Source organism: Streptosporangium subroseum (assembly GCF_900188345.1).
In the GTDB taxonomy this organism is placed as follows: domain Bacteria; phylum Actinomycetota; class Actinomycetes; order Streptosporangiales; family Streptosporangiaceae; genus Streptosporangium; species Streptosporangium subroseum.
The window spans coordinates 1-57671 of record NZ_FZOD01000009.1; the positions used below are offsets into that span (position 1 = coordinate 1).

The 57671-nt window shown below is 69.5% G+C and carries 46 protein-coding genes, 1 tRNA gene and 1 pseudogene; 25 read left to right on the forward strand and 23 right to left on the reverse strand.

Annotated elements, in window-relative coordinates:
* Positions 1 to 388: discoidin domain-containing protein (locus tag CHC08_RS11585; protein ID WP_143653180.1), on the forward strand; the 388-nt coding region annotated here is incomplete at its 5' end.
* A 79-nt stretch (positions 389 to 467) separates the two neighbouring features.
* Here the strand turns inward: CHC08_RS11585 and CHC08_RS11590 are convergent.
* Entirely contained in the window at positions 468 to 1511 is a 1044-nt protein-coding gene (locus CHC08_RS11590) for an EamA family transporter (RefSeq protein WP_089207243.1), read from the reverse strand.
* A gap of 305 nt (positions 1512 to 1816) precedes the next feature.
* Here CHC08_RS11590 and CHC08_RS11595 point away from each other — a divergent pair, with 305 nt between their 5' ends.
* The 8 genes from CHC08_RS11595 to CHC08_RS11640 all read left to right on the forward strand — a co-directional run bounded on the left by CHC08_RS11595 (position 1817) and on the right by CHC08_RS11640 (position 13175).
* Positions 1817 to 3082, forward strand: a complete 1266-nt coding sequence (locus CHC08_RS11595; RefSeq protein WP_089207244.1) for an MFS transporter — start codon at positions 1817 to 1819, stop codon at positions 3080 to 3082.
* Positions 3083 to 3237: 155 nt separating this feature from the next.
* Entirely contained in the window at positions 3238 to 6429 is a 3192-nt protein-coding gene (fdh, locus tag CHC08_RS11605; RefSeq protein ID WP_245878264.1) for a formate dehydrogenase, read from the forward strand.
* Complete coding sequence (locus CHC08_RS11610; protein ID WP_420823565.1) at positions 6422 to 7549, forward strand: 4Fe-4S dicluster domain-containing protein; 1128 nt, start codon at positions 6422 to 6424, stop codon at positions 7547 to 7549. Before fdh ends, CHC08_RS11610 begins: the two co-directional genes overlap by 8 nt.
* A complete protein-coding gene (gene nrfD / locus CHC08_RS11615; protein WP_245878265.1) occupies positions 7549 to 8544 on the forward strand; it encodes an NrfD/PsrC family molybdoenzyme membrane anchor subunit in 996 nt (331 codons plus the stop codon). The genes CHC08_RS11610 and nrfD overlap by 1 nt, the downstream gene beginning before the upstream one ends.
* A gap of 329 nt (positions 8545 to 8873) precedes the next feature.
* Complete coding sequence (locus tag CHC08_RS11620; RefSeq protein WP_218825256.1) at positions 8874 to 9758, forward strand: multicopper oxidase domain-containing protein; 885 nt, start codon at positions 8874 to 8876, stop codon at positions 9756 to 9758.
* Position 9759: 1 nt separating this feature from the next.
* Positions 9760 to 10935 carry a ZIP family metal transporter gene (locus tag CHC08_RS11625; RefSeq protein ID WP_218825257.1) on the forward strand — a complete coding sequence of 392 codons (1176 nt, stop codon included), beginning with the start codon at positions 9760 to 9762 and terminating at the stop codon, positions 10933 to 10935.
* An 811-nt stretch (positions 10936 to 11746) separates the two neighbouring features.
* Positions 11747 to 11995 (forward strand): hypothetical protein, encoded by a 249-nt coding sequence (locus tag CHC08_RS11635; protein WP_089207248.1) that lies wholly within the window; start codon positions 11747 to 11749, stop codon positions 11993 to 11995.
* A gap of 31 nt (positions 11996 to 12026) precedes the next feature.
* Positions 12027 to 13175 carry an oxalate decarboxylase family bicupin gene (locus CHC08_RS11640; RefSeq protein ID WP_089207249.1) on the forward strand — a complete coding sequence of 383 codons (1149 nt, stop codon included), beginning with the start codon at positions 12027 to 12029 and terminating at the stop codon, positions 13173 to 13175.
* A 104-nt stretch (positions 13176 to 13279) separates the two neighbouring features.
* Here CHC08_RS11640 and selD read toward each other — a convergent pair whose 3' ends face one another.
* A complete protein-coding gene (gene selD, locus CHC08_RS11645; protein WP_089207250.1) occupies positions 13280 to 14344 on the reverse strand; it encodes a selenide, water dikinase SelD in 1065 nt (354 codons plus the stop codon).
* A gap of 58 nt (positions 14345 to 14402) precedes the next feature.
* Positions 14403 to 17078, reverse strand: coding sequence for a hypothetical protein (locus CHC08_RS11650; RefSeq protein WP_089207251.1), 2676 nt, complete (start codon positions 17076 to 17078; stop codon positions 14403 to 14405).
* Positions 17079 to 17310: 232 nt separating this feature from the next.
* Between CHC08_RS11650 and CHC08_RS49465 the strand changes: the two genes are divergently transcribed.
* The 6 genes from CHC08_RS49465 to CHC08_RS11675 all read left to right on the forward strand — a co-directional run bounded on the left by CHC08_RS49465 (position 17311) and on the right by CHC08_RS11675 (position 23582).
* Positions 17311 to 17404, forward strand: a tRNA-Sec gene (locus CHC08_RS49465).
* A gap of 14 nt (positions 17405 to 17418) precedes the next feature.
* Positions 17419 to 18717, forward strand: coding sequence for an L-seryl-tRNA(Sec) selenium transferase (gene selA / locus CHC08_RS11655; protein WP_179281987.1), 1299 nt, complete (start codon positions 17419 to 17421; stop codon positions 18715 to 18717).
* A 40-nt stretch (positions 18718 to 18757) separates the two neighbouring features.
* On the forward strand, positions 18758 to 20521 hold the full coding sequence (selB, locus tag CHC08_RS11660; protein ID WP_089207253.1) for a selenocysteine-specific translation elongation factor: 1764 nt from the start codon (positions 18758 to 18760) through the stop codon (positions 20519 to 20521).
* Positions 20522 to 20799: 278 nt separating this feature from the next.
* Positions 20800 to 21006, forward strand: a complete 207-nt coding sequence (locus tag CHC08_RS49470) for an aquaporin (RefSeq protein WP_089207254.1) — start codon at positions 20800 to 20802, stop codon at positions 21004 to 21006.
* A gap of 68 nt (positions 21007 to 21074) precedes the next feature.
* On the forward strand, positions 21075 to 22298 hold the full coding sequence (gene fdhA / locus CHC08_RS11670) for a formaldehyde dehydrogenase, glutathione-independent (RefSeq protein WP_089207255.1): 1224 nt from the start codon (positions 21075 to 21077) through the stop codon (positions 22296 to 22298).
* 315 nt (positions 22299 to 22613) lie between these two features.
* Positions 22614 to 23582 (forward strand): 1-aminocyclopropane-1-carboxylate deaminase/D-cysteine desulfhydrase, encoded by a 969-nt coding sequence (locus tag CHC08_RS11675; RefSeq protein WP_089207256.1) that lies wholly within the window; start codon positions 22614 to 22616, stop codon positions 23580 to 23582.
* Positions 23583 to 23593: 11 nt separating this feature from the next.
* Here the strand turns inward: CHC08_RS11675 and CHC08_RS11680 are convergent, their stop codons facing one another.
* From CHC08_RS11680 to CHC08_RS11710, 7 genes are all read right to left on the reverse strand, one after another.
* A complete protein-coding gene (locus tag CHC08_RS11680; protein WP_089207257.1) occupies positions 23594 to 25285 on the reverse strand; it encodes a RyR domain-containing protein in 1692 nt (563 codons plus the stop codon).
* Positions 25286 to 25450: 165 nt separating this feature from the next.
* A complete protein-coding gene (locus CHC08_RS11685; RefSeq protein WP_089207258.1) occupies positions 25451 to 26803 on the reverse strand; it encodes a GH1 family beta-glucosidase in 1353 nt (450 codons plus the stop codon).
* Between the two features lie 53 nt (positions 26804 to 26856).
* On the reverse strand, positions 26857 to 27696 hold the full coding sequence (locus CHC08_RS11690) for a carbohydrate ABC transporter permease (protein WP_089207259.1): 840 nt from the start codon (positions 27694 to 27696) through the stop codon (positions 26857 to 26859).
* A complete protein-coding gene (locus tag CHC08_RS11695; RefSeq protein ID WP_245878266.1) occupies positions 27689 to 28708 on the reverse strand; it encodes a carbohydrate ABC transporter permease in 1020 nt (339 codons plus the stop codon). The genes CHC08_RS11690 and CHC08_RS11695 overlap by 8 nt, the downstream gene beginning before the upstream one ends.
* A gap of 70 nt (positions 28709 to 28778) precedes the next feature.
* Positions 28779 to 30110: a sugar ABC transporter substrate-binding protein gene (locus CHC08_RS11700; RefSeq protein ID WP_089207260.1), complete on the reverse strand. Its 1332-nt coding sequence runs from the start codon at positions 30108 to 30110 to the stop codon at positions 28779 to 28781.
* 152 nt (positions 30111 to 30262) lie between these two features.
* Positions 30263 to 30502 carry a hypothetical protein gene (locus CHC08_RS11705; RefSeq protein ID WP_089207261.1) on the reverse strand — a complete coding sequence of 80 codons (240 nt, stop codon included), beginning with the start codon at positions 30500 to 30502 and terminating at the stop codon, positions 30263 to 30265.
* A gap of 538 nt (positions 30503 to 31040) precedes the next feature.
* Positions 31041 to 31511, reverse strand: a complete 471-nt coding sequence (locus CHC08_RS11710; protein WP_089207262.1) for a hypothetical protein — start codon at positions 31509 to 31511, stop codon at positions 31041 to 31043.
* Positions 31512 to 32178: 667 nt separating this feature from the next.
* On the opposite strand from CHC08_RS11710, the gene CHC08_RS11715 reads away from it, so the two are divergent.
* The gene (locus CHC08_RS11715) at positions 32179 to 33120 is read left to right on the forward strand and encodes a sulfite exporter TauE/SafE family protein (RefSeq protein ID WP_089207263.1); all 942 of its coding nucleotides are present in this window, start codon (positions 32179 to 32181) and stop codon (positions 33118 to 33120) included.
* 189 nt (positions 33121 to 33309) lie between these two features.
* On the opposite strand, the gene CHC08_RS11720 is transcribed toward CHC08_RS11715, so the two are convergent.
* The 4 genes from CHC08_RS11720 to CHC08_RS11735 all read right to left on the reverse strand — a co-directional run bounded on the left by CHC08_RS11720 (position 33310) and on the right by CHC08_RS11735 (position 39444).
* Positions 33310 to 33852 (reverse strand): DUF305 domain-containing protein, encoded by a 543-nt coding sequence (locus tag CHC08_RS11720; protein ID WP_179281988.1) that lies wholly within the window; start codon positions 33850 to 33852, stop codon positions 33310 to 33312.
* Positions 33853 to 34075: 223 nt separating this feature from the next.
* Positions 34076 to 36031 carry an ABC transporter ATP-binding protein gene (locus CHC08_RS11725; protein WP_089207265.1) on the reverse strand — a complete coding sequence of 652 codons (1956 nt, stop codon included), beginning with the start codon at positions 36029 to 36031 and terminating at the stop codon, positions 34076 to 34078.
* The gene (locus tag CHC08_RS11730; RefSeq protein WP_245878267.1) at positions 36028 to 37758 is read right to left on the reverse strand and encodes an ABC transporter ATP-binding protein; all 1731 of its coding nucleotides are present in this window, start codon (positions 37756 to 37758) and stop codon (positions 36028 to 36030) included. Before CHC08_RS11730 ends, CHC08_RS11725 begins: the two co-directional genes overlap by 4 nt.
* A 474-nt stretch (positions 37759 to 38232) precedes the next feature.
* Complete coding sequence (locus tag CHC08_RS11735; RefSeq protein ID WP_089207267.1) at positions 38233 to 39444, reverse strand: hypothetical protein; 1212 nt, start codon at positions 39442 to 39444, stop codon at positions 38233 to 38235.
* Between the two features lie 217 nt (positions 39445 to 39661).
* Between CHC08_RS11735 and CHC08_RS11740 the strand changes: the two genes are divergently transcribed.
* Complete coding sequence (locus tag CHC08_RS11740; RefSeq protein WP_179281989.1) at positions 39662 to 39967, forward strand: alpha/beta fold hydrolase; 306 nt, start codon at positions 39662 to 39664, stop codon at positions 39965 to 39967.
* Positions 39968 to 39978: 11 nt separating this feature from the next.
* Here CHC08_RS11740 and CHC08_RS11745 read toward each other — a convergent pair whose 3' ends face one another.
* Positions 39979 to 40437: a group II truncated hemoglobin gene (locus CHC08_RS11745; protein ID WP_089207268.1), complete on the reverse strand. Its 459-nt coding sequence runs from the start codon at positions 40435 to 40437 to the stop codon at positions 39979 to 39981.
* 297 nt (positions 40438 to 40734) lie between these two features.
* On the opposite strand from CHC08_RS11745, the gene CHC08_RS11750 reads away from it, so the two are divergent.
* On the forward strand, positions 40735 to 42510 hold the full coding sequence (locus CHC08_RS11750) for a hypothetical protein (RefSeq protein ID WP_089207269.1): 1776 nt from the start codon (positions 40735 to 40737) through the stop codon (positions 42508 to 42510).
* A 204-nt stretch (positions 42511 to 42714) separates the two neighbouring features.
* Here the strand turns inward: CHC08_RS11750 and aspS are convergent, their stop codons facing one another.
* Both aspS and CHC08_RS11760 read right to left on the reverse strand, forming a co-directional pair.
* The gene (aspS, locus tag CHC08_RS11755) at positions 42715 to 44019 is read right to left on the reverse strand and encodes an aspartate--tRNA(Asn) ligase (protein WP_089207270.1); all 1305 of its coding nucleotides are present in this window, start codon (positions 44017 to 44019) and stop codon (positions 42715 to 42717) included.
* 414 nt (positions 44020 to 44433) lie between these two features.
* Complete coding sequence (locus CHC08_RS11760; protein ID WP_089207271.1) at positions 44434 to 45576, reverse strand: FAD-dependent monooxygenase; 1143 nt, start codon at positions 45574 to 45576, stop codon at positions 44434 to 44436.
* Positions 45577 to 45631: 55 nt separating this feature from the next.
* On the opposite strand from CHC08_RS11760, the gene CHC08_RS11765 reads away from it, so the two are divergent.
* From CHC08_RS11765 to CHC08_RS51450, 3 genes and pseudogenes are all read left to right on the forward strand, one after another.
* Positions 45632 to 46210 carry a TetR/AcrR family transcriptional regulator gene (locus CHC08_RS11765; protein ID WP_089207272.1) on the forward strand — a complete coding sequence of 193 codons (579 nt, stop codon included), beginning with the start codon at positions 45632 to 45634 and terminating at the stop codon, positions 46208 to 46210.
* A 381-nt stretch (positions 46211 to 46591) separates the two neighbouring features.
* Positions 46592 to 47542 (forward strand): Ppx/GppA phosphatase family protein, encoded by a 951-nt coding sequence (locus CHC08_RS11770; RefSeq protein WP_089207414.1) that lies wholly within the window; start codon positions 46592 to 46594, stop codon positions 47540 to 47542.
* A 141-nt stretch (positions 47543 to 47683) separates the two neighbouring features.
* Positions 47684 to 47851 (forward strand): annotated as a pseudogene (locus CHC08_RS51450) (NAD(P)-dependent alcohol dehydrogenase); the annotation flags it as partial.
* A gap of 24 nt (positions 47852 to 47875) precedes the next feature.
* Here CHC08_RS51450 and CHC08_RS11780 read toward each other — a convergent pair.
* Positions 47876 to 48793 carry an NmrA family NAD(P)-binding protein gene (locus CHC08_RS11780; protein ID WP_089207273.1) on the reverse strand — a complete coding sequence of 306 codons (918 nt, stop codon included), beginning with the start codon at positions 48791 to 48793 and terminating at the stop codon, positions 47876 to 47878.
* Between the two features lie 104 nt (positions 48794 to 48897).
* Between CHC08_RS11780 and CHC08_RS11785 the strand changes: the two genes are divergently transcribed.
* Positions 48898 to 49458 carry a TetR/AcrR family transcriptional regulator gene (locus tag CHC08_RS11785; RefSeq protein ID WP_089207274.1) on the forward strand — a complete coding sequence of 187 codons (561 nt, stop codon included), beginning with the start codon at positions 48898 to 48900 and terminating at the stop codon, positions 49456 to 49458.
* Positions 49459 to 49653: 195 nt separating this feature from the next.
* On the opposite strand, the gene CHC08_RS11790 is transcribed toward CHC08_RS11785, so the two are convergent.
* Both CHC08_RS11790 and CHC08_RS11795 read right to left on the reverse strand, forming a co-directional pair.
* Positions 49654 to 50280: a DUF1349 domain-containing protein gene (locus CHC08_RS11790; RefSeq protein ID WP_089207275.1), complete on the reverse strand. Its 627-nt coding sequence runs from the start codon at positions 50278 to 50280 to the stop codon at positions 49654 to 49656.
* A gap of 207 nt (positions 50281 to 50487) precedes the next feature.
* Positions 50488 to 51156 carry a helix-turn-helix domain-containing protein gene (locus CHC08_RS11795; protein WP_089207276.1) on the reverse strand — a complete coding sequence of 223 codons (669 nt, stop codon included), beginning with the start codon at positions 51154 to 51156 and terminating at the stop codon, positions 50488 to 50490.
* A gap of 162 nt (positions 51157 to 51318) precedes the next feature.
* Here CHC08_RS11795 and CHC08_RS11800 point away from each other — a divergent pair, with 162 nt between their 5' ends.
* From CHC08_RS11800 to CHC08_RS11810, 3 genes are read left to right on the forward strand one after another with little or no spacing between them, the layout of a single operon-like run.
* Positions 51319 to 51531, forward strand: coding sequence for a hypothetical protein (locus CHC08_RS11800; RefSeq protein WP_089207277.1), 213 nt, complete (start codon positions 51319 to 51321; stop codon positions 51529 to 51531).
* A gap of 5 nt (positions 51532 to 51536) precedes the next feature.
* Complete coding sequence (locus CHC08_RS11805; RefSeq protein ID WP_089207278.1) at positions 51537 to 52505, forward strand: ATP-binding cassette domain-containing protein; 969 nt, start codon at positions 51537 to 51539, stop codon at positions 52503 to 52505.
* Positions 52502 to 53260, forward strand: coding sequence for an ABC transporter permease (locus CHC08_RS11810; protein ID WP_089207279.1), 759 nt, complete (start codon positions 52502 to 52504; stop codon positions 53258 to 53260). The genes CHC08_RS11805 and CHC08_RS11810 overlap by 4 nt, the downstream gene beginning before the upstream one ends.
* Positions 53261 to 53498: 238 nt before the next feature.
* Here CHC08_RS11810 and tuf read toward each other — a convergent pair whose 3' ends face one another.
* The 3 genes from tuf to CHC08_RS11825 form a co-directional block, all read right to left on the reverse strand.
* Positions 53499 to 54671 (reverse strand): elongation factor Tu, encoded by a 1173-nt coding sequence (gene tuf / locus CHC08_RS11815; RefSeq protein WP_089207280.1) that lies wholly within the window; start codon positions 54669 to 54671, stop codon positions 53499 to 53501.
* 266 nt (positions 54672 to 54937) lie between these two features.
* Complete coding sequence (locus tag CHC08_RS11820) at positions 54938 to 56092, reverse strand: ARPP-2 domain-containing protein (RefSeq protein WP_089207281.1); 1155 nt, start codon at positions 56090 to 56092, stop codon at positions 54938 to 54940.
* Positions 56089 to 57465: a hypothetical protein gene (locus CHC08_RS11825; protein ID WP_245878268.1), complete on the reverse strand. Its 1377-nt coding sequence runs from the start codon at positions 57463 to 57465 to the stop codon at positions 56089 to 56091. Before CHC08_RS11825 ends, CHC08_RS11820 begins: the two co-directional genes overlap by 4 nt.
* Positions 57466 to 57671 lie beyond the last annotated feature (206 nt).

The following is a 57671-nucleotide window of genomic DNA, read 5'->3' on the forward strand; positions in this document are numbered from 1 at the left end:
GTCGTCGTTGTTGTCGCAGGGCAGGCCGGTGACGGCGTCCTCGGTGGAGGCGGGGGCCAACGTGGTGGCCAACGCGGTGGACGGCAACACGGCCACCCGCTGGTCGAGTCTGTACACGGATCCGCAGTGGATCCGGGTGGATCTGGGTGCCTCGCGGCAGATCAACCGAGTGCGGTTGAACTGGGAGGCGGCCTATGGCAGGGCGTATCAGATCCAGACCTCACCCGATGGCAGCACCTGGACGAATGTCTACTCCACCACCACCGGTGACGGTGGGATCGACGATGTGACGTTGACCGGTACGGGGCGTTATGTGCGGGTCAACGGCACCCAGCGCGCCACCGCTTACGGCTACTCCCTGTGGGAGTTCGAAGTCTACGGAAGCTGAGTGACTCCGGGGTCCCGGCCGATGACGGGACCCCAGCAATTCAACGGAAGCCGAGCGACTCCGGGACCTCTCAGAGAACTCAGTCGATCGGGGAGGAACGCGTGGTGATCCGGACACGGACGCCGCGCGTTCCTCTTTCGTACAGCCCTCTTTCGTACGGCTCGGCCCCGCCCGGCTCGACTCCGACCGGCCTGGATCCGCCCGGTTCGGCGGAGCGCGTGCGGGCCACGGCCAGCTGGGCGGAGAGAGCACCGCTCAGGACCAGTGCCCCTCCGAGCAGTTGGAAAGGACCGAGTGACTGGCCCAGCAGCCACCATGCGATGACCACGCTGGCGACCACCTCCAGGGAGGCGATCGTGGCTCCGATGGCGGCGCTCAGGCGGCGCACCGCCGCGATGCCGGTGATGTAGGCGATCACCGTGCCGACGATGATCAGCCATCCCACCACCAGCGGGCCCGGAAGCGTCCGCTCTCCCAGGGCCAGGTCGGCGGTGAGCAGGTGCCAGGGGAGGGACCAGGGCCTGACCAGCGGCACAAGCGTGACCACCGCGCCGATGAGCCCCCACGTGAGCACGCCGAGCGGGTCGACGTCCTTGCCCGCATCCTGGCTGAGCAGGAAATACACCGCCGCGCAGGCGGCCGTGGCGAATCCCAGGATCAGGCCGAGTCCGTCCAGGCGCAGGCCCTGCCACACCTCGACGACGCAGGCGAGTCCGCCGATCGCGAGAACCGCGCCGATCAGGGCGGCACGCGGCAGCCGTACGCGTCGTACGATCCCCACCCAGGCCAGGACCAGAACCGGCGCGGCGTACTCCAGCAGCGACGCGATGCCCACCGGAAGCCGGGCGACCGTCGCGTAGTAGAAGGCCTGGACCGCGGCGAAGCCGAGCAGGCTGTAGGCGGCGACGAACACCAGCCGGTGACGGGGAACGACCAGGGCCCTCGGCTTGCTCACGAGGGTCACCAGCAGCAACACGAGCGCCGCTCCCGCGAGCCTCGTCCACACCACCTGCGACGGCGACAGGCCCGCGTCGATGAGTGACCTGGCCAGGGGGCCGGAGAAGCCGAAACACAGGGCCGAGACGACCGCCAGGATCAAACCGTTGGCGCTGGACCGGGGCATCTGGACGCCTCCTTCGCTCTCAACACCGTCATACCCATTTTGGTGGTGTTATGCAAAGGGTAGTAGATGGTTTTTGTCGCTTGTTGAAGGTTCCTATGAGATGAAAAGCCGCATGGTTGTGAGACGGCACCCTCGGTTTTTCATGGAAATTGATCAGGGCATGACGGCGCTGTTAAGGTGTCCGGCATGTTCCTCCCCCGTGACTAGGACCTCGCACTGACCGCACCGATTCGGGTGCGGCACTTCGGCGTCCCCGCACGTTTCCAGCGCCTCAGATGTGCGCTGCTTTCCCGAGGAACACCTCCATGTCTTCGCCTTCGCGGCCTCCGTCGTACATCGCTGTCCTTCGCACCCCTCAAGCCTGCCGTGTCTTCGGCGCCGCCCTGCTGGGCAGGCTGTCCTACGGGACGGTCTTTTTGTCCCTGGTGCTGGCACTCACCAGCGCCACCGGCTCCTACGCCGTGGCCGGTGGCGCCATGGCCCTGTTCGGGCTCACCAGCTCCCTGCTGTCCCCGCTGCGGGCCGACCTGATCGATCGGTACGGGCCGCGCCGGGCACTGCCTCCGATGGCCGTCCTCTACGCGCTGCTGCTGGTCTGCCTGGCCGCCGCCACCTGGCAACCAGGGGCCTCCGGGGCGCTGCTGGCGACTCTGGCCGTTGCGGCAGGTGCCTGCACACCCCCGCTGGGGCCGGTGATGCGCACACTGTGGAGTGATCTGCTGGCCGATCGGCAGCTGCTGCAACGCGCCTACAGCCTGGACACCGTCGCCGAGGAGCTGCTCTTCGTCACCGGACCGCTGCTGGCCGGCCTGCTGGCCGCGCTAGCCAAACCCGCGGCGGGTGTGGCCCTCAGCGCCCTCTTGGTGCTGATTGGAACCTTCGCGCTCGTGTCGTCCCCGGTGGTGCGCGCCGCCCAGACTCTGCGGGCCGGCACCGTCTCAGCGGGCATGCCGCACCCCGGGCCCGACACGGACCCGGCCTCATCGCGATGGCGGCAGATGTACGGGATGGGTGGGCTGATCCATCCGGTCGTGGTGTCGGTCGGTGTGGGCATGTGCCTGGGGGCGCTGAGTCTGCTCATGGTGGTCTTCGCCGGACGGCATCACCAGGGCGCGGCGGTGGCCTGGGTCGAGGCCGCGCTGTCGGTCGGCAGCGCGGTCGGCGGCCTGGCCTACGGCGCTGTCTCCTGGCGCGTCTCCGGGCAGGTGCGGCTGTCGGCGCTGGCCGCGGCGCTGGGCCTCACACTCGCCGCGGCCGGATTCTCGCCCAACCTGTATGTTCTGGCCGCGGTGGCAGGCGTCGCGGGCCTGTTCGTCGCCCCCGCGCTGACCACGGCCTACCTGCTCGCCGACGAGTCTGCCGCGCCACAGAACCGGACCCGGGCGGGCGCGTGGGTCAACACCGCCTTCAACATCGGCGCCTCCAGCGGGACGGCTGCCATCGGTTTGCTGGTGGGCAATCTGCCCCTGGCTCTGTGCTTCGTGGTCGCAGCGGCTCCGGCCCTGCTGTCGGCGGTCATGGCGCTGGGACGGCAGCGGCGGTCCGCAACGGTGCCGGCGCTCAACCGCTGACCTCCTAGGACCCACACGTCCCGGTCAGGAGCGGCGGCGACCACGGTGCCGAGGTGGACGACCCAGCCGTTGAGCGTGGTGCGCCTGGAAGTGCACGATCATGACAAATCAGGCTCTTCTGGTTAGACGCTGCGGAGTGGGGTAGGACCGGCGCCATGGCAGGGGGGAAGAACTGGATCTCCCGTTGGCCGGTGTTCCGGCAGCTTATGGGAGAGAGCGGCAGGGGTGACGCCGCGCGTTCGGCGCGCACCGACGCCCTGAGGCCCCGCACCGAGAAGGCGGACAGCGTCGCCCGATCGATCTGCCCGTACTGCGCGGTCGGCTGCGGTCAGCTCGTTTACGTCAAGGACGGCAGGGTCTCCCAGATCGAGGGTGACCCCGACTCGCCCATCTCCCGGGGCAGGCTCTGTCCCAAGGGATCGGCGAGCAAGCAGCTCGTCACCCATCCCGGACGGCAGACGCAGGTGCTCTACCGGCGGCCGCACGGCACCGAGTGGGAGCGGCTCGACCTCGAGACCGCGATGGACATGATCGCCGATCGGGTCGTGCGCACCCGGCGGGAGACCTGGCAGCAGGAGGATGAGGGCAAGGTCGTCCGGCGCACCATGGGCATCGCCAGCCTGGGCGGGGCGACGCTGGACAACGAAGAGAACTACCTGATGAAAAAGCTCTACACCGCCCTGGGCGCGATCCAGGTGGAGAACCAGGCCCGTATTTGACACTCCTCCACCGTCCCCGGTCTGGGGACCAGCTTCGGGCGTGGAGGCGCGACGGACTTCCAGCAGGACCTGGTCGAGTCCGACTGCATCGTCATCCAGGGCTCCAACATGGCCGAATGCCACCCGGTGGGATTCCAGTGGGTGGTGGAGGCCAGGGCGCGAGGGGCGAAGGTGTTCCACATCGACCCGCGCTTCACGCGGACCAGCGCGATCGCCGACCGGTACATCCCGATCCGCGCGGGAAGCGACATCGTCCTGCTCGGCGCGCTGGTCAACCACGTGCTCACGCACGAGCTCGACTTCCGCGAGTACGTACTGGCCTACACCAACGCCTCGACGATCGTTTCCGAGGATTTCCAGGACACCGAGGACCTGGACGGGCTGTTCTCCGGCTTCGATCCGGAGACGCGCGCCTACGACCCTTCGAGCTGGGCCTACGAGGGCACGGAGGAGGCCGCCGCAGGGTTGCGCGGTGAGCAGCTGGAGGGCGGCCGGCATCACGCCGAGGCCGCGGGCGCCGAGCAGTACGGCTCGGGCGGCGCCCCCGCGCCTTCGAAGTCTCCCACCGATCCGACGCTGACCCACCCGCGCTGCGTCTACCAGGTCCTCAAGCGGCACTTCGCCCGCTACACCCCGGAGCTGGTGGCCGAGCTGTGCGGCATCTCCCCGGAGGACTTCGCCGAGCTCGCCGACGCGATCACCGCGAACTCCGGCCGCGAGCGCACCACCGCCTGGGCGTACGCGGTCGGCTGGACCCAGCACACCGTGGGTGCGCAGTACATCCGTACGGCCTCGATCCTGCAGCTGCTGCTCGGCAACATGGGCCGCCCCGGCGGCGGCATCCTGGCGCTGCGCGGTCACGCCAGCATCCAGGGCTCCACCGACATTCCGACGCTGTTCAACATCCTGCCGGGATACCTGCCGATGCCCCACGCCCACCGGCACGAAGGGCTGGACGACTACCTGTCCCAGGCCGGACCCGACACGGGTTTCTGGGGCAGGAAGCGCTCCTACACGGTGAGCCTGCTCAAGGCGTGGTGGGGCGACGCCGCCACCGAGGAGAACGACTTCTGCTTCGACTACCTGCCGCGGCTCACCGGCGACCACGGCCACTACACCACCGTGATGGGACAGATCGACGGCACCGTGAAGGGCTACTTCGTGGTGGGGGAGAACCCGGCGGTCGGCTCCTCGGGCGGCAAGGCGCAGCGCCTCGGGCTGGCCAACCTCGACTGGCTGGTGGTGCGCGACCTGACCCTGGTGGAGACGGCCACCTTCTGGAAGGACGGCCCCGAGCTGCAGACCGGGGAGATGCGCACCGAGGACATCGCCACCGAGGTGTTCTTCCTGCCCGCCGCGAGCCACGTGGAGAAGGAGGGCACCTTTACGAACACCCAGCGGCTGCTGCAGTGGCGGGAGAAGGCCCTTGAGCCGCCGGGCGACTGCCGGAGCGATCTGTCGTTCTACTACCACCTCGGCAAGCGGATCAGGCAGCGGGTGGGCGACGACGAGATCGACCGGCCGCTGCGCGAGCTGACCTGGGACTACCCCGAGCACGGGGAGCAGCGGGAGCCCTCGGGGGAGGCGGTGCTGCGCGAGATCAACGGCACCGGCCCCGACGGGCGGACGCTGTCGGCCTACACCGAGCTCAAGGCCGACGGGTCCACCCGGTGCGGCTGCTGGATCTACTGCGGGGTCTACGCCGACGAGGTCAATCAGGCGGCCCGGCGCAAGCCGGGGAGCGAGCAGACCTGGGTCGCGCCCGAATGGGGCTGGGCCTGGCCGGCCAACCGGCGCATGCTCTACAACCGGGCCTCCGCCGACCCCGAGGGCCGTCCGTGGAGCGAGCGCAAGGCCTACATCTGGTGGGACGCGGACAAGGGCGAGTGGACCGGGCACGACGTGCCGGACTTCGAGAAGAACAAGCCGCCCGACTACCTGCCACCCGACGGTGCCCTGGCCGAGGCGGCGCTGGCCGGGACCGACCCGTTCATCATGCAGCCCGACGGCAGGGGCTGGCTGTACGCTCCGGCGGGACTGGCCGACGGGCCGATGCCCGCGCACTACGAGCCGCACGAGTCTCCGGTGCGCAACCCGCTGTACGGCCAGCAGTCCAACCCCGCGCGTGAGATCTACCCGCGCGCGGAGAGCCCCTACAACCCGCCGGAGTCGCCGCGCTTCCCGCACGTGCTCACGACCTACCGGCTCACCGAGCACCACACCGCGGGCGCCATGAGCCGGCCGCTGGCCCACCTCGCCGAGCTGCAGCCCGCGCTGTTCTGCGAGGTGTCCCCTCTGCTCGCCGCCGAGCTGGGACTGGTCAACGGAGGCTGGGCGACGATCGTGACGACCCGCACCGCCATCGAGGCCCGCGTCCTGGTGACCGACCGGGTCCGCCCGCTGCGCATCCAGGGCCGGGTGATCCACCAGATCGGCCTGCCGTACCACTGGGGCTGGGGCAGCGGTGGCCTGACGACCGGCGACGCCGTCAACGACCTGCTACCCATCGTGCTCGACCCGAACGTCTACATCCAGGAGGGCAAGGCCGTGACCTGTGACCTGCGACCCGGCAGACGCCCCAGGGGAAGGGCTCTGCTCGACCTGATCGAGGAGTATCGCCGTGGCTGAGCGGATGGGATTCTTCACCGACACCAGCATCTGTATCGGGTGCAAGGCGTGCGAGGTGGCCTGCAAGGAGTGGAACGACGTGCCCGACGACGGGTTCGTCTTCCGGGCGACCTCCTACGACAACACCGGGAGCCTGGGGGCGAACACCTGGCGCCACGTGGCCTTCATCGAGCAGCAGAGGCCGGTAAGACAGGCGGGCGGTCAGAGCCAGGGTCAGGCCGGCAGCCAGGACCAGAGCCAGGAACAGGCCGGCCATGGACAGGTAAGCAGCCAGGGCCAGGGACAGGACCAGAGCCAGGAACAGGCAGGTCAGGGCCAGGCAGGCCAGGTCAGCGGCCAGGGCCAGGGGCAGGCCGACGGCCCGGGGCCCGACTCGATCGAGCGCTGGCTGATGTCGTCCGACGTGTGCAAGCACTGCACGCATGCCGCGTGCCTGGACGTCTGCCCGACCGGAGCGCTCTTCCGCACCGAGTTCGGCACGGTGGTGGTGCAGGAGGACATCTGCAACGGCTGCGGCTACTGCGTACCGGCCTGTCCCTACGGCGTGATCGACCGCAGGGAGCGCGACGGCCGGGCCTGGAAGTGCACGATGTGCTACGACCGCCAGCTCGGAGGGCTGGAGCCGGCCTGTGCCAAGGCCTGCCCGACCGACTCCATCCAGTTCGGCCCGCTGGACGAGCTGCGGCTCCGCGCCGAGGAACGGGTGGAGCGGCTGCACGAGGAGGGCAGGCCGGAGGCCCGGCTCTACGGCGCGAGTCCCGACGACGGCGTGGGCGGAGACGGCGCGTTCTTCCTGCTGCTGGACGAGCCCGAGGTGTACGGCCTGCCGCCCGATCCGGTGGTGACCACCCGCGACCTGCCCACGATGTGGCGGTGGGCCGGAGGCGCGGCGGTCTCCCTGGTCGGCGCCATGGCCGTGTCCTTCGTCGCCGAGAGCATCGTGGAGAAGGTGACGGGCCGGGCCGGGGCTCGGGGGAGTCACCGGGGCTCTGTCCGGGAGGCTCTCAGGACGATCGATCGCGGCCAGAGTGGTCACGGGGCCGTTGTCCGGGAGGCTCTGAAGATGGTCGATCGCGGCCGGACCGGGACTCGGGGGAGCCACCGGGGATGGGGGCGTTGATGCGGGAAGACGCGATGGTGCCGGAGGCCGAGTTCCGGTCCTACTACGGGCAACCGGTGATCAAGGCTCCGGTCTGGCACGAACCCCACATGCCGGTCTATCTCTACCTGGGAGGACTTTCCGGGGCGGCGTCGGTGATGGCCGCCCTGGCCGGGCTCACCGGGCGCGACCGGCTCGCGCTCACCGCCAGGGTCACGGCGGCCGTCGGTGCGACCATCGGCGCCGGTTTCCTGACCGCCGAGCTCGGCAGGCCGGAACGGTTCCTCAACATGCTGCGGGTGTTCAAGCCCACCTCGCCGATGAGCATGGGCTCGTGGATCCTGACCGCCCACAGCGGGCTGACGACGATCGCGGCCGCCTCCGCGGTCGCCGCCGCCCTGCCCGCGGCCACCTCCAAGATCACCACCACCCTGCCCGCCGCCTCCGCGATCACCGCGCTCCTGCCCGCCGCCGGCGACGCGGCGGTCCTGGCCACCGCGGTGACCGGCTCGCTGATGGCCACCTACACCGCGGTGCTCCTCGCCGACACCGCCGTACCCGCCTGGCACGAGGCACACAGGGAGTTGCCGTTCCTGTTCGCGGGGAGCGCCCTGGCCAGCGCGGGCGCGGCGGGCATGCTGGCCACACCCCGCGTCGAGGCGGGCCCGGCCCGTGCCGTCGCCGCACTGGGGGCCGTCATGGAGACGACCGCCGGGGCGGTGATGGAGCGTCGGCTCGGCCTGGTCGGCGAGCCGTACCAGCTGGGCAGGGCGGGCCGCCTGATGCGGGCGGCCCGCGTCCTCACGGCCGGTGGAGGCCTGCTCGCCACGGTCGCCGGGCGCAGCCGTACCCTCACCGCGCTCTCCGGCCTGGCCCTCACCGCCGGTTCCCTGTGCGTCCGCTTCGGCGCGCTGGAGGCCGGCAGGCTGTCGGCCGCGGATCCGAAGTACACGGTGGTGCCCCAGCGACAGCGCCTCGAAGCCGGAAAACCCGCTTCGGTCCCGGCGCAGCCGTAGGAGGGCCGTGCATGGGTGCCCGCGCCGGTCGCGAGATCGCTCGGCGCTTGCCACCACCATAAACAAAGCCTTTCTTATGTAATCATATTCGGCCAAATAGGGATTTAATTTGTGCATTGAAACACGAGCTTTGACCATTTACCGTGTTTTTCATGTCAGGCATCTCTCGACGTAGCGCAATTGCCGCACTGGCTCCCTCGCTCGGGGCCGCTGTCGCCGCACATCTGACCGGAAGGCCGACGACCTCGACACCCGATCCAAGCGACCACCAGCATGCTCCGGCCCACACCGCGGGGTCCGCGCACGCCGGTTTCAGGTCGGGGACCCAGGTGGACAACGGAAAGAACGGGTTTCATCCGACGACGCTCCTCCGGGACTTCGACAGAGGAAAAACATCTCCGCTTTCCGATGGAAGGACACTTCGAGAATGGACCCTGGTGGCCCGCGAGAGGCCAATCGAGGTGGCTCCCGGAGTCACATTCCCCGCCTGGACCTATAACGACAGAATTCCCGGCCCCACACTTCGCGCAACCGAGGGTGACCGCTTGCGAATCACCCTGATCAATCACTCGGCACACGCGCACACGATTCACTTTCACGGTCTGCACGCGGCGGAGGTCGACGGGGTCGCGGGGATAGGCCTGGGCCTGGTCCAGCCGGGCGAGCGGACGGTGTACGAGTTCGACGCGGAGCCCTTCGGCCTGCATCTGTACCACTGTCACGTGACACCGCTCGCCTCCCACATCGCCAAGGGCCTGTACGGCGCCTTTCTCATCGACCCGAAGGAGGCGCGCGCCGAGGCCGACGAACTGGTGATGGTCATGAACGGGTTCGACACCGATTTCGATCGCTCGAACGAGTTGTACGCGGTCAACACCATCCCCTTCGCGTACATGGGAGAGCCGGTGAAGGTGACTGCCGGCGAGTTGGTGAGGATCTACCTCGTCAACGTCCTCGAATACGACCTCGTCAATTCCTTCCACGTCCACGGGAACTTTTTCGACTGGTACCCGACCGGCACCTCCCTTCGCCCGGCGGAGTACACCGATACCGTGATGCTGTGCCAGGGCCAGCGGGGAATCCTCGAAATGACGTTTTCCCGCCAAGGCCGCTTCATGTTCCACGCACACCAGTCGGAATTCGCCGAGCTCGGCTGGATGGGCTTTTTCGAGGTCGGCTGCGGCGCTTCCACCGCCTGCGAAAGGAGCCGGTGACGTGGAAGACCGCCGGGCACGTCATCCGAGTGGCAGCCGCCTGAACACCTGGTTGCTCGGCCTCCTGCCGCTGTGCGTCATCGCCGTTGCCGTGGCGGGTTTCGCCGTCCTGGACGGTCCCGGCCTGACCGCGCGCAACGGCCCTCCGGCCGAAGAGCTCACGGTGGAGCGGACGATACTCGGCGCGGGCTCCATCGAATTGATCGTGCGCAACCAGGGTGCCGATCCGGTCAATCTCGTCCAGGTCGCAGTCAACGACGCGTTCACCGACTTTCGAATAAGCGAACCGGAGATCGGACGCCTTGGCTCCGCCGGCGTTCGAATCACCTACCCATGGGTCGACGGAGAGGCCTACGAGGTGACGCTCCTCACCTCCGCGGGAGGCGTCGTCACCCACGTCATCCCCGTCGCCGTCACGACCCCCGACCCGTCCGGGCTCATCGGCCTGATGGCGCTCCTGGGAACATATGTCGGGGTGATCCCCGTAGTCATCGGGATGCTCTGGCTGCCGTGGCTACGGCGGGTGCCTCCGGCCTGGATCCGCGCCCTGATGGCGCTGACCATCGGCCTGCTCGCCTGGCTCGCGATCGACGCGGCGCTCGAAGGCATGGAAGTCGCCAACGCCGGTGCGAGCGCGCTCGGCGGCGCCGGCCTCGTGGCGATGGGCGCCGTCGCCGCGTACCTGCTGCTGTCCGGCGTGCACACCTGGATGGCCGCACGACCAGGACAAGCGGGCGGCTACCGCCTGGCACTGCTCGTGTCCGTCGGCATCGGCCTGCACAATCTCGGTGAAGGACTCGCGATCGGCTCGGCCTACGCCGTCGGCGCGCTCGCCCTCGGCGCGACGCTTGTCGTCGGCTTCACGATCCACAACACCACCGAGGGCCTCGCCATCGTCGCGCCGGTCAGCGAAGAACGCACCTCACCGCGGCGGCTGGCCCTTCTGGGCCTCATCGCCGGCGGCCCGGCCATCCTCGGCGCCTGGCTCGGCGCCGCCACCGTGCAACCCGCGGTCGCCGCACTGCTGCTGGGCCTGGGTGTCGGCGCGATCGTGCAGGTGATACTCCAGATCGCGCCGTCGGCACGTGACCACACGGGACGGCTACTGCATCCTCTCGGCATCGCCGGCATTCTCGCCGGAATGGCCCTCATGTACGCCACCGGACTTCTGACCTGACCCCGCTACGCGCAGCGAAACCCGTTGCTGAAGCGGGTCGGCGACCGTTCGATCCGCGCCCCATCAGTGGTCGGCGGGCCGACACCTCGATCACCGGCACGCTCATAACCGACCCACAGGAGATCTCGAACGGCAGTCTGCGAGGAACATCCTCCTATGCCGTCCACGGCTGGTACGGGAGTGACGACAGTCGTTCGCGTGTTCGTCATATCCAGATCGCCCCGATTTACGGAGAATCATAAAATCAAATTTCTTTGAGTGTATTAACGGGCATTTATCATTACGGTGCGGCCGACCTGCTCGTTTCGAGGAACGGTCATGTTTCAGGGTCTTCCTTATGGGGGTATCTCTGATCTCGTATGCCCATTCTGGCGACGCAATCAGAAAAAACCCATCTATATGACGAGTTAAGGAAGCCCGGTGATTGTTCGGAGTAAACCGGATGATTCGGCCAGGAGGACAGGTAAGCCATTCCGGATCATCCCCACCACGCGCATCGACAACGTGGCTTCGGACCTCCACAAGGTCACCGCCGCGAGGCCGGACGGGAAGAGTCCCCGGGTCGCCCCCGTGCTGGGATCGGCCTCCGTGGCGGCCATCGCGTATGTGGATCCCGGGAACGTCGCCACCGGCCTCACCGCGGGCGCGACACTTCGCCACACGCTGACGGGGGTCGTCGTGGTGGCCGGTCTTCCGCTCGTCAACACCCCGTCCACGACCTGGGTCGCGGACGCCGCCGCGGTGGTCGCCCTCCCGGGCTGTTCGCCGCCGATCCTCCTGCTGTTCCGACCCGTGAGCGAGGGCTGTTTCGATGCGAGACGACACCGGGCCCGATACGGACTGGCCCCCGTACGAGATGGTGATGCCGATTTCCCTGTCCAGGACACGGGTCAAGCTTTTTGTCTTCGCCGCCCTGACCGCCGTCTCTGCGTTTTCCGGCGCCTCCGCATGGCTCACCCTGACGCTGATGCTCACGTGCATCGCGATTCCACTCGCCGTGGCGACGATAGGAGGAAGGGAATTTGTTCACTCCCTTTTTCTTGTGCCGCCGAAACGGTGATCACAATATGATTCGACAAGGATGATCTCATATGACCGAATCCACGCAGTCGGGAATTCCGCAGCCACAACGCAACGGTAAGGGTGGCATCGATACCGGTCCGCGGAATATCGACCTGGACCTGCAGAACCCCGACATGCTCACTCCGCCGGAAACCGACCGTGGCACCATCCCGAACATGAAGTTCTCCTTCGCCATGGCCCACACCCGGATAGAGGAGGGCGGCTGGACCCGTGAGATCACCCAGCGCGAGCTGCCGATCGCCACCACACTCGCCGGTGTCGACATGAAACTCAACCCGGGCGCCTACCGCGAGCTGCACTGGCATAAGGAGGCCGAGTGGGGCTACGTGCTGGAGGGAGGCTGCCGGATCGGCGCCGTCGACCAGGAGGGCCGCAACTTCCTCGAAGACGTGGAGAAGGGCGATCTGTGGTTCTTCCCCAAAGGCGTTCCGCACTACATCCAGGCGCTGGAGGAAGGGGTGGAGTTCCTGCTGGTCTTCGACGACGGCGGGTTCTCGGAGAACTCCACCTTTATGGTCAGTGACTTCTTCGCGCACACTCCCAAAAGCGTGCTGGCGAAGAACTTCGGCTGGACGCCGGAGCAGATGGTGAGCATGCCGGAGAAGGAGAAGTACATCTTTCAGGGGCAGGTTCCCCCTCCGCTGGACTCCGACTGGATCGTCAGCCCTACGGGCGACGTGCCCCGTACGTTCAAGCACAGGATGCTCGCGCAGCAGCCGGAGCGTTTTTCTGGCGGGTCCGTCCGGATCGTCGACTCCACAAATTTCAAGGCGGCCACCACGATCGCCGCCGCGCTGGTGGAGGTCGAGCCAGGCGGCCTGCGCGAGTTGCACTGGCACCCCACCGATGACGAATGGCAGTACTACATCTCCGGTTTCGGTCGGATGGGGGTGTTCGCAAGTTCGGGCATGGCCCGTACGTTCGACTTCCGGGCGGGCGACGTCGGCTACGTGCCCTTCGCCTACGGGCACTACGTCGAAAACCTCGGCAGCGAGCCGCTGGTCTTCCTGGAGATGTTCCGTAATCCCCGGTTCGAGGACATCTCAGCCACCCAGTGGATGGCCAACCTCCCGCCACAGGTCAGCGCCGACACCCTGAACATGCCACGGTCGATGATCGAGGCACTGCCGAAGGACAAGCGCCCCGTCGTCGCCTGAGGCCATCGACCTCACCGGCTCGCCGTGGGCCCGCCCACGGCGAGCGTACGACCTGTGAAAATCACGATGAGTCACCACGGAGTTCGTGCCGGCTCCGGGATCGCTCAGCGCAGCCGCAGGGCCGGGCCGTCGAGGGGGATGAGCTCGCCGACGACCGGGGCTCCGGGAACCTCGCCCACCACCAGCAGGCCGCCGGAGGTCTGGGCGTCGGCGAGCAGCAGCAGGTCCTCCTCGCCGAAGCCACCCGGGTCCAGGTGCGGCTCCACCCAGGCCAGGTTGCGGCGGGTTCCGCCGCTGACGTAGCCGTCCCGCACGGCCTCGCGGGCCCCCTCCAGGTACGGCACGGCCGCCACGTCGACCACCGCCGTGACGCCGCTCGCCCTGGCCAGCTTGTACAGGTGACCGAGCAGGCCGAACCCGGTCACGTCCGTGGCGCACCCGGCGCCGGCGGCGAGCGCGGCCCGGGAGGCCTCGCGGTTCAGGGTGGTCATCGCGGCGACGGCCTGCGGGAAGACCTCGCCGGTCGCCTTGTGCCGGGTGTTGAGCACGCCGATGCCGAGCGGCTTGGTGAGGGAGATCGGCAGGCCCGCCCGCCCGCCGTCGATCCGCAGCAGCCGTCCGGGATCGGCCAGGCCGGTGACGGCCATGCCGTACTTGGGCTCGGGATCGTCGACGCTGTGGCCGCCCGCGACGTGGCAGCCCGCGGACCGCGCCACGTCCAGACCGCCGCGCAGCACCTCCTTCGCGAGCTCCAGTGGCAGGACGTCCCGGGGCCAGCCGAGCAGGTTGACCGCCACCAGCGGCTCCCCGCCCACCGCGTAGACGTCGGACAGGGCGTTGGCCGCCGCGATCCGCCCCCAGTCGTAGGGGTCGTCCACCACGGGCGTGAAGAAGTCGGCCGTGGCCACGATCGCCCGGCCGCCCTCGATGCGGACCACGGCGGCGTCGTCCCCGTCGTCCAGCCCGATGATCAGCTCGCCGGCGGGGGAGGAGAGGGGAACACGGCCCTCAACCCCGTCCAGGAGGCCCGCGACGACGGCCTCCAGCTCGCCGGGCGGGATCTTGCAGGCGCAGCCGCCTCCGTGCGCGTACTGGGTCAGCCGGATGGCGCCCGGCCCCGATGGGGTGGGGCGCGTCGAGGCGCCCGACTCCGTCGTCGTTCTTGTCATGTCGCATCCTCCCTGGTGGAGAGCGGCGCGCCGCCGTCCGGCCTGCCGACCTCGAGCCCTACCCACTTACGGGTGCGTTCTCTCGCGGAGGTGCCGGGGCGCCCGGTGGCGCCGGCCGTGGTATCTCCTGGGCCGCGCGTATCTCCCGGTCTGCCTGGACGTCGGCAAGGTCCGTCGCCGCCTGGTCGACGACCTTCCACAGGGCCGGGTCGTCCGAGTAGCCCGTGTGGCTGCCGACCCGGGGGAGCGGCTCGCCGTAGCGGAACCGGCTCGTCGGCGGGTCCGGCAGCCAGACGTCACGGCACACCGTCTCGGCGCGCACGTCCGCGCCGATGTAGTCGGTCAGGTAGGAGAGGTTCGTCCATTCCGTGACCCGCAGCCGCCGGAGAACCTCGCCGTTGAAGTAGGCGGGGAAGCCCCAGTGGTAGAGCTTGTGCAGTGGCGAGCCGAACGTCACGAGCGATACGAGATCTTTGGGGTCCCGATGGTCCGGCTGGGCGAGCGCCGCCGCGGCGAGGATGGAGCCCTGGCTGTGCGCGGTGATCAACGGCCGTCCGCCGTTGTCGTGCAGCCACCAGATCCGTCGCTGGAGCTCCGGCACCGCGCGCTCGGCATAGGAGGGCGGCGCCAGCGGGTGGTACGAGCGTGGCCAGAAGGTGCCGACGTCCCAGAGCACGCCGATGATCCGTCGCCGGTTCGGATCGCTCCAGCCCGTTCGCAGGAGCGCGGCGAGCAGGAGGGGAAGCGCGGCGGCGACCGTGGTGCTGATGCCGATCATCCACGGCTGTGGATCCGGGAGGGGTATCGCGGCCTGCGCGCCGCTCTCCCCGCCACCGGGCCAGATGCGGGCCCTCAGGAAGGGGACCCATATGTGGGCCTCCAGGGAGGCGACGAGGAAGAGTCCCATCGCGATCACACAGGTGAGCAGCAGGTCCAGGTCGAGAGCGGCCAGGGCGAGCCGCCGCCGGCCCGCCACCTTTCTGGACCACGACCGCACTCCCAGCACGTCGGCCGCGTTCGGGTCCCGAACCGCCTCGTCCGAGACCGTGGACGCCGCCCAGAGCGTGCTGTAGGGCGGCGGGGTGCGCCGTTCCTGCCGCACGTAGAAGGCCCGGATTCTTGCCCATGCCGGGCCGTGCACTGCCCGGAGATACAGGACCAGTTGCCATCCGAGGAACAGCAGCGTTATCGCCAGCGGCACGAAGATGAGGTACGGCATGATCGGCCGGATCACCTGGAAAACCGCGATGACGGGCTCTGCCTTCCCGTCGGGTTGATCTACATAGATCATTTTCTCGTAGTGGACCACACCGACCGTGTCCGCGATCCGGACCAGAAGCCCGATCATGAAGACGTTCAGAACGGCCACCGCGAGTGACATCACGATGAAGGGCGGCCCCCATCGGAATCCGTCGGAGGTTCTCCGTGTCACATATCCGATGACCGCGAGGGCGGCGGTGAGGACCAGTGCCGTTCCCACCCGCAGGCCGGGGACCTCGGCGAGGTGGATGATCCAGAGTGCCACCGCGATGACGACGGCACCGCTCACGACGGAGATGGCCGACCGGCGCCGGTTGCTCGAAGTGATCGAGCCCGCGATCACCATGACCAGGACGAACAGGAGCGCCAGGAAGACCACGGCGTAGGTGGCGTTGACGGCTTCCCGCATGCCCGGCAGTTCACCGTCCGCGCTTTTTGTCTTCGGCTGGGACCAAGCAAAGATCACAGAGGTCAGGAAGGCTCCTGACGCGATGAGGAGAAGCCCGCGCCCGAAAGTCTTGGGCCAGGATTTTCCCGTCTCCACGAGCAGCAGGACCACCGCCCCGAGGAGGACGAGCCCGCTCAGGGCCGGCACGATCAGGCCGAGTGGCTGGAATGCCATATCCGCGGGGACGAGCACCGTATCCGTGGCCGAATCGACCGGTTCGAAGGCCGTGCTCACGGTGGCGTGCACCGTGTAGGCGATCAGTCCCGCCAGCATGGCGACCGAGGCGGCGATGTGCGCGAGGCCCAGTCGTGAGGCCGTGGATCGGCCGTCCCAGAAGTCCGGGTGCGCCAGCCCGGCGGTCAGCGCGGCCGCACTGCGTTCGGGGGCGGAGCCGGACTCCGAACCCTTTTCGACGGGCGGTCTGACTGATTCATACCTTTTTGTCGATTTATAGGAAAGGAATCCAAGAAATGCGATGAGGAGAAGGGGTATGACCGCCGCCAGCAGGATTCGCCTGCCGGGGAAATCCTCGATGAGCCGGAAAGGCCGGAGTGCCCACGCATCCGTGCACATCACCTTGGCGCCGCACTGATATCCGATGTAGTCGATGAGGATCCACGTGACCAGCAGGACGGCGTTCAGGGTCAGCGCGAGCGCCGCCACGCGCATCGCCGCCCGGTAGGCGGCGAACGTCCGGGCACGGGAGAGGAGCTGGGACGGGAGCATCCATCCGGCCAGGTTCGCCAGCAGGAACGGCAGAAGCAGCAGCCACAGCACCCGGGTGCCGCTGCGCGAGGTGAGGCCGCCCCAGGAATAGGCCTCGACGTGGCGTCCTTTCGCGTCGGATCCGCGATAGAACCCCGCGATCGAGTCTCCGCCCACCTGTCGTGGCGCGAGATCATTGAGCATGGACTGAGGCTGCGTTCCGCCGACGCCGTGCACCCGGACCTCGGTCACACCGGCCAGCTCCGGATCACGCCGCGCCGGGTCCGCCGGGTCCGCCGGGGGGACTGGGGGGATGGTCATGGCGCGCTCCAGCTTTCACACGGTCGGCTCTGTCGTGATTGGGCGCGGCCTGGGCGTGCGGTTTCCCTGGATTCGACCATTCGCCTGGTTTTTATGCCGTACCGCGGACTCTGTCAATATCCCGTTATTACCACTTAACATTTCCCCGGCGGATCGGTGTCCCGAGCGTGGCCATCCCGACCGGCCGGAGGAAATGCCCTGGCTTTACGCGGCTGCTGGTAGGTTCTCGCGCGGAGGTGTCTGGGCGCCTGGTGGCCCCCGCGGTCTTCAAAACCGACGAGGCCGAGGTTCTCGGCCTGGCGGGTTCGATTCCCGTCCGCCTCCGATCTATTTTCGAACTGTGAACTCACGAAGGCACGTGCCGCGCACCGACGTCGTGCTCGCCGATCCGCGATTGGTCGCGGCGGAGGGGCGGCTGGGCCGGACCGTCGTCAAGGACGCCGTGGCGCAGGCCCAGCGGAGGGTACGGCAGGGCGGGCTCGACCCCGAGGAGGTCGCGGACGCGGCCGTGGCGGCGCTTCCGCCGTACGCCGCGAGCCTGCGAGCAGTGATCAACATGACCGGCGTGCTCGTCCACACCAACCTGGGCCGGGCGCCCCTGTCGGCCGCCGCGACGGAGGCGGCGGTGGCCGCCGCGGGCTTCACCGACGTGGAGTTCGATCTGGACACCGGGGCCAGGGCCCGCCGGGGGCGGGGCGCGATGGAGGCCCTCGCGCGGGCCGTCCCCGCCGCCGAGGACGTGCACGTGGTCAACAACAACGCCGCCGCGCTCGTGCTGGTCGCCACCGTGCTCGCCGCGGGGCGGGAGATCGTGATCAGCCGGGGTGAGCTGGTGGAGATCGGGGACGGGTTCCGCATTCCCGACCTGCTCGTCTCCACCGGAGCGAGGCTGCGCGAGGTGGGCACCACCAACCGCACGTCGTACGCGGACTACCTGGCGGCGGTCGGGCCGGAGACGGGGTTCGTCCTCAAGGTGCACCCGTCCAACTTCCGGGTCGAGGGTTTCACCGGTTCTGTTGGGATCGTGGAGCTCGCGAGGCTCTCGGCTCTCGGCGTGCCCGTCGTGGCCGACATCGGCTCCGGTCTGCTCGCCAGGGAGCCGCTGCTGCCCGGGGAGCCCGACGCGGCGAGCACGCTCAAGGCCGGGGCCGACCTGGTCACGGCCAGCGGCGACAAGTTGCTCGGCGGGCCGCAGGCAGGTCTGCTGCTCGGCCGCCGTGACCTGGTCGAACGGTGCAGACGGCATCCGCTCGCCCGTGCGCTGCGGGTGGACAAGCTGACCCTGGCCGCGCTGGAGGCCACCCTGCGCGGTCCCGCCACCCCGGTCCTGGAGGCGCTGCACGCCGATCCGGGGACGCTGCGCGACCGCGCCGAGGCGCTCGCCGCGAAGCTGGCCGGGGCCGGAGTCGAGGCGAGAGCCGTGGCGAGCGAGGCGACCGTGGGCGGCGGGGGAGCGCCCGGCGTGACGTTGCCGAGCGCCGCGATCAGCCTGCCCGAGCGGCTCGCCGCACCGCTGCGGACCGGGGCGCCCCCGATCGTCGGTCGGGTGGAGAGGGGGCGGCTCCTGCTCGACCTGCGGTCCGTTCCCGCCGGCCTGGACGGCGACGTGCTGCGCGCGGTTCTCGGGGTGAGCGGCTGATGCACGTCGTGCTGCGCATGGTTCTCGGGGTGAGCGGCTGATGCACGTCGTCGCCACCGCGGGCCACGTCGATCACGGAAAGTCGACGCTGGTGCGGGCGCTCACCGGGATGGAGCCCGACCGGCTGGAGGAGGAGCGGCGGCGGGGGCTGACGATCGAGCTCGGCTACGCCTGGACGACGCTGCCCTCGGGCGAGCGACTGGCCTTCGTGGACGTGCCCGGACACGAGCGGTTCCTCGCCACGATGCTGGCCGGGGTCGGCCCCGCGCCCGCCGTCATGTTCGTGGTGGCGGCGGACGAGGGCTGGATGCCGCAGTCGGAGGAGCACCTGGTGGCGCTGGAGGCCCTCGGCGTACGGCACGGCCTGCTCGTGGTGACCCGCGCCGACCTCGCCGACCCCGCGCCCGCCGTCCGCCAGGCGCGGGGTCGCCTGGCCGCGAGCGGCCTGGGCGGGGCTCCGGCGCTGGCGGTGAGCGGGCGCACGGGTCAGGGGCTCGACGAGCTGCGGAAGGCGCTGGACCGGCTGGTGGCCACGCTGCCCGAGCCCGATCCCGGGGCGCCGGTGCGGCTCTGGATCGACCGGGCGTTCAGCGTGCGCGGCAGCGGCACGGTCGTGACCGGAACCCTGCCGGCGGGCACGATCGCGACCGGAGACGAGCTGGCGCTTCCCGGCGGGCCGGTGCGGATCCGGGCGCTGGAGTGCCTGAAGGAGCAGGTGAGCTCGGCGACGGGTGTGGCGCGAGTGGCGCTCAACCTTCGCGGCCGGGTCGTTCCCGAGCGGGGACAGGCCCTGGTCACACCTGGTGCGTGGACGTATACCGACTTGGTCGACGCGCGGCTCTCCGGAGCCGGAGCGGCGGGCGGGGACCTGCCGGCGCGGCTGACCGCGCACATCGGGTCGGCGGCGGTGGTGTGCGAGGTACGGCCGCTCGGCGGGGAGATCGTACGGCTGCGCCTGGCCGCGCCGCTGCCGCTGCACGTGGGCGACGTGCTGCTGCTCCGTGATCCGGGCCGTGACCGGGGCGAGGTGAGGGTGCTCGCCGGGGCGAGCGTGCTGGACGTGCGCCCGTCCGCGCTGCGCCGCAGGGGCGCGGCACGGGATCGCGCGGCCCTGCTGGCGACGGCCGTACCGGATGAGGCGTTCCTGCTGGGTACGCACCGGCTGCTGCGCGCGGGCGAGCTGCTGGCCATGGGGTGCGCTCCCGCGGGGGCGCCGGTGTGCGGTGACTGGCATGCCGATCCGGCGTACTGGGCGCGGCTGGGGGAGCGGCTGGCCGAGGAGGTGCGGCGGCACGCCGCGGAGCACCCGCTGGAGCCCGGCCTGCCGCTGGAGGCGGCCCGCCACGAGCTCGGCCTGCCCGACCGGCGGCTGGTCGCGGCGCTGGTTCGATCACCGCTCGCCGTGACCGACGGACGGATCATGAGTGGGCCCGCGGGACTGCCCGCTCCGGTGGCCCTGGCCGTGAGGCGGCTCGGGGCGGAGCTGTCCGCGCGTCCCTTCCTGGCGCCGGAGGCCGGGCGGCTGGCCGAGCTGGGGCTGGGCCCCCGGGAGCTGGCGGCGGCCGTCCGGGCGGGGGGCCTGCTCCGCGTGGCCGACGGGATCGTGCTGCTGCCCGGCGCGGACGCCCGGGCTGCGGAGCTGCTCGCCCGCCTGCCGCAGCCGTTCACGGTCAGTCAGGCCAGGCAGGCCCTGAACACCAGCCGCAGGGTCGCGGTGCCGCTGCTGGAGCACCTTGATCGCAAAGGACTCACCGAGCGGATGGATGAGGTGCACCGCCGCTGCCGAATATCACCATCCGAATAGCAAAGAATGTCCATAAATGTCCGCTATGACCGACAGGTATATGTTTGATCCTGAAGGGAACCATCGTCTTCGGAGGGAGCGATGGCAGGTCATCTGCTGAGGAGACTGTTCGCGGAAGCCATGGGGACGACGCCGCTCATCGTCTTCGGCCCGGGTCCGGCTGTCGCCGCGCTCTTCGTGGGTAAAAGCCGGTTGGACTGCGCCGGAACAGGCCCTTTTTCCCTCCTCCGTGGTGATCGTTTCGGTCGTCCACGTATTCGGCGGCACCTCCGGCGCGCATCAATCCGGCCGTCACCATCGCACTCGCCGTGGGCCGGCGGTTCTCCTGGCGAGAGGTTCCGGACCACCTTGTGGCCCAGCTCGTCGGTGGGTTCCTCGCCGTCGCCGCCCTCTGCCGGCGGGCGGCCGAGCCGGGCCGATCGACTTTCCGATCACGTCGAGTCCGGCACGCTTCCGCGATCCGGGCCTTCGGGGCGGGGAGGTGATCGCAGGACTGCGTGACAGCGGCCAGACGGCCGACCTACAGGCGCTTTCGGCAAGGAGGGAAAACGTTATGCCGGGCAATAAGGGTGTCGTCTATGAGGGACCGGGCAAGGTCGAGGTGCACACCACCGACTTCCCCGAATTCGAACTCAAGGACGGGCCGGGGGTCAATCCCGCCAACGTGGGACGTAAGGTCCCGCACGGCGCGATCATCAAGGCCATCGCGACGAACATCTGCGGTAGCGACCAGCACATGGTCCGAGGCCGTACCACCGCGCCCCAGGGCCTCGTCCTTGGCCATGAGATCACCGGCGAGGTCGTCGAGACCGGTCCCGACGTGGAGTTCATCAAGGTCGGCGATCTCGTCTCTGTGCCGTTCAACATCGCCTGCGGCCGCTGCCGCAACTGCAAGGAGGGCAAGACAGGCGTCTGCGAGAACGTCAATCCGGACCGCCCCGGCTCCGCGTACGGCTACGTGGACATGGGCGGCTGGGTCGGAGGACAGGCCGAGTACGTCCTGGTCCCCTACGCCGACTGGAACCTGCTCAAGTTCCCGGACAAGGAACAGGCGATGGAGAAGATCCTCGACCTGGCCATGCTCGCGGACATCTTCCCCACGGGCTTCCACGGCTGTGTCACCGCCGGAGTGAAACCGGGATCGACCGTCTACGTCGCGGGAGCCGGTCCGGTCGGGCTCGCCGCGGGCGCCTCGGCGTTCCTCCTCGGGGCCGCCGTGGTGATCGTCGGCGACCTGAACAAGGAGCGCCTGGAGCAGGCCCGCAGCTTCGGCTGCGAGACCGTCGACGTGTCCCAGGGCGAGCCGGGGGACCAGATCGAGCAGATCCTCGGCGTTCCCGAGGTGGACTGCGGGGTCGACGCCGTCGGCTTCGAGGCTCGCGGCCACGGCGCCGACGCGGATACGGAACGCCCCGCCACCGTGCTCAACACGCTCATGGAGATCACCAGGGCGGGTGGCGCGCTCGGTATCCCCGGCCTGTACGTGACCGGTGACCCAGGCGCCCAGGAAGAGTCCGCCAAGCACGGATCGCTGTCCATCAGGCTCGGTCTTGGCTGGGCCAAGTCGCTTTCCTTCACGACCGGTCAGTGTCCCGTCATGCGATACAACCACCAGTTGATGATGGCGATCCTGAACGACCGGGTGCAGATCGCGAAGGCGGTCAACGCCATCCCGATCCCGCTCGACCAGGCCCCCCAGGGTTACCAGGAGTTCGACCAGGGAGCCGCGTCCAAGTTCGTGCTGGACCCGCACGGCATGCTCGCCGGATCCAGGTAGGGCGCCCGGCCTTCTCTCGCCGGGGTGAGCATCTCCGTGACCGGGGCGGCGGCGTGGGCATCGCTCACCGGGCATCCGGGTCCGTGACCGGGGCGACGGTGTGGACATCGCTCACCGGGCATCCGGGTCCGTGACCGGGAGGACGGTGTGGGCATCGCTCACCGGGCATCCGGACGGATCCGGATGCCCGGTGGTACCGCGACGGCCCGGAAAGGCGGAAAACGACGGCCCACCGGTCCCCACCTCACAGGTGCGGCCTCGTGTCGCGTTTCCTCCCCGGCGCGAACGCCGAGCCATCCACGCCAGAGGAGAGCGATGACCGACCTGATGACGGTGTCGCCGACGCCGGTTCACCGCCTGCCCCGGCTGGCCGAGGCGCTCGACATGGATCCGGGCTGCCTGTGGGTCAAGCGTGAGGATTTGACCGGTCTCGCCGGTGGCGGCAACAAGGCCCGCAAGCTTCAGGTCCTGCTCGCCGACGCGCTGGCAGGCGGGTGCGACTGCCTGGTGACCGGTGGCGGCGCCCAGAGCAACCACGCCCGCATGACCGCCGCGGCGGCCAACATCGCGGGGCTCGGCTGCGAGCTGCTGCTCACCCGCCGGCCGGATTCGTTCGACCCGGGCGGAAACGTACTGCTCGACCGGGTGCTGGGAGCCACGATCCACTGGGTGGAGGGCACCGTCCTGCCCTACGCCGAGCTGGAGTCGGCCATCCGGGAGCACAGCGAGAAACTGGTCCTGGAGGGCCGCCGGCCGTACGCGCTCCCGATCGGAGGCTCCTCGGCCCTCGGCGCCCGGTCGTACGCGGAGGTGGCGCGGGAGCTCGACAACCTGATCGATCCCGACCTCGTCGTGGTGGCCACCGGCTCTGGCGGGACACACGCCGGCCTGGTCGCGGGCTTCGGCGATCACTGCCGGGTCCTGGGAGTCGACGTCGGCGCGCGTCCCGCCCTGGCCACGGCGGTGGAGGAGCTCGCGGTGGCCGCGGCGGCGATGGCGGGGCTGTCCCGGCCCAGCGGATCCTGCCAGCTCGACACCGGCCAGACGGGAGGCGGCTACGGCGTGCCGGGCGAGGCGGCGCGTGAGGCCCTGCTCACGGCGGCGCGCACCGACGCGCTCCTTCTCGACCCCGTCTACACGGCAAAGGCGATGGCGGGCCTGTTCGCCGCGCGCCGATCGGGGCGCATCGGCCGGACCACCCGCGTCGTCTTCATGCACACCGGCGGGCTGCCCGGGCTGTTCACGCGGAGATTCACCGAATGGCTGACCGGGGAGAGCCGATGACTCACCGTCTCTCAGCGATCCTTGTCGCCCATGCGGACGATCTGGAAACCCGTCGTGGCGAGGATGCCGGGCAGGCTGCGGACGGCGGCGCGATCCTTTTCCCGGGAGGGTTCCGGCAGGCGGCTCCAGTCCTCCAGGTCGGGGTGATGCTTGCCGGCGTCGTCGCGGAGCGTGCCGTACGTCCAGCCGTCCGCGACCCGTTCGCGCACCCAGCGCTGGTGCTCCATGACGGCGAGCCGTTCGATCTCCTGGGGGGTGAAGGCGAACGCGAACCCGGGATCGACCCGTGGAGCGAGGACCCCGTCGACGGCCTTGAGCTTGCGGCCGATGTCCGCGGCCTGCTCGCAGTTGGCCTTCCTCAACGACGCCGGCAGCTCCTCCCAGGAGACCATCGCGGTGTTGCCGTGCGGTGAGTCGCCCCTGATCAGGCATTCGTGGAGATAGTTCTCGTGTATCGCCCTCGCCAGCTGCTCGATCAGGTCCTCGCCGATCAGCCGGGGGTCACCGGCCTCGTCGGTGACGGCGAAGACCTGAAGGGTGCCGTTGAGGTTCTCCAGCAGGTTGAGGCCGTCGAAGGCGTCGCCGACCATGCCCTGATCGACCCTGATCACCATCGATTTCGGCGCCCGCGTCCACAGCCGCAGGGCGGTCAGCGCGGTCTTCAGGGCCAGGTCCTCGTCGTGATGGCACACGTACACCCGATGGGGCGGGTCGGCGGGGACGTAGACGCCCTGGTCGATCCGGCCGGGATCCACCGTGTGGAGATCCAGGTTCGCGTCGACGAACTCGTACCGCCGGCGCAGGGCCGGCAGGATGCTCTCCGCGCGGGCGTCGACGACGGTTACGGGCAGAGGGGGCTGCGTGGACGGATCCCGCAGCCGCCAGCGGCGGGCCAGCTCGACGATCAGCGCGAGGCCGAAGTCGTCGAGGCCGATCAGCGTGATCGGCAGGCACTCCTCCACGGGATATCGGTCGAGGAGCACGCGCGCGGCGAGCTGGTCGAGGTTGAAGAAGTCGAGGCGGAGTCCGGGCGGGTCGGGCATGCCGAGCCGGCGGGCCCGCAGCGCCGTGCAGAGATCCAGGTCCGGGATCAGCGCGTACGCCCTGAGCACTCCCGGCGTCGTCTCCGCCAGGGTGTGGGCGGCCATGACGATCCCGGTGTTCGTGAAGCTGCCCGCCTCGCACGCGTAGAGGACTTCCGCGCGGTGCACTCCCGCCGCCCGCAGCACCTTGGGATCGCGCGGGTCTCCTGTCACGTGGAGCACCCGGGGATAACCCGTCATGGTGACCGGCGTCGTGGTGACGACGACAACGCGGCGGCCCTCGGCGTGAAGCTTCCCGATCAGCGCCTGCGCGGCCGGGCCGTCCCCGCAGACGACGGTGTGGTGCCGTGACTCACGTGCTCTGAGCCGTCGTATCTCGGCCGTCAGCAGCAGGCGCGTGGTCTCGATGAGCGCGTAGATCGCCACGGCCGGAGCGGCGAAGCGCGCGAACTGCAACGTCCAGGGGAGCGGATCCTCCGCGTCGAGCGGGGGCGGCTCGAGGACAAAAAGTTGAAGGGTGGAGTAGAGGACGTCGAGTGGGGAGTGGGCGAACTCGGCGTGGAGCGTCAGGTAGGAATGCATTCCCACATAGCCCACCACCAGAGTGCCGGCCGCGAGGATCGCGAACGTCACGCGTAGGGCGGCGAAGGGGGTTTGCACGCGACCCCCTTCTCGCGGCGTTATCCGGAAAGACCGGAACGGCGTTTACCGTACAGAAAGAATTGGACGCTAAAAAGGTTCCTTTACCACTAGTAGTTCGGATCTTTCGCCGCTGTCAAGATGCGATCTTATGAATGGCCCGGAGGCTCCGCCCATACGGTGGGGTCACGGCTGGGAGCGTGCCTTGCTCTCTCGGATCAGTTCGGCGTACCGGTGGCCGCTGGCCTTGACGGTCCGGACCTGGGTGTCGAAGTCGACGTGGACCAGGCCGAAGCGCTTGTCGTAGCCGTAGGCCCACTCGAAGTTGTCCAGGAGCGACCAGGCGAAGTATCCGGCCAGGGGGACACCCTGGTCCATCGCGCGGGCACAGGCCGCGAGGTGGTCCTCCAGATGAGTGACGCGCTCACGGTCGTCGATCACACCGGCCGGATCGATCACGTCGTTCCAGGCGGAGCCGCTCTCGGTGACGAAGATCTGCTTGGCCCCGTACTCCCGGGTCAGGCGCACCAGGAGCTGCTCGAGCCCCTCGGGGTAAACCTCCCAGCCCATCGCGGTGGTCGTCGCACCGGGCACCTCGACCTGGCGGATGTGCGGGGCGGGGCCGCCGGGGTCGTCGGCGATGATCTGGCGGAAGTAGTAGTTCACCCCGTGGTAGTCCAGCGGGGCGGCGATCGTCTCCAGGTCGCCCTCCTGGATGGGCAGGTCGACGCCGTAGAGCTTGACCATGTCCTCGGGGTAGCCGCGGCCGGCGATCGGGTCGAGCCACCAGCGGTTGATGTGGCCGTCGGCGCGCTCGGCGGCGGCCCGGTCCTCATCGCTGTCGGTGGCGGGCTCGCAGGGGCTCAGGTTGTTGACGATTCCGATCGACGGGGTGCGCTGCGCCGAGGCGCGGATCGCCTGGGTGGCGAGACCGTGGCCGAGGTGCAGGTGGTAGGAGGTGCGCACGGCCGCGGTCAGGTCGGTCACCCCGGGTGCCATCGAGCCCTCGAGGTGGCCGAGCCAGGAGGAGCAGAGCGGCTCGTTGAGGGTGGTCCAGTCGGTGACGCGGTCGCCGAGCGCACCGGCGACCACGGCCGCGTACTCGGCGAAGCGGTAGGCGGTGTCCCGCTCAGGCCAGCCACCGAGGTCCTGCAGCCCCTGCGGCAGGTCCCAGTGGTAGAGGGTGACGAACGGGCGGATCCCGGCCTCCATGAGGCCGTCGACCAGCCGATCGTAGAAGGCGATCCCCTTCGGGTTGACCGGGCCGGAACCGGTCGGTATCACCCGGGGCCACGCCACCGAGAAGCGGTAGGCGTCCACGCCGAGCTTCCCGAGCAGGCCGAGGTCCTCGGGCCAGCGGTGGTAGTGGTCGCAGGCCACATCGCCGGTGTCGCCGTTGTCGATGGTACCCGGGACGTGGCTGAACGTGTCCCAGATAGAGGGCAGCCGGCCGTCTTCCTGGGCCGCGCCCTCGATCTGGTAGGCCGCGGTGGCCACGCCCCAGGTGAAGTCGGGGCCGAAGGCGGACTGCGAATCCATATGTGAGCTCTCCTTGAGATGAAAACGGGTGTGACGCGGTCTCGCCCGGCGGGCTACTTGACCGCGCCCGCGGTGAGGCCCTGCACCAGGAAGCGCTGCAGGAGCAGGAAACCGGCCACTACGGGGATGCTGACCACGAGGGAGGCGGCCATCACCTGGTTCCAGTAGACGTCGTTCTGGGTGGCGTATCCCTGTAGCCCGACGGCCAGGGTGCGGGTGGAGTCGTCGGTCATCACCGAGGCGAAGAGCACCTCTCCCCACGCGGTCATGAAGGCGTAGACGGTGACCGCCACGATGCCCGGCATCGCGGCGGGGATGACCACCCGCATCAGGGCGCCGATCGGCCCGCTGCCGTCGACCTGGGCGGCCTCGTCCAGCGCGATGGGGATGGAGTCGAAGTAGCCGACCAGCATCCAGATGGAGAACGGCAGCGAGAAGGTCAGGTATGTGATGATCAACCCGGTGAGGCTGCCGTAGAGGTTGATGCCGATGACGTTGCTGAGGTTCACGAAAATCATGAAGAGCGGCAGCAGGAAGAGGATGCCGGGGAACATCTGGGTGGACAGCACGGTGACGGAGAAGATCCTCCGGCCGGGGAACTTGAAACGGCTGATCGCGTAGGCGGCGAAGATCGCCACCGTCACCGACGCCAGGGAGGCGACCGTCGCCACGACGAGGCTGTTGCCGAAGTAACGGGCCAGCGGGATGGTCTTCCAGATGTCGACGAAGGGCCGCAGGCTGATCGTGGTGGGAAGCCAGTGGAAGTCGCCCTGCACGTCGCTCAGCGGCTTGATCGCCGAGGTCACCATCACGTAGATCGGAGTGAGCGTGAACAGGCTGAGGAAGCCGAGACCGATCCAGCGGGCCCAGGGCAGCCAGCGGGGCTCACGCATCGCTCCTCCTTCGCGAGGTCGCCACCAGATAGATGGAGGTCACCACCAGCAGGAACAGCAGGAGCAGCACGGACATCGCCGAGCCGGAGCCGAAGTTCCAGGTGACGAACGAGCTCTGGTAGATGTGAATGGAGATCAGGTCGGCTTGTTCCGGCGCTGACTTTCCGAAGAGCACGTAGGGCGTGTTGAAGTCGTTGAAGGTCCACAGGAACAGCACCAGGACCACGACCTGGTTGACGGGGCGCAGCATGGGCATGGTGATCGAGCGCAGTTGCCGCCACCAGCCGGCCCCGTCGATCGCCGAGGCCTCGTAGAGGTCGCCGGCGATGTTCTGCAGCCCGGCCATGAGCACCAGGAAGGCGAACGGCCAGGTCCGCCAGACGCAGACCACGATCAGCGAGATGAAGCTGTTGTCGCCGATGAGCCAGAACGGGCGGTCACCGGCATCGGCCAGGTGGAGCTGGACGAGGATGTGGTTGACCAGACCCGAGTCGCGCTGGAGCATGAAGCTCCAGGTGATCACCCCGGCGTAGACGGGGAGCGCGTAGGGGACCAGGAACAGCGCGCGGAGCACGCCCCTGCCGCGGAAGGCGCCCTGCATCAGGACCGCCCCCATGGTGCCCAGCAGCCACGACAGGGCGACCGTCAGCACGGTGAAGACGACGGTGACGAGGAAGGAGTGGAGCAGGGAGCTGCCCACCGCGGAGTCGAAGTCGACCGCGATGCGGTAGTTGGACAGCCCCACGGACGGAGCGGCCGACCAGTTCCGGAGATAGAACTGGGTGAGCTTGAGGAAGCTCATCCAGATGCCGATCACCATCGGCACCACGTGGATGAGGAGTTCCAGGAGGATCGCCGGAAGGATCAGCAGGTACGGCAGGCTGAGACGGCGAAACCGCACCGGGATCCGGGCGAAGATCCTTCCTCTGCGCCGATGCGGGGCGCCGGAAGGCGGACCGGCCCCGCGCCCCGCATCGGGGCGGGGCGTGGTGGACACGACCATGAACATCATCTCGATCTCGTGAAATAGGTTATCGGTGCCGGGCGGATCGCCGCCCGGCACCGCGTCTGGAACGAAGAGATCAGCCGCCGGCCTGCATCTGCTCGTTCGCGTCGGTCAGCTTGGACTTGACGTACTCATCGGTGATCGGCGTGCCACTGGCCGCGTCCGCGAACATCTTGTTCATGGCCGTTCCGACCAGGGTCTCGAACTGGCTCTCCTCGGCCACCTGGGGCAGCGGGGCCGCCGTGGTGCCGAGGATCTCCTGGAAGGTCTTGATCATCGGAGTCTGGAACGCCGGGTCGTCATAGGCGTCCGTGACGGTGGGGAGCGAGCCGTAGGTCTTGTTCAGGGTCTGCTGCGTCTCCTTGCTCGTCATGAACTTGACGAACTGCAGGGCCGCGTCCTGGTTCTTGCTGCTCTTGAAGATGGCCAGGTTGATGCCGGCCACCATGCCGTTGACCTGCTTGCCGCCCTGGGCGGGGTCGGGCAGCGGGATGGGGGCGAGGCCGTAGTCCTCATCGGTCATGCCGGCGGCCTTCGTCTGGCTGGCGATGGACTGCCACATCAGCATCGCGGCCTTGCCGGAGGTGAAGTCCTGGACGGCCTCGGTGCCGTTCGAGTATTCGGCGTTGCTCGGGTTGACGATCTTGTGTACGGCCATCAGGTCCAGGTACTGCTTGATCGCGGCGACCTGCTTGGGGGAGTCGAACTGGGGCTTGCCGGTGGCGTCGAACAGGTCCGAGCCGTGCTGCTGGCCGAAGATGAAGGCGTGGTGGGCGTTCTCGCTGACGCTGGCACCTTCCACGGCCAGGCCCCACTTGTCACCCTTGGTGAGCTTCTTGCCGTCGGCGATCAGCTCGTCCCAGGTCTTCGGCGGCTCCGCGATGCCCGCCTCGCTGAACAGCTTCTTGTTGTAGAAGAGGCCGTAGGTCATCCCGTAGATCGGGAGCGCGGTGGGCGGCTGCCCCGCGGCGCCGGTGGCGGCCAGGCTCGGGCCGAGGAAGCGCTCCTTGCCTCCGACCTTTGCCAGCAGCGCGTCGTCCCAGGGGACGAAGGCGCCGGTGGCCTGCAGCGAGGCGGACCAGGTGTTGCCGATGTTGAGTACGTCCGGGCCCTGCCCGGAGGTGGTGGCGGCGAGGATCCGGTTGAGCAGGTCGGCCCAGGGAACGACTTCGAGGTTTACCTTGATGCCGGTCTGCTTCTCGAATTTGTCCAGCTCGGGCTGGAGCACCTGCTTGTCGTTGTCCAGGCTGGTGCCCTGGTTGGACGCCCAGTAGGTGAGCGTCTTGGGCGCGGCGGCCTCCGTGGATCCGCCGGCTGCGCCGGATCCGGTGTCGTCGCCGCCGCAGGCGGCGGCGGAGAGCGTGAGCGCTCCCGCTATCGCGATGATGCCGAGCTTTCGTATCTGCACAGTCGTTCTCTCAATCGGTCGTGACCCCGGGCTGGGTGGAGGCCGGAGCCGGTTTTCCGTGGTGCGTGAGCGGCATGACCGCTGTATCTGCGAGGGGCCTCCGGGGCTGTGGGGCCCGTCCCGGCGGGTCCGGAGGCCTCAGACCTCAGTGATCATCGGGGGTGCCCGCACGAGGTGGTCGGTGGTCCTGTCTGGTGGGGATCGCCGAGGAGGCCGGCCGGGCTGTGCGCGGCGTCATCGGAGAAGGAGGAGGCCGTCACGTCCTTGCCCACCGGCAGCAGCCTGCCGGCGGACGTGGCCAAGCCGACGGCGGGGGGACCGGATGTGGTCACCGCGATCGGGGTGGCGAGCAGGCGCCGGGGGCGCCTGCCAGGACTTCGGGATGGGTACACGGCCTCTTCCTTGGAGCGGGGTGTCTGCCGCGGTGCAGGGCGGCGTGACGGGAGAGCGCTCTCCAGATGGAGAGTGCTCCTGTGCATCAGGGGCTGTCAAGCCTCCCCCTGGCTGTTCCCCGTCTTGAAGCCCACTTGGAAGGGATTAAATCCCCTAATGGGCGAATTTTTCCGTCTTGTTATCGCTGTGTAACCACTGAGTGTACGAAACCAGGGGAAGATGGACGCTCAGGGAGCGCTCTCTGACCGCCGGACCGCCCGGTGGACGACGCCGGTGGAGGGCGGAGGGCCCCACTCCCTTCGCGATCCCGTTTCTCCCGCGTGAACAGCGGGTTTCGGATTGGGCGAGGGCTGAGTCTTGACAGCTCCCGATGCCTGGGTCCACTCTTTCTGGAGAGCGCTCTCCCGTCCTGTCGCCATACGCGGCGGCAGGCACCCCACTGTTTCTGAGGATCTCCGCCTCCATGGCGAAGCCGGCATTCGAGGCCCCCAACAGGGCACTCAAGGAGTAACTGGACGTGGCCCCTCACCGACGTGCTCACCCGGGCGGCGTCGGATCGATCACCCGTATGCGCGGATCGTCCGCCGGATAGCCCAGCTGCCGGATGAGGTCGGAGGTCCCGCCGCGGCCGTCGCCCGGCTGTCCGTCCCAGACGACGACCGCGTACGGCCTGCGGGCGAGACGGTGGGCCATGTCGATCATCCACTCGTTGGCGCGGTCGAACACCTCACCGTCGGCGGACGCGTCGACGACCCCCTCGGGCAGCTGCCTGACCTCGGCGACCTTGAGCAGGCGGCGGAACCGCTCACGCCATTCGGTACCCGGCAGGTCCACCGAGCGTCGTTCGAACTCCTCGGGTGGCAGCGCGAGGCAGAGCACGACGCGGGCGCCGCGGGAGTGCCCCTCCTCGGCCGCGATGATGTCCGCGCCGCGGGCACCACCGCAGATCACGATCGCGCCCGGCCCGACGCGCCACTCGTCGAGGGCTCCACCCACCAGATCCGTCACCCACGGAACGCGTGAGGGGGGAAAGCGGGGGCTCGGCCGATCGGGTCTGTCGACCAGATGACCGCTCGCGAGCACCACGGGAGTTGTCGCGCCGGCGTCCCGCACGCCGCGGTGAGCGACGCCTCCGGCATCCGTACTTCCGGCGCCCGCGCCTCCGGCCCTTGCACTTCCGGCGCCCGTGCCTTCGGCATCAGTGCCCCCGGTCGTCCGTGTGGGCTCGGGCCGGCCTTCTGGTCGATCGTCGTTTCGAGCCGTCACGCGGTAGTGCCTCCCTGCCGGATCTGCCTGGTCCTCCGCGACGAGGATGTGCCCTCTTCGTGTCGCCGCCGTCGAGGGCGGGCTCGCTCGTCGCCCAGGTTTATGCCCCGGGGCCCGGCGCGCCACCGTCGTCTCTGATCGAACGGCGGCGCCGGCGCGTCATGAGGCGGAATTCGCCACCGGGTGACGGCGGCTCCGTGCCCGCCGGGGCACTCCGTGAATATCTCGGTCGTCACCGATGATCGAAATGGGATGGGTGGCGGGGATCTTTATAACAAGTAATGACAAATACTGAGCAAAACAGTCCAATGCATGAGATCGCCGACCCGCGATGCGCCTTGATGGTCCTCTGGCTCTAATTTAAGATAATTCCTATCAATGGAGTAGGGAAAGCGGGAAGGTGGCGATTTTGCGCGCACTCATCCTCTTGGGCATCGTCGGTTTTGTGGCGCAGCTCGTCGACGGCAGCCTGGGCATGGCCTATGGCGTCACCTCGACGACCTTGCTGCTGGCGGTCGGTACCAACCCCGCCGCCGCGTCGGCCACCGTCCACCTCGCCGAGATCGGCACCACCCTGGCCTCCGGCATCTCCCACTGGCGCTTCGACAACATCGACTGGAAGGTCGTCGCCAAGATCGGCATCCCCGGCGCCGTCGGCGCGTTCGCCGGAGCGACGTTCCTGTCCGGCCTCTCCACCGAGGTCGCGGCCCCGATCATGTCGATCATCCTGCTGACGCTGGGCGCGTACGTCCTGATCCGCTTCACCGCCTTCGGCCTGCCGCGCGGCAACCTGGGCAAGCCGTTGCGCAAGCGCTTCCTCGGGCCGCTCGGCCTGGTCGCGGGCTTCGTCGACGCCACCGGCGGCGGCGGATGGGGACCGGTCGGCACCCCCGCCATCCTGGCCAGCGGCCGTATCCCCCCGCGCAAGGTGATCGGCTCCATCGACGCCAGCGAGTTCCTCGTCGCCATCGCCGCCAGCATCGGCTTCTTCTTCGGTCTCGGCTCCGAGAACATCGACTTCGCCTGGGTCGCCGTCCTGCTGCTCGGCGGCGTCATCGCCGCCCCGATCGCCGCCTGGCTGGTGCGCCACATCCCGCCGCGCATCCTGGGCTCGGCGGTGGGCGGTGTGATCATCCTGACCAACGTGCGCACCCTGCTGCGCAGCGACATGGTCAATGCCCCCGGCAACGTTCAGACCGCCACCTACCTCGCCATCGCCGTCATCTGGGCGGCGTCCATCGCCTACTCGCTCCGCGAATACCGCCGCGACCGCGACAACGAGTCGGTCGAGGCGATCGAGGGGCTGGAAAGAGGTCCGGTCGTGGAAGGGGCGGCGGGCTCCACTCGCTGAACGGGCCCACGGCCGAACGGGTCGAGGGCGGCGAGTCGAGGGTCGACGGCTGAACGGGTCGAGGGCCGAACGGGTCGAAGGTGGCGAGTCGAAGAGGTGGCGAGTCGAGGGCCGACGGTTGAACGGGTCGACGGCCGAACGGGTTGAGGGTCAAGGGAGCGGCGGGTCGAGTCCGAGCGGCTCGCCGGTTCAGGCGAGCCGCTCGGTGATCTCCGAGATCTGGGCGCTCTGGTCGTCGACCATCTTCTTCGCCAGGTCACCGGTCGGGCCGTGCTGTCCCAGGGCGACCACGATCTGCGCCATCTGGACGCCGCTGCCGAGATGCTTGCCCAGCACGCTCAGCCACAGCTTGTCGAAGTCGGCACCGGACCTTCTCCTCAGGGATGAGATCTGCGTGGCGGACAGCATGCCCGGCATCTCGTGGAGGGCATCGTCGTTCCTCGCCGGAACCTCGACCTTCCACGACCGGAGCCAGCCGGACATGAGCTCGATGTCGGCCGACTCGCCCTTCTTGATCTTCTCCGCCAGTTCGCGCACATACGTGTCGGTGCTCCGGTCGGCCGCCAGCTCGGCGAGCTGGATCGTCTGCCAGTGATGGGTGATCATCTCCTGGGAGAAACGCACGTCCGCCTCGACCCGGGTGGGCGCACCGGCCGCGTTGGCCGCCGCGCCCGCGGGGGGCGGAGACACTTCGGCCGCGGCCGAGCACCCGGCGATCAGTGTGGTGGACATCAACACGACTGCGGCCAGAGACCGGTGCCTGTGTGATCGCCGGGTGCTCATGAGGATGCTGTCCCTTTTCTCTGGCCGTGGAAGGATCGTCCGTGTCGTTCCACAGGGGAATACGCGCACCTCGCGGACAGGGTTCACTGCTTGCCAGGAAAAGTGACCGAGCCCGCATTTTTACGCACTGAAGTGCTGATACGCCCCGAACTCCTCATTCCCGGGCGCTGAGCTAGTCGGGCATGCCCTGGTGTTCCGAGATGCTGTCCAGCCAGGCGCGGTGCAGACCGGCGAAGCGGCCGGCATCCGCGATGAGCCGGTCGGGCGGGCCGTCCTCGACGATCCTGCCGCCGTCCATCACGAGCACCCGGTCGGCGATCTCCACGGTCGACAGCCGGTGAGCGATGATCAGAGCGGTCCGGTCCGCGAGGATCGTCTGCATCGCCCGCTGTACCAGCCGCTCGCTGGAGACGTCCAGGCTGGAGGTCGCCTCGTCGAGGATCAGGATCGCGGGATCGGCGAGGAAGGCCCTGGCGAACGCCACCAGCTGCCGCTGCCCCGCCGACAGCCGTCCGCCGTGCTTGCCGACGGAGGTGTCGTACCCCTCGGGAAGCGCCGAGATGAAGTCGTGGGCGCCGATGGACCGGGCGGCCTCGACCACCTCGGCCATGGTGGAGCCGGGCCGGCCGAACAGGATGTTGTCGGCGACGGAGCCGGAGAACAGGAAGTTCTCCTGGGTCACCAGCACCACCGCCTTGCGCAGCGTGTCCTCGCCGAGATCACGCAGGTCGACGCCGTCCAGCAGCACCCGGCCGGCCACGGGGTCGTAGAACCTGGCGACCAGCTTCGCCAGCGTGGTCTTGCCGGCCCCGGTGGTGCCGACCAGTGCCACGGTCTGCCCCGCCGGGACCGTCAGCTCCATCCGGGGCAGCACGGGGGTGCCGTCCAGATAGGAGAACTCCACCGCCTCGAACCTGACCTCCCCGCGTGGCCGTTCCAGCGCCACGGGATCGCGGGGCTCGGCCACCTCCGGGCGCTCCTCCAGCACGCCGGAGAGCTTCTCCAGCGCCGCGCCGGCCGACTGGAAGGTGTTGTAGAACTGCGAGATCTCCTGCATCGGCTCGTAGAACTGGCGCAGGTAGAGCAGGAACGCGGCGAGCACGCCGATCTCGATGTGGCCGTCGATATGCCGCCATCCGCCGTAGAACAGGACGACCGCGATCGTGACGTTCCCGATCAGCTTGACGCCCGGCATGAAGACCGCGATCAGCTGCATGCTCTGCTTGTTGGCGTCCCGGTAGTCGACGTTCAGCTGGGAGAAGATCGCCTGGTTGCGCGGCTCCCTGCGGAACGCCTGGACCGCGCGCATGCCGGTCATCGACTCCACGAAGTGGACGATCACCAGGGCCACGGTCTCGCGGGTCCTGCGGTAGATGAGGCTCGACTGCCGCCGGAACCAGCGGGTGAACAGCAGCAGGATCGGCAGCGGCAGCAGGGCGACCAGGCCCAGGGGAACATCCAGGACGAGCAGCAGGACCGCCGTGCCGACCAGCGTCAGCACGGCGGTGACGAGACCGTCGAAGCCCGACTGCAGCATCTCGGAGATGGCGTCGATGTCGGAGGTGAGCCGGGAGACGACCCGGCCCGAGGTGTAGTTGTCGTGGAAGGACAGCGACAGCTTCTGGAAGTGGTCGAAGACCCGGCGCCGCAACTCCAGCAGGATGTTCTGACCGATGCGGCCTGCCATCCGCAGGAACACCATCCGGGTCACGGCCTGGGTGATCGCGGCCGTCAGGATCACCGCGACGACCGTCACCAGCGTGGTCGGCTCCTTGCCCGCGAGCATCGGGGGAATGCCCGAGTCGATGCCCACCTTGATCAGGTAGGGGATGGAGAGCGCGGCCACGTTGGAGAGCACGATGACCGCGACGAGCAGGATGATCTCCCTGCGGTACGGGCGCAGCAGGTCGCCGAGCAGCCGCCTGGACCGGCTGCGGAGCAGGAAGGACACCTGCTCGGACAGCTCGTCCTGATCCTCGGCGGCGACGCCGCGCCAGTCCTGCTCACCGATCTCGGCATCGGTCCCGGTCTTGGTCTCTGCCTCGGCCCCGGTCGCAGGCCCGGTCTTGTTTCCGGCGTTCTCGGCGTTCTCGGCTTCGTTCTCGGCTTCGGCTCTGGTCTGGCTCATCGCACGGCCTCCTCGATGTCCGGGTCGCTGGAGAGCAGGGCGCGATACTCCGGCACGCTCGCCAGCAGTTCGTGGTGGTGGCCGACGTGCGCGATCGTGCCGTCCAGCAGCAGTGCCACCTTGTCGGCGAGCAGTACGGTGGACGCCCGATGCGCGACGACGATCCCGGTGGCGTCACGCAGCACATGCCGGAGCGCCTCCTCCACCAGGGCCTCGGTCTCGACGTCCAGGGCGGACAGGGTGTCGTCCAGCACGAGGATGCGGGGCCGGCTGAGGACGGCGCGGGCCAGCGCGAGGCGCTGGCGCTGACCGCCGGACAGGGACATGCCCTGCTCGCCGATCCTGGTCTCCAGACCCCACGGCAACCGGTGGACGAACCCGGCCTGGGCGATCCGCACCGCCTCCGCGATCTCCTCCTCGGTGGCGTCGTGCCGTCCGAGCGTGAGGTTCTCCCTGACGCTCATCGAGAACAGGGTCGGCTCCTCGAAGGCCGTGGCGACCATCGAGCGGAGCGCGGGCAGCGACAGATCCCGGACGTCGTGCCCGTCGATCGTGACCCGGCCCGCGCTGACGTCGTACAGCCGGGGCACCAGGGCGGTCAACGTCGTCTTGCCCGACCCCGTCGCGCCGACGATCGCCACCGTCTCGCCCGGCCGTACCTCCAGCCAGACGTCACGGAGCACCGGTTCGGCGGCGCCTGGGAAGCGGAACTCCGCGCCCTCGAAGCGAAGGTGGCCGCGCGGGTTCTCGATCACCCCGGTGCCTCCGACGATCTCCGGTTCGGTGTCGAGCACCTCCATGACCCGGTCCGCCGCGGTCATCGCCTCCTGGCCCATCGTCAGGATGAAGCCGAGGGCCGAGATGGGCCAGACCAGCTGCAGCATCAGCGTGGTGAAGGCCACCAGCGAGCCCGTCGTCAGCGAGCCGGAGCCGACGGCGAGAGCGCCGAGCAGCAGCACGAGCGCGAGGGTGATGTTCGGGATGACTTCGAGGAAGGTGAAGAACCTGGCCGACAGCCGTACCTTCTCCATCGAGGTCTCGTAGACCTTGAGGGCTCCCTCGTCGAAGGTGCCGAAGACGTACCGGCGGCGGCCGTAGGCCTTGATGGTGCGGATCCCGGCCGCGGACTCCTCGACGACGGTGGCGAGGTCGCCCTGCTGGTCCTGGACCCGCCGGGAGATCGTGATGTACTGGCGCTCGAAGTTCAGGGAGGTGACCAGAACCGGCACCACCGAGGCGACGACCAGCAGGCCGAGCGGCCAGTACATCTGCAGCAGCAGCCAGGTCACCGTGATGATCTGCAGGGTGATCAGGACGAGGAAGAGCAGACCGAAACCGAGGAACCGCCGGATCGTCGACAGGTCGGTCGTCGCGCGGGACAGCAGCTGGCCGGACTGCCAGGAGCCGTGGAAGCTCATCGGCAGCCGCTGCAGGTGCTGGTAGAGGTCGTCGCGGATGCTGGTCTCCAGGCCGAGCACGGCATCGGCCAGGAACCACCGCCGCAGGAGGACGAACAGCGCCTCCAGCACGCCCAGCGCCAGGGCGAGCAGCGAGAGGGGGAGGAGCGCCCCGGTGTCGCCTCGGGCGACGGGGCCGTCGATGATCTCCTTGCCGACCAGCGGGATGACGATGCCGATCCCGACCGCGCCGAGGGACGGCAGCCAGATGAGGATCAGGCGGACGGCGTAGGGGCGGAGGTAGGACTTCATGCGCCACAGCGAGTTCATCCTGCTGCGGTGCGGGCGGGCGGGCTCAGACGGGGGTGTTTCGGACGTTTGATCGGGGACTGCGGTATCAGGGGGCATCAGCAGGCAGCACGCTCCTCACGGTCTCCAGTTGAGATGATCACCTTTCGGGACGAAGGGCCCGCTAAGGTTAGATCCCCCGTCAACTGGTTTTCCGTGCCCCGCTCCTGGCCGGACGCCCCGTCGGATCACCGTCACCCGCGGTGCGGGCGACCACCTAGTTTCCGTGTCCGGGCACGACGTTGACAACTTGTTTCGAGGCGGTCATGTTGTCACCGCCGGGGCAGGTAACCCCTACGACCTTGGCTTTCATCCGCTCTTCCGGAGGACTCCGCGAAGGAGCCCGTTCCCGCGGACGGGGTCCGGCAGTAAACAGCGACAGCCCGCTCCCGCGCGGGCGGGGCCCGGTGCCTCCACCGGGTCCCGCCCGCGACCGTCGTGCTCCCGCGGCCGGTGTCACATTCCCGCGGTTGTCATCGCTCCCGTGGCCGTCGCGCCTCGTGGGTCATCGTGTCCTCCCGGCGGTGAGGGCGGCCATCTGCTCGCGGACCTCGTCGTCGGGCTCGCGGCGAAGTCCTTCCGGAACGGGTCCGCCAGGTGGTCGAGAACGAGATCCTGCCATCGGGGCTGCCGCAGCAGCTCCTCGTAGCGGTCGCGCAGCACCTGAAGATCGTCACCGGACCAGTCCAGCCCCTCCAGGGGATGCCGCAGGAACCAGACGATGCCGAGCAGGTGGTTGAGCCGCCCGACGGTCGCCTCGTGCCAGTCGATCAGCTCCGCGTACCGGCTCAGGGCCGGTACGGCGTCCGGGTAGTCGGTCATGTCCTTGGCCGGGCCGCCGAGGGCGAGGGCGGACAGGATCTCGCCCGCGCCGTCGAGCAGGTCGTCGTCGATCTCGGATTCCAGGAGTGCGGAGTACAGGTCACCGGTCGTCGCGGCGAGGTGGGCCAGATACTCACCCATGATCCCGTTGCGGAAGCCGTCCCGCAGGAGCCAGGCCTTGACCTCCGGGTCGTCACAGCCCTCCAGCCGCTCGACGGCGTGGATGCGGCCCCAGCCCCGGACGCGGCGGGCCAGCTCGTATGCCGCCCGCTGCGGGTCGGGCTGGGTGCGCGTCAGGGCGACCACGGCGTAGAGGGTGAACTCCTCCAGCGCTCCGAGGAGGAGGAGCAGGCCGCGGTCACTGATGTCGCCGCAGGCGCCGACGAGCACGAGCCCGATCTTCGTGGCGTTGCGCCGGGTGCCGTGCTCGGCCAGATGCCGTCCCACGGCGTGCAGCCTGTCCCTCGGCAACTTCCTGCGCCGCAGCTCGTCGAGGAGAGCGTCGGCGATGTCCAGCGCGGGTGGGTCCGCCGCCCGCTCGTGCAGCCGGGCCAGGTCGTCCGGGTGCGGCGGAGCGGTGACGAGGGACTGCATCAGGTCGGCGATCTCGCCGACCGCGCCGGGGTCGGAACCGGGGGCGAAGTGATGGGTGCGTATCCCGTCCAGGACGGCGGTGCTGATGAACACCTCGCCGTCGTCGGCGCGGGGAGGTTCGTCGGGGAGCAGCTGAGCCTCTTCTGGCCACGGGCCGACGCCGTACCGCAGGGACATCTCGAGTGCGTGAGCGAGGAAGGTGGGGCTGTCGCCGACGAGGGCGTCACCCGGCTTCCAGGTGCCGGGCTTCACCGGCTGGGGCGGTGGTCGCCCTTTCCATAGATCATCATGTCCGCCATGATGCACGTCGCCCGCCCCGCGTGCAAGCCCGTTCTCGCCGGGCCGGGAACCCCGGGCAGGAAACCCGGGCCGGGTCCGAGGGCCGGGCGGGGTTCGTGTTCGAGATGTACTACGCCATGAGCAACTTCGTGCCCTGGCGCAAGCCTCGTGGGCGCTGCTGCACGAGCGCATGACGGTCCTGGTGGAGCGCTGCGAGGACGCGCGGCGCGCGGGCGACGCCCCCGAGCCGGTGGTGTGCATCCACGGCACCAGCATCGCCGACAGCCTCATCACACCGCTGAGGTTCTATCCGCCGCTGATGGAGAACTACCAGCTCATCAGCTACTCCCGGGCGGGCTGCAACGGCAGCACCCTGAAGACGGCCGAGCTCAGCATCGAAGGCGGCGCGGAGCACGTCAAGCAGCTTCTCGACCACCTGGGCATCGAGAAGGTTTACGAACGGCGCGCGTACGGCGCGGTCCAGCTGACGGAGTAGAGGAGGTTTGATCACGCGTGGTCGTCGCGGGGCGCGGGCCAGTCCCAGTGCGGGACCTCGCGCAGGGGGTGCAGCTGGTCGTCGGTCTCGGCGTGGGAGTTCTGCTTGGCCACCTGCGTGCCGAACTCCACGTGGGAGCGGAGCGCCTCCCGGAAGGGCGCGTCATCGGGTAGCTCCGCCGTGTCGGCCGCCGCCATGTACAGGTCGACGAACCGCTGTCGCTGCTCTTCGGTGATCTTCAGGCCGCGGTGCACCGCGATGAGCCCCAGGAACCCGCCCATCTCGTCGGTGAATGTCGTGGGCCCGCCGAAGGTCTCCGCGGTGAAGGCCGACAGGTGCGCGACGTGATGGGGGCGACCCTCGCCGAAGAGCGGCTGGAGCAGCGGGTCGGACAGGACGCTGCTGTAGAAGATCTCATTGAATCGGCGGAGGCCCTTGAGCCCACCGGCATGTTCGAAGAGTGTGGCCACAGTTACATCATTACACGCCATGTCAAGTAATCATCGGGAAACAAGAAGATCCCGGACCGCGGTGGCGGCCCTTCTCACGGATCATTCTTTCGGTCATGATCTCCGCTCTCCGGCCCGGACGCAAGCCGTTGTCACGTACATGGGAGAGCCTGGCGGCGGAGTGGACTTCTCTCCGGAACTCACGCGGCATTGCCCTCATGAATGGCGCGACAGAACGGGTATCCAAGACATACCGCTAAGATCATTCGCATCTTCACTCACCTCTGGGCCGCCGCCGGCCGATACCGCTTCGGGCGCGTGGCCGCCGTCGTCGTCGCGCTCTACCTGGCCGCCGTGGCCGTCGCCGCGGTGCTCGCCGCCGTGTCCGGCGACCTGTCGGCGCTGTCGGTGGCCGCGACGGCCACGACGTGGGCCGTGTTCGCGGAGGGAGGGGACTGGCCGGGGCCCCTGCTCACCGGCATCTGCGGGTTCAACGCGTGGGTGCTGTGGCAGGTGCTGCGCGGTCCCGCGCTGCCGCGTGCCGGGGGGCTGCCGCGCGACGTGGTCTGGCTTCGGCGCCTGCTCTATGCGGGCGTCGCCGGCGACCTGGTGCTCTGGGAGTTCGTCGAAGCGCTGTCCAACACGGTGGCGTACGTCGCGAGCCTGGTCATGTGGGCCGTCACGATGATCCTGCTGGTGCGGGTCGTCTCCGGGGTCTCGGCCTGGTTCCGGGCGATCGCCCTCGCGCTCGGCCTGATCGGCGTGCTGACCCCGGCACCGCTGTTCTTCCTCGACGGCCCTGGCTTTCAGGCGATCAGTCTGCTGGGACTGGCGAGCATCGGCTGGACGGTGATGATCCTCGTCGGGCAGCGCCGCGACGGGCGGTGGAGCGACGCCACGATCAACATCGGGAGGATCGCCCTCGTCGCCGCGCTGGCCTCCCCCCTGTTCGGCCTCGTCTTCCAGAGCGAGCTGCTGCCGTTCGACGGTTCGTGGCTGGTGGTGAACGCGCTCGGCGCGCTCACCACGTTGTGGCTGGTGCGCACCGCGCACGAGCTCGCCAGGCCCGCCGACATGCCCGCCGCCGAAACCGCCACGCGGCCCGCCACCGGTCGCGGGCCGCGGCTGCCCGCCGTCGCCGCGCTCGTGCTGCCGCTTGTTGTGGTCGGCGCCGAGGGAGACGCCCGGTTCAGCTTCACCGGCGCGGACGAGGGCTGCCGCGATCAGATCCGCTCCTACGCCGACACCCGGCCGGAGGACCGGCAACAGGCGTTCCTCTGCCTCGCCAGGGACGGCACCTACACGGGGACGCCGATGTTCCCGGAGAACTTGCCGGACCAGCGCCTCCTGGCGTACGGCGAGGAACTGTGCGCGGTGCCCGGCGTCGAGGAGCGGCGGGCGCTGCTCGGGCGGGCGGGCGGATCGGCGGACGTGGCCGAGCTCGGCGACGCCCTGGAGTTCCTGTGCCCCGGCGTCGTCGCCCGGCAGCGGGCGGACGAGGCGCGTGAACAGGCCGAACAGGGGCGGGAACGGGAGCGGGAGCAGGCCGCGTGGGAGGCGGAGATGAACGCCCGATGCGCCGACCCCTGGCCGAAGCTGCGGGCCAGGCGGCAGGGCACGGCCGCGTACCTGCTCTTCGAAGGGGGCGGCTACGCCGTCTTCGACGACCGGGACGACACCGAGGGCGCGGGCGGCGACCGCTTCAAGGCCATCGACGACGGGTTCATCGACGCCGCCGGCAGCAGCGCCGCCATCACGACCTACGGCGAGAACGCGCCGATGTGCGTCACGGTCAAGGCGTTCGGCGCCGCCCCGCCTCTCCGGCTCAAGGGCTGGGACCGGGTGGTCGAGGTGGGCGTCGTCAGCCGCAGCGGCCGCCTGATCGTGCCGTCGTATCCCGAGGGCGGCGAAAGCGGGGCGATCCGGTCGCTGCCCAACCTGGCCGTCGACGGCCCCGGCCGCTACCGGATGCGCGTCTACGCCCGCGCGTTCGAGTGGGACGAGGACGACCTCGACGCGCCCGTCGAGGAGCACCTGATCGTCGTCTATCCCGGCCGTTCCACGAAGAAGATCGTCCACCGTCCGCGACGGTAACCGGGCAGCCGCCCCGCGCGTAGACGATCCGTGTTGCGCCCTTACCGTTGTGGCCGAGCCGACCTGTCGCGCCGGCACGACTACAACGCCGACGTCCTCGGCGGCTCACTGCACGGGCTACTCGACCTCGCAGGTCGGCGCCCGGTCATCGCCGCGCCCGCGGATCTTCGGCTCAGCGATCCGCGAGGGTTTCACCGGCGTCGTTCACGGGGAGAGCCGGTGCAGGTCGCGGGGGAACAGCGTGACCTGGCGTACGTTCGGCACGTCGAGCAGGCGTGCCATGAACCGTTCCAGCCCGAAGGCGAAGCCGCCGTGCGGCGGCATGCCGTAGCGCATCGCGTCGAGGTATCCCGAGTATGCCGACAGGTCGCTCTCGCCGCGCGCGGTCAGTGCTCGTACGTAGTCGGCGTGCCGGTGCAACCGCTGGCCGCCGCTGACCAGCTCCAGGCCACGGAAGATCAGGTCGATCGCGCGCGAGTAGCCGGGCCGTTCCGGGTCCGGATGCGTGTAGAACGCGCGATGCGCGGTCGGGTATCCCTCGACGAACACGAAGTCGGAGCCATGCTCACGCAGGGCCCACTCGCCGATCCAACGCTCATGCGCCGGCGCGAGGTCAGGCTCGGCGGTCACGTCCTGGCCGGTCGCCCTGCTGATCATCTCAAGCACGTCGGCGAAGTGCACCACCACGGGTTTCTCCGTCAGCGCGGGCATGGTGACGTCGAGAAGCTCAAGCGAGGGACCGGCCGAGGCGCGGATGCCGGCCAGCATGCCCCCGACCGTCGCGTGGCACGCGGCGATGACGTCACGGTGGTCCTCGATGAAGCCCATCTCGGCGTCGAGAGAGGTGTACGACGCGAGGTGGCGGGCGGTGTCGCTCGGCTCGGCGCGGAAGACCGGTCCGACTTCGTAGACCCGCTCGAAGACGCCGACCATCATCTGCTTGTAGAGCTGAGGAGACTGCGCCAGGTATGCCGGACGGCCGAAGTAGTCGAGCTTGAAGACGTTGGCGCCGCTCTCGGTCGCCGTGCCCACGATCTTCGGGGTGTGGATCTCGACGAACGACATCGCTTCGAGCGCCGTACGGAACCCGCCGACCGCGGCCGCGCTGATGCGGTGGACGGCGGCGAGCTTCGGGTGGCGCAACGCGACCGGCGCGTGGTCGAGCATTGCCGGCAGGCTCGCGCGCAGGTCGGGCCGGTAGAGGTCGAACGGCGCCGGCTCGGCGGGGTCGGTCAACGCCTCGATCACCGGTGAGGTGATCTCGACGCCGCCCGGTGCGGACGGCTCTGCGGTGACCGTGCCGACGACGGCGACCGTCGTCTCTTCCGGCAGGGCCTCCAGCTGAGCGCGGGCGGCCTTTTCGGACACGACGATCTGGGTCAGGCCCGCGGCGTCGCGCAGGATCAGGAAGGCGACCGACTTCAACAGCCGGCGACGATGAATCCAGCCCGCGATGCGTACGGTCTCGCCGACGTGTGCGGACAGCTGGGTGGACAGGATGCGTTGCATGGTGGTGCCTCCTCTGGTTCGCAACGCGTCCCCTGAGAGGCGTGGGCGAGCGGGATCCTCGCGGTACCACCACACCTTCGCTACGCCACCGACTCGCGCGGCGTAGCCTCTGCAAACCCTTGACGTGGGCGATTCGGCGGGACTCTACTGGGCCCGAGGGCCGTTCTTCCCCGCAGCTCAGGAGGGTCTTCACACCCCGGTCGGAGTCCGCCTTCGCAGCTGCCGGCGGCTCTCTCCAACTCCGGTGATCGAGGTGCTACTCGGCTCCGTCGTCGCTGTTGGGCGCCATCCTAACCCGGGTCGCGCCCGGCCTCATACCGAATTATCGCCGCCGATTTCGGCGAGGCTCGCCCTGACCACCTGGCGGCTGCTCAACGGCCGAGAAAGATCCGGCCTGGATGCCCGCGAGTCGCACTAGGCGTGCCAGATGGCGGCAAGCTGCCGGGTGGCCAGGCGGGCCGGGATCGCGCGCAGCAGGGTGTCACGCGCCCAGGCGGCGGCTCCGGTCTGCGAGGTCAGCCGCGACTGCCGCTCCGCGGCCCGCATCAGCCGGTTGGCGCGTGGGCGGCGCTGCGCGTCGTAGCGCAGCAGCCGCTCGGCCACCTCGGCGGGCCCGGCCCCCGACAGGTGGCGGGCGAGCGCGGCGGCGTCCTCGAAGGCCTGGCTGGCGCCCTGCCCGAGGTCGGGCGTCATGGCGTGCGCGGCGTCGCCGAGCAGCGCGATCCTGCCGGTCGCGAACGCCGGCAGCGGCTCGGCCAGGCAGGCGATCGGGTCGACGTAGACGTCGTCGGCCGCGGTGGCCGCCAGCAGCGCGGGGACGGCCGGGTGCCAGTCGGCCATCAGCGCCAGCATCTGCTCGCGCGCGTCCTTCGGCCCCGGGACGGGCTCCGGCAGCGCGGAGTCGGTGAACCAGTACAGCCGGTCCGAGCCGATGGGGAACAGCCCGAACATCGCCCCGGTGCGCCGGTCGATCAGGATGCCGGCCAGCAACTCCTCCACGTCCAGCCCCGCGCGGCTGGGCAGGGTGCCGCGCAGGTCCATGCGGCCGATCCTGCGCAACCCGCGGTGCCCGGGAAACAGCTGCCCGCGCAGCCTGCTGCCGATCCCGTCGGCCACGATCACCGCGTCCGCCTCGTCGACGCGCTCGCCGCCGCTGAACACCGTCACTCCGTCCACGCCGGGCTCCAGCCGCTCCACCGGTGTCGCGGTCCGCACCGCCTCGGCGGGCAGCGGGGCGCGCAGGGTGCGGTGCAGCTTCGCCCGGTCGGCCACGATCATCGACCCGACCTCGCGCTGTGCCCGTACGGCGTCGGTGATCAGCAGCGGCCGCCCGCGCCAGTCGCGCAGCCCGGCGCTGCGGGCAGGGGTGGACTGTCCCTCGGCGTCGTAGCCGAGCTCCTCCAGCGCCCGGAGCCCGTTGGGCATGATCACCACGCCGGTGCCCGCCTCGCGGAGCTCGGCGCCCCGCTCGTAGAGGGTCACCTGATGTCCCTGACGGTGCAGGCCCACCGCGGCCACCACTCCACCCAGCCCGGCACCGACCACGACGACACGCATGGCACTCCTCCATTCACTACGAACGTACTACTACGGTTATTGGTAGCATGGCAGGGTGCCGCCCACCAATCCAGCCCGCCGCCAGGCCCTGACGGACGCCGCCATCGACCTGCTGGCGGCCTCGGGGGTGCACGGGGTGACCCATCGTGCGGTGGAGAAGGAGGCGGGGCTGCCGACCGGCACGGCGTCCAACTACTTCCGCAGCCGCGAGGCGCTGCTGGTGGCCGCCGCCGAGCGGGTGGTCGAGCTCCACCTGGCAGACATGGACCAGGCGGCCGAGCACCGACCTGCGGGCGACGCCGACCTGGTGGAGATGCTGACCGAGTCGTTGCTCGCGGCGGTGACCACCCTGCGCCACCGCTACCTTGCGATCTTCGAGCTACAGCTGGAGGCGGTGCGCCGTCCGGCACTGGCCGCGGCGCTGGCGGGGCTGCAGGAGGTCGCGGTGCGTTTCACCGCCGAATATCACGACCAGCTGGGGCTGAAGATCGCGCGCGAGAAGGTCCCCGCGCTCATCGCGCTCTACGGCAGCGCCCTGTTCGCCCTGGTCAGCGCGCCTGCGGGCAGTGTCACCCGGCCCGTCGTCGAGGACATCGTCGACACCATGGTGTACGGCTCGGCCGTATCCGGATGACTGGCGCGGCACCTTCCCGAAGCACACGTCGACGTCGGCGGGTTCCCTGCCCCGCAGTGGCTCACCCTATTCGGATGGAGGGCGATGGCCCCTCTCCGCGTCAAGCAGCCGGGATCGGGGAGACGCCGTTTTTCCACAGTCCCTGGCGGATACCGCGAAGGGACAGATGCATCCGATGGGTGGATTGACCTACGGGGCTTAGGGCAGGGGGGCGGATCCGGAGACGGGCCGCGTTCGCCGGCTCGGCCGGGGCCTCGTGCTCGGTCCACCGCATGGATACTCGACCGTTCTTTGGCGCGCTGCCGGCCCCGTGAGGGCGGTTGATGGAGGACGATCATCCCTATGCGGGATGTGGCCTGCAGAATGGAGAGGGCGGTGCGGATGCGGCAAGCGGGAGTACTGGACGTCGGGTGCCACAGCGCTTTCCTCATCGTGGTCCGACCCTCGCGGAAGAAGGCGGGGCTGGAGACGATGGTGTCCTGCAAGGTGCGGCTGGGGCTGCACCAGATGCTCACCCCGGACGGACGGGTGAGCGAACGCGGGGTGCGCAGCGTGCAGCGGGCGGTGGCCAAGGCGATGGGCGGGGCGGACTCGCGGCAGGAGGTGTTCGCGTTCGCCACCTCCGTCATCCGGGACGCGCCCAACCGCGATGAGGTCATCACCCGGGTCGCCCAAGCCACCGGCACCCACCTGCAGGTGATGTCGGGCCAGGAGGAAGCGCGACTGGCGTACGTCGCCGCCCGCCGCTGGGCGAACCAGACGAGCAGCCCGCTGCTGGTCCTGGACATCGGCGGCGGCACCGTGGAGATCGCCGCCGGCACCGGCGAGCAGCCTCACATCGTGCACTCGCTGCCGCTCGGCGCCAGAAGGATCACCCGCGAGCTGCTGCCCGGCGGCCCCTCCTCCAGACGGCACCTGGAGGAGGTTCGACAGCACCTGCGTCACGTCCTGCGCCAACTGCCCGACCTGCCGCAGGCCCAGCGGGGCGGGCGTGTGGTGGCCTGCTCCAAGACCTTCACGCAACTCGCCCGGCTCGCCGCCGCCGCCGGCGGCAAACCGGCGTACGCACGCCGGCGTCTGACCCTGCCCGGGCTCCGGGCATCGCTCGCCCTGCTGGCCGGCACCGACACGGCCGGCCGCGGTGACCTGCCGGGCATCAGCGGCCACCGCGCCGAGCAGTCCCTCGCCGGCGCGCTGGTGGCCGAAGCCCTGATGGAAGCCTGCGGGGCCACCCGCGCGGAGATCTGCCCCTGGTCCACCCGGGAAGGACTCCTGCTGGAACACCTGGGCGTAACCCCGGGTGAAAAACCGAGAGAGAGCCGACACCGCTAAGCCCCCCACGGCGGGCGTCGAGCGACGCGACCGGACCCGGTTGCCGTCGCTTCGCGCACGACGTCAGGTCGCCGCCGGCGAACGGCCGAGGGGCAGGTGGGCAAGGAACATCGGTGCCGAAGAGCAAGCGCGCCATGGACGATGCGCGCAGCCCTCTATGACCGATACGGCCCCCCGGAGGTGCTGTACGAGGGCAAAGTACCCGTGCCGGACGTCAAGCCCGGTGAGGTGCTGGTCCGCGTCCACGCGGCCGGCGTCAACGGCGGCGAACTGGCCGGCCGAGCTGGGAAGCTGCGACTGGTGACGGGGCGCCGCGACCACCCTCGCACAGCGTCAGGCTGTGGCTCGCAGGTGCTCCTGTGCCCATTCTTCGAAGCTGGTGAGCGGGATGCCCAGGGCCTGCGCGTACTGCGGGCGGGCGGGCTGGCCGACCACGTTTGTCCGTTCGTGGCTGGCGCCCGCGGGCGGCATCCCGGCGGCGATGGCCTCCTCCAGGGTCATGTCGGGTGCGGCCAGCTCGGTTCCCAGGCTGTGAGAGAGGACCTTGGCGATGTCGGTCATCGTCAGGTAGTCGCCGGCCAGCTCCAGCTCGACACGGTCGAACCGCTCGGGCGCGGCGATGGCGGCGGCGGCGGCCCTGCCGATGTCGTCGACCGCGACGAGGGACATCTGAGTCCCGGGCTTCAGGATGCTCACCAGGCCACCCTCGACGCCGCGGGGAAACAGGAACGCCTCGGAGGGCAGGAGATTCTCCATGAAGAAGCCCGGTTTGATGAGCGTCCAGTGCGTGAAGCCCGCTTCACGGACCCGGTCCTGGATGCCGGCCTTGGTGGTGTAGTAGGGCTCCATCGCGGCCCACCGGCCTTCGGCCCAGCCTGGCTCCTCGGTGTGCTGCCCGGCGCCGGAGACGGAGGTGTGCACGAACTGGGGCACCTCGGCGGCCCTCGCGCCCTCGATCAGATTGACGGCCTGGGCAAACTCGCCTTCGAAGGCGCGTCCGTTCATGTCGGGCATCTGCACAGAGAAGACGGCGCGAGCTCCTTCGGCGGCCCGGGTCACGGAGTCGCGGTCGTCGAGGTCGCCGGTGACCAGTTCGGCGCCGAGCGCCTCGACGGCCTTCGCCCGGTCGGTTGCCGGATTGCGGACCAGGGCCCGGACGGGGATGCCCATCGCGAGCAGGGCGCGGGCGGTGGCGCTGCCTTGGCGGCCGGTGGCGCCGGTGACCAGGACGGGTGCGGAGCTTGTGGTCATGGTGTTCCTCGGGTGGTTACACGCAACTAAGTGGCGAGGCCCGCCACTTATATTCCGGTACGATACGGAGGGCCCCGCCATTTAGCAAGCTCGGAGATGACGCCATGACCGTCCAGCGCGCCGACGCCCGGCGCAACTACGCGCGGATCCTCGCCGTGGCCGAGGAGGAGGTCGCCGCGCACGGCGCCGACGCCTCCCTGGAACAGATCGCCCGCACCGCGGGAGTCGGATCGGCCACCGTGCGCCGGCACTTCCCCGGCCGGCGCGCGCTGTTGGAGGCGGTGTTCAGCGAGCGGATCGAGGCCCTGTGCGCCCGCGCCGCGGAGTTGGCCGGGGCGGCCGACGCGCGGGCCGCGCTGCTGGACTGGCTGGGCGCGCTCACCACGTACGCCGCCTCCGCGCGGGGCATGGCCGACGCGCTGGTCCAGGACGGGATGGACGACCCGGAACATGTGAACGCCTGCTCGGCGAAACTCACCGGGGCGGCCGACCCGCTGCTGCGGCACGCCACTCGGGCCGGCGCGGTGGCGCCGGGCGTGACCACAGCCGACCTGATCACTCTGGTCACGGGCATCGTCCTGGTCACGGAACACCACCCGGACCCCGCGGCCGAGGCGCACCGGCTGCTCGGCCTGACCATGGAGGGAGTCAGCCCTCGGAGGTGAGCGGAGTGAAGCGCGGTTCGACTCCCTGGGTTCGCACGGGGACTCCGGGGCCCAGTGCGTTCCGCCAGGGTGAACGGCGCGAGGAAACCGAAGTCAATCATGGTCTCTGATCGCGCCGACGAGCCCGGTGAGCGACCTATGTCAAGGCCGCGGTCTCCAAGACGCGCATCGGGGGGTGCGCTGTGTTCGCTCGGCTCACGAGCCGTCGCGCAGTTCGCCCAGGCGCTCGCGCGTGAAGCGGATGTCGTCGAAGACGACGACGCACCCGTCACCGGTCGGCGACTGCGCCTCGAAGCCGATCGCGGCGGGCGTGGACGTGCCGTCGATGGCGAAGAAGCGGATCATCCGCCAGGTCTTCCCGTCGAGGGAGGCGTGGTAGGCGAAGGTGTGGTCGATCCGGGAGACCCGCAGCCACACCGTCCGGCCGTCGACGACAAAGGCGTTGGCGTCATCGGCGACGCCGCGGGCGACCACGGAGACGATCATCGGCTCGCCGTCGGGGGAGAACTCGAAGCAGAGCTTGCCCCAGTGGCGGTCGTCGATCCACAGGAGCAGCACCCCCGCGTCGTAGGTCGAGGCGAACTCCACGGTGACGCGGGCGCTGAACTGGAAGTCACCGTCCGGGGGAACACCGAGCAGAGTCGCCGCGTTGAGCATCGACTCGGCGTTGAGCTGGGTGCCGGCTCCCGGGTCGATGAAGATGTCGCTGTGGGGGGCGGCCGAGGCCGTCACCGTGGCGGGCGTCCCGGCGATCGTCCATGCCGCCTCGGAGGACGGCGAGAGGGTGAAGGGCAGGCCCGGTACGTTCCAGGCGATGGCCATGTCGTCTCCGTCTGTCGTCGGTTCATCGCTGTGCCGGCCCGGTGCTCCCGAAGTCGTCCCAGCCGCGGAGTAGAGCGTTCTCACAGGTCGCTACGGATGACGGTCGCTTGATTCGGCATTCCGTTCCGATCTGGAAAGTCAATGATCGATCCAGGGCTCATCGAATGTAAAGGTCGCGCAGGCCCGGCAGCCGGCCCGCTGGGCTGATCACGACAGGAGGTCGCGCCAGCGCTCGGCCGACTCCAGCGTGTCCAGGCTGATCCGTTCCAGGAATGCCCCGCCCCTGGCCAGCCGGCGCCCCACGGGCGTGTCGAGCCCGAGCGCCTCCGCCCCCGCCTTCGCGGCCTGCGCCGCCTCGAGCGTCTGCCGCGAGCCGGTCAGTATCGAGTGGTACCAGGCGTCGTCGTCGACCACGTAGATGTCGCGACGCCGCTGCGGATCGCGCTCGCGCCTGATCAGCCCCTGCCGGATCAGATAGCCCACGGCCATGGAGACCGAGGCCGGGCTGACCTTCAGCCCGCGCGTCAGCTCGGTCGCGGTGAGCCTGCCGTCCTCGCTCAGCCACAGGCCGATGAGCACGCGCGCCATCATCTTCGGCAGGCCCATCCCGACCGCCATCTCGATGGCACCGTCTCCCACCTCGCCGGCCTTGCCGTCCGGCGGGCCTACCGCGGACGGGGGAGCCGGCGTGCCGCGCCGCGCCCGCCGCTCCGTCGCCCGGTGCGCCCGCTCGGGCCGGTAACCGCCGGGGCCGCCGTTGCGGCCGATCTCCCTGCTGATCGTCGAGGTCGGCCGGTCGAGCCGCCTGGCGATCTCGGCGTAGGAGAGTCTTTCGGCGAGGCCGGTCGCGATGCGATGACGGTCCTGCTGGGTCAACCTTCCTCCTGGCATGACGCCATTATTGCGTTCGCCGCCATCCATTGCAACATTTCATTGCATTCGATCCCAGCGTCATTGCATCAGTTTTCCCGCATTTACCTGCGTATATGTGAAGTTGTTGATTGACGATTATTCTGAATGCAACGTAGCTTTCAATGTATGCCGAACGCGTATTATCGTGAAGATCCGGTCGCCCCGCCCTTCGACCGCGCACCCGCCTGCCCCTTCGCTCCCGCCCCCGAGGTCACCGCGCTGCTCACCCGATTTTTGGCGCTGCGGCTCGCCGTACCGGAAGAAGAGACGCAGCTGCGCACCGCCCCCTCGCGGATCCACGGCGCGCGCAGCCTGCCCATCACCCGGGACCGAGGTTGAACACGATGAGGACCATCGAGACCCCCGGCCCCATGCCCGCCATCTCGGTGACGGGACTGCGCAAGTCATACGGCTCGCACCGCGTCTTGGACGGCATCGACCTCACCATCCCGCAGGGCACGATCTTCTCCCTGCTCGGTCCCAACGGCGCGGGCAAGACCACCACGGTGCAGATCCTGTCCACCCTGATCAGGGCCGACGCCGGCGAGATCTGGGTGGCCGGGCACGACCTGGCCGGAGAACCCGACACGGTGCGCGCCGCGATCGGGGTCACCGGCCAGTTCTCCGCCGTGGACCACCTGCTCACCGGCGAGGAGAACCTGCGGCTCATGGCCGACCTGCTCCACCTCGGCCGCTCCCGCGGCGGCAGGCGCATCCGCGAACTGCTGGACCGCTTCGGCCTCACCGACGCCGCACGCAAGCCGGTGGCCGCCTACTCGGGCGGCATGCGCCGCCGGCTCGACCTCGCCATGACCATGGTCGGCACACCCAGGATCATCTTTCTCGACGAGCCGACCGCCGGCCTGGACCCGCGCAGCCGCCGCACCATGTGGCAGATCGTCAGGGAACTGGTCGAGCAGGACGGTGTGACCATCTTCCTGACCACCCAGTATCTGGAGGAGGCCGACGAGCTCGCCGACCGCATCGCCCTGCTCAGCCAGGGCGAACTGGTGGCCGAGGGCACCCCGCAGGAGCTCAAACGGCTGGTCCCCGGCGGCCACATCGTCGTGCGCTTCGCCGACGCCGACGGTTACCGCAGAGCTGTCCCGCACATCGGCGCCACCTCGCGCGACGACGCGGCGCTCACCGCCCAGATCCCCGGCTCCGGCGGCGTCAAGACGCTGAAGAACCTCCTGGAGTGGCTGGACACCCAGGCCGTCGACGTCGCCGAGCTGACGGTGCACACCCCCGACCTGGACGACGTCTTCCTCACCCTGACCCAGGAGTCCTCGACCAAGGAGCCCTCCCGATGAGAGCGATCACCGACTCGGCGACGATGCTGCGCCGCCAGATCAAACACATCTGGCGCTACCCCTCGCTGATCCTCACGTTCGCCGCCGTTCCCGTGGTGTTCCTGCTGCTGTTCGTCTACGTCTTCGGCGGCACCATGGGCGCGGGCATCGGCGGCGACCGCACCGCCTACGTCGGTTACCTCACCCCCGGCATCATGATCACGACGATCGCGGGCGCCGCGCAGGGGACCGCGATCTCGGTGGCCACCGACATGGCCGAGGGCATCATCGCCCGGTTCAAGACCATGGCCATCGCCCGCGTCTCGGTGCTCACCGGCCACGTGCTCGGCGCGATGGTGCAGACGTTCATCGCGATCGCGGTGGTGACCGGAGTGGCCGTGCTGATCGGCTTCCGCCCGTCCGCCTCGGCGCTGGACTGGCTCGGCGTGGTCGGTGCGCTGGTCATGTTCACCTTCGCCATCACCTGGCTGTCGGTCGCACTCGCCATGGTCTCCAAGAGCGTCACCACGGCCAGCAACCTGCCGATGCCGCTGATGATCCTGCCCTTCCTCGGCAGCGGCTTCGTCCCGACCGAGTCGATGCCGACTGGATTGCGCTGGTTCGCCGAGCACCAGCCGTTCACCTCCGTCATCGAGACCCTGCGCGCGCTGCTCGCCGGCCGCCCCGCCGGCTCCAGTTTTGTGGAGGCGGCCGTCTGGAGCGCGGTCATCGCCCTGGCCGGATACCTGTGGGCACGGAGGCTCTACAACCGATGAGATCCACCCTTGGCCGGGACAGGGCGTCCGCGCCGTCTCGCCCACCTCGGGGAGGTCGCATGATCCGGCACCGGTTGCGACGACCGGCCACCGGCCGACCACACCGCCTGCCGTTCAATCCGCGCGGATCCTTCTCGACCCGAGCTTGAGCCCCTGGATCCGCTACCGCTTATTTCTGCGCGCTTCCTCCGACAAGTCCTGATCTTGGGCCCGCGGGGGGTCGCCCCGCGGGCCCGGATCAGTCGAGCAGGGCCGTTACCGTACCCGCGCCGACGGTCTTGCCGCCCTCGCGGATGGCGAAGCCGAGCCCGGTCTCCAGGGCCACCGGCCTGCCGAGCTCGACGGTGACCTCGACGGTCTCGCCGGGCAGGGCGAGACCGTCACCGCGCAGGTCCATCCGGCCAGGAACGTCGGTCGTCCGCAGATAGAACTGCGGGCGATAGCCCGTCGCGACAGCCGTACTCCGGCCACCCTCGTCACCTGTCAGGAGGTAGACGCGGGCGGTGAACAGCCGGTGGGCGCTCTGGGTGCCGGGCGCGACCAGCACCTGACCCCGCCGCACCTGCTCGCGTCGGATCCCGCGCAGCAACAGCGCCGCGTTGTCGCCGGCCTCGCCCCGCTCCATGGTCTTGCCGAAGGTCTCGACCCCGGTGACCACCGCGGTGAAGCCCTCGCCGAGCCCGACGGCCTGGACGGTGTCGCCGATCTTGACGGTGCCGCGCTCGATCGCCCCGGTGACGACCGTGCCCCGTCCGGTGACGGTCAGCGCGTTCTCCACAGGCAGCAGGAACGGAACGTCGGTGTAGCGGACCGGAACCGGGACGTGGTCGTCGACCGCCTGGAGCAGCGCCTCGATGGAGGCGACCCACTCCGGGTCGCCCTCCAGCGCCCGCAGCCCGGAGACCCTCACGATGGGCACGTCCTGATAGCCGTGCTTGGCGAGCAGGTCCCTCAGCTCCAGTTCGACGAGGTCGGCCAGCTCCGGGTCGGCCCCGTCGGCCTTGTTGAGCGCGACCACGACGTGCTCGACGCCCACCCGCTGCGCGAGCAGCACGTGTTCGCGGGTCTGCGGCATGATCCCGTCCAGCGCGGACACCACCAGGATCGCCCCGTCGAGCTGCGCCGCCCCCGTGATCATGTTCTTCACGTAGTCGGCGTGGCCGGGCATGTCCACGTGCGCGTAGTGGCGCGTGGCCGTCTCGTACTCGACGTGGGAGATGTTGATGGTGATGCCCCGCGTGGCCTCCTCGGGTGCCCGGTCGATCCGGTCGAACGGCACGTACTTCGCGCCGCCCCGCTTGCTGAGCACCTTGGTGATCGCCGCGGTGAGCGTGGTCTTGCCGTGGTCGACGTGTCCCATCGTGCCGATGTTGAGGTGCGGCTTGGTGCGCACATAGGCCTGCTTGGCCATGATCTTTTTTCCTTCGACGCTCGCCTGTGGCGGTGACCCGGGCTCGGCCAACCCCTCCCCGCCGGGTCACCCAGGACTCACGGGAAAGGGTCAGCGCTCCGCGCCGTCAAGCCGCTGCGCGGCGGGCATCGAGGCACGCTTCGGCGCGCCCGCGGTGGCGGGCGTCGCGAGAGTGGCGTGCCGGAACATGCGTTCATGGTCCGGTACGGCGCGGCGCGACCGCAACCGAATTTCCGCCGATCGGGATGCCCGGGTCGGGGCGACGGTCACCGGCGGCCGCGACGGGCCTGGGCGCGGTAGTGGTCAAGGACGTCCTGGCGAAGGAGGTGGCCGAAGCCCGCGGCGTTGATGCGCAGGCCGAGTTCGGGCTCGGTCACGCCGAGTGCGGCGGCGGTGTCGGCGAGGTTCCAGCCGGCGGCGGCGAGCTGGGTCAGCAGATGGCCGCGGCGAACCTGGTTCTCCGACAGCCGGAACGTTTTGAGGTACGCGAGCCGGCCGGTGCCGTCGGTGATGAGCTCGCCGATGTGGTTCTCCCGCTGCCGCTCGAAGGGTGGCAGGAAGCGCGACAGGCGGTAGCCGCCCATCTCGTAGACGTGCTGATATGTGTAGCCGGTGCCCAGCAGCCCGCCCGCCATGACCTGGTCGTGGAAGGCCGCCCACTCCTGTTGCCGCTGACGGGCCTGGGCGCGCAGCTCGGCGAGCGACCGCACCGTCGCGTCCACGATGCGGGCGCGGAAATCGGGTACCGGCATGCTGAGCATCGCGTAGTGGTAGATCAGCTCGCCGTACAGGTCATGGACGAGGGTGGAGTGCAGGGCGCGGTAGTCATCGGGGTGCGGCACCACGAACGCGGCGGCGAGCGCGTCCGCGGCGTAAACCAGGACGCCGCACTGGCCGGGGTGGATCTCGAAGACGCGAAGGGCGTCCTGCAGGCCTCTGACCGCGGCGCCGGAGTACGCCTCCTCGACGCGGGGGGAAAGCCCGCGGTTGATCGCGCGGCGTGACCATTCGTCCCACGCGATCTCCGGCCCGCCGAAGTGCAGCGCCAGGTATCCCTCGAGCGCCAGGTGCAGGGGCAGGAAACGCAGCCGGTTCCTGTCGGTGCGGCGAGCCATACGGCGGTGGAACCGCAGCGGCATCCGGCTGGGCGTGCGGTCACGCTCCGCCGGTCCCCGCAGCTGGGTTCCGTACGCCGCGGCGGGGGTGGCGTCGCTCGCCCAGCTCGCCACGAACCCGTGAGGGATGTAGGAGGAGTACACGGTCCGCGAGTCCACCTCCACAACGCCGAACTCCGCGTCGTAGAGCCGGACGTCGAGCCGCAGGTCCTCGATGGGCTTCTCGCGGATCAGCGGGACGAGCCGTACGCCGCCCCACGTCTGCGCGGGGCGGGTGCTCAGCCCGGTGAGAGCGAGATCCGTCATGCGTCATCCTCCCGCAGGAACTCCTCGATGCGGCGTGCCAGGTGGGCGCGCAACTCGAAGAGCCCGGTGCGCCCCTCCGCGAACTGAGCCAGCTCCACCAGGGCGACCAGGTTCTCGGCGTCGCGGATCCCGGCGGTCGGGACGGTGGGCGCCAGCCGCCGTACGTCGAAGTCGGCGGCGTCGTACACCGGGTTGAGGTGCACGACGGCGCAGGTGTGACGGGGGTCGAGCCGGGTGCGCCAGATCCGCAGCACCTCTCCCGCGAGCCCCGGCGGTGAGTTGTCCCATCCGTCGGAGACGATGAGAAGGCGCTCGGGCCGGCGGTCGAGGCCGTCGAGGATGCGTTCGCCGAGCGGTGTCGCCCCGTACGGCCGGGCGAGCAGGGCGTCCGAGCGGCCGGAAAGCCACAGCGGCGTGTACTCGGAGGCCAGCGCCTCCAGAAGGAAATGGCAGGCGAGCGCGACGGCGAGCGGACGGCGGCGCTTGTGCCCCGAGCCGTACGAGGAGAAGCTGTCGTCGAGGACGGCGACCACCGCGCCCCAGCGCCCGGCCTGATCACCCGCGCTGCGGCGAGCGGCCGTGCGCAGCGCCGCCGTCAGCTCGGCGCGGCGGTGCACGCGATCGTCCGGTGAGAGAGCGAGCACGTATGACGCCAACCGGGTCAGCGGCATCGTGGCCAGGTCCGCCCGCACCGCGTCGGCCCCCAGAGTGCGCGCCGACTCCTGCAGGCGCAGGCGCTCCAGCCGGGTGAGCCGGGGCGCGATGCGCTCCAGGAATGCGGCGCGTGCGATGCGGTGCTTCGCTGCGAACCCCTCCGCCACCGTGTAGGGCAGCTTGTACAGCGCGGCCTGCTCGTAGTGGGCCCGCCGCCAGGTCTCCAGGATCGGTGTGGTGTACGCGGCCGGTCGGTGCGGGGTGAACAGGAACGGCCCCAGCTCTCCACCCGGCCTCAGATGGGCATGGCGGACGGCGTCCTTGACGGCGGCGCGGTATTTCACCGCGTCGAACGCGAGGTCGGGACGTGCGGCCAGCCAGTCCCGCATGATCGCTCTCGTGCGCCGGTTGTTGACCTTGGCGCGGCGCAGTTCGCGGAACAGCCCGTACACCCGAGGCGGTGGCAGCAGGGCCAGCCGCCGGGCGATCAGGCGCCCCTCGGCGCGACGCTGGTCCGGATCCGCCTCCGCGGTCGTGGCCAGCAGGTTCAGGGCGATCAGTACGGCGTTGTGGTCGTTGACGTCCAGGGCGAGGGTGGCCGCGTACAGGTCGCGGTAGTTGCCCAGCAGGTAGCGGTGCAGGAAGTCCAGCGAGAGGCTCTGCTCGCCCGCACCCGAGTGGAACTCACGCTGGCCGGTGGAGGTGATCGCCGCGTTCACGAACAGCAGGACGTCGTCGGCGGCTATCAGATCCGCGATGGTCTCGCTGTGAGCGTTGATCTCCGTCTCCGGGTTGATCTGGGAGGCCGACCGGGGAATGGGGGCACGAACTGCGAATCATCGCTTCACAGGCGGGTTCCGGAAGTCGCACCGGAGTCCCGCGGTCGGCTCCGGAAGGATAACACCGGCAGATCTTCTTCCTCTGC

Coding starts and splice junctions, on each gene's coding strand:
- CHC08_RS11590 (WP_089207243.1), bottom strand. CDS start 1,511: ATGCCCCGGTCCAGCGCCAACGGTTTGATCCTGGCGGTCGTCTCGGCC.
- CHC08_RS11595 (WP_089207244.1), top strand. CDS start 1,817: ATGTCTTCGCCTTCGCGGCCTCCGTCGTACATCGCTGTCCTTCGCACC.
- nrfD (WP_245878265.1), top strand. CDS start 7,549: ATGCGGGAAGACGCGATGGTGCCGGAGGCCGAGTTCCGGTCCTACTAC.
- CHC08_RS11635 (WP_089207248.1), top strand. CDS start 11,747: ATGCGAGACGACACCGGGCCCGATACGGACTGGCCCCCGTACGAGATG.
- CHC08_RS11640 (WP_089207249.1), top strand. CDS start 12,027: ATGACCGAATCCACGCAGTCGGGAATTCCGCAGCCACAACGCAACGGT.
- selD (WP_089207250.1), bottom strand. CDS start 14,344: ATGACAAGAACGACGACGGAGTCGGGCGCCTCGACGCGCCCCACCCCA.
- CHC08_RS11650 (WP_089207251.1), bottom strand. CDS start 17,078: ATGACCATCCCCCCAGTCCCCCCGGCGGACCCGGCGGACCCGGCGCGG.
- selB (WP_089207253.1), top strand. CDS start 18,758: ATGCACGTCGTCGCCACCGCGGGCCACGTCGATCACGGAAAGTCGACG.
- fdhA (WP_089207255.1), top strand. CDS start 21,075: ATGCCGGGCAATAAGGGTGTCGTCTATGAGGGACCGGGCAAGGTCGAG.
- CHC08_RS11675 (WP_089207256.1), top strand. CDS start 22,614: ATGACCGACCTGATGACGGTGTCGCCGACGCCGGTTCACCGCCTGCCC.
- CHC08_RS11685 (WP_089207258.1), bottom strand. CDS start 26,803: ATGGATTCGCAGTCCGCCTTCGGCCCCGACTTCACCTGGGGCGTGGCC.
- CHC08_RS11690 (WP_089207259.1), bottom strand. CDS start 27,696: ATGCGTGAGCCCCGCTGGCTGCCCTGGGCCCGCTGGATCGGTCTCGGC.
- CHC08_RS11695 (WP_245878266.1), bottom strand. CDS start 28,708: ATGATGTTCATGGTCGTGTCCACCACGCCCCGCCCCGATGCGGGGCGC.
- CHC08_RS11720 (WP_179281988.1), bottom strand. CDS start 33,852: ATGTCCACCACACTGATCGCCGGGTGCTCGGCCGCGGCCGAAGTGTCT.
- CHC08_RS11725 (WP_089207265.1), bottom strand. CDS start 36,031: ATGAGCCAGACCAGAGCCGAAGCCGAGAACGAAGCCGAGAACGCCGAG.
- CHC08_RS11730 (WP_245878267.1), bottom strand. CDS start 37,758: ATGAACTCGCTGTGGCGCATGAAGTCCTACCTCCGCCCCTACGCCGTC.
- CHC08_RS11740 (WP_179281989.1), top strand. CDS start 39,662: ATGACGGTCCTGGTGGAGCGCTGCGAGGACGCGCGGCGCGCGGGCGAC.
- aspS (WP_089207270.1), bottom strand. CDS start 44,019: ATGCAACGCATCCTGTCCACCCAGCTGTCCGCACACGTCGGCGAGACC.
- CHC08_RS11760 (WP_089207271.1), bottom strand. CDS start 45,576: ATGCGTGTCGTCGTGGTCGGTGCCGGGCTGGGTGGAGTGGTGGCCGCG.
- CHC08_RS11770 (WP_089207414.1), top strand. CDS start 46,592: ATGCGGCAAGCGGGAGTACTGGACGTCGGGTGCCACAGCGCTTTCCTC.
- CHC08_RS11780 (WP_089207273.1), bottom strand. CDS start 48,793: ATGACCACAAGCTCCGCACCCGTCCTGGTCACCGGCGCCACCGGCCGC.
- CHC08_RS11785 (WP_089207274.1), top strand. CDS start 48,898: ATGACCGTCCAGCGCGCCGACGCCCGGCGCAACTACGCGCGGATCCTC.
- CHC08_RS11790 (WP_089207275.1), bottom strand. CDS start 50,280: ATGGCCATCGCCTGGAACGTACCGGGCCTGCCCTTCACCCTCTCGCCG.
- CHC08_RS11800 (WP_089207277.1), top strand. CDS start 51,319: ATGCCGAACGCGTATTATCGTGAAGATCCGGTCGCCCCGCCCTTCGAC.
- CHC08_RS11805 (WP_089207278.1), top strand. CDS start 51,537: ATGAGGACCATCGAGACCCCCGGCCCCATGCCCGCCATCTCGGTGACG.
- CHC08_RS11810 (WP_089207279.1), top strand. CDS start 52,502: ATGAGAGCGATCACCGACTCGGCGACGATGCTGCGCCGCCAGATCAAA.
- tuf (WP_089207280.1), bottom strand. CDS start 54,671: ATGGCCAAGCAGGCCTATGTGCGCACCAAGCCGCACCTCAACATCGGC.
- CHC08_RS11820 (WP_089207281.1), bottom strand. CDS start 56,092: ATGACGGATCTCGCTCTCACCGGGCTGAGCACCCGCCCCGCGCAGACG.